This window comes from Rhodoferax sp. U2-2l (assembly GCF_020594515.1).
GTDB lineage: Bacteria > Pseudomonadota > Gammaproteobacteria > Burkholderiales > Burkholderiaceae_C > Rhodoferax.
In genome coordinates this window covers 115,343-160,700 of the sequence record NZ_JAJCTH010000010.1, presented here as the reverse complement: position 1 = coordinate 160,700, position 45,358 = coordinate 115,343, and the positions used below count along the sequence as shown (strand labels likewise).

The following is a 45,358-nucleotide window of genomic DNA, read 5'->3' as shown; positions in this document are numbered from 1 at the left end:
CAATATGCACCATTGCTACACCGGTCTTTGCCTGTGCCACGCTCCACCTTGCCACATTTGCAACGCCCGCGCCACGTGTTTCTTCGGAACGATTTGCGGCGCAGGCGGGCCGATTACTTCGCTAACCGTTCCTTGCGCACCAGGTGTTGGCCCATGTCCAAGATCGCCTCACAAGCCCGTTGCACATTCAGGACGGCTGCGTCTTGACGGGTGAAGTTGCTAGAAAAAGTGGCTGGATCAGCCTGATACTCTTCCAAGGCACGCGCAACACATCTCTCGACAGTAGCCGCTTTGTTGATCAACACGTCATCTGGCATAAATCTCTCCGGTAGCCTTGATGTCGGCCAGCAATGGCGCACGCGCCGTATCCAATGCTGTTTTTTCACTGAGTACATAGCACTCAAACAACCCTGCCTGCAGCGCATCTCCCCATACCCGCCGCCCAGAGGTGATCACTTGGTATTGCATGACAGTGGAGGCAGCACGCAGATCCAGCAGATCAACCGGGCAGCCCACTCTGTCAGACAAGGCGGCGGCAAGTTCCCACAGCACCAACGGCTTGGCATACCCGGCAATGAGCACCGCCAAGTCAAGATCGCTGTGGGGCCCGGCCGTGCCGTTGACCTGACTGCCAAAGGCATAAATGGCCAACGCGTCAGGACAGCACGACAGAATCTCCCGAACAACCGGGCCGTCGTGCGCAAGCAATGAGGACATATCTGAAGGCATCAAATCATTATCGTCCGGCCCCCAAAGCAATCAAAAACCATGCATAGCGAGCCAGGCGGCGTGCTGTCATTGCGGGCTTGACCCGGAATGACATACCAGTAGCGATCAGGCCCACATAATCGAGTGATGAAGCCCATATCCATCGCAATCACCGTGGCGCTGGCCATGACGATGTCAGCCCCCTCTCACGCCGACCTGGTCAGCACCGTGGCGCAGGTCAAGCCCGCCATTGCCATCGTTGGCACCTACAAAGCCACCAACAGCCCGCGTTTTGCGATGCGCGGCACCGGGTTTGTGGTGGGTGAGGGTGGCGTGGGCAACAAGCTGGTGACCAATGCCCATGTGTTGGTGCCACCCGCCGATGCCGACCCGCAAGCCGCCCTGGTGGTGCAGCTGCGCGTGGGTGCCAGTGGCTGGCAAACCCGCGCTGCCCAGGTGCTGGAGGTGGATCGACAACATGACCTGGCGCTGTTGCGGTTCGAGGGTCCGGCGGTGACGGCGTTCAAGGTGGGCAACTCGCAGGGCGTGCAAGAGGGCCAGTCGGTGGCATTCATGGGGTTTCCGATTGGCGGGGCGCTGGGGTTTTCGCCGGTGACGCACCGGGCCATGGTGTCGTCGATTGCACCGGCGGCGTTACCCAGCCCCACGGCGGGCCAACTCAACCCGCAGATCATCCGCAGCGTGCGCGACAGCAACCCGTTTGACATTTTTCAGCTCGACGGCACGGCCTACCCGGGCAACAGCGGTGGCCCGCTGTTCGACCCCGACACAGGGGAGGTGCTGGGGGTGGTGAGCATGGTGCTGATCAAGAGCACCCGCGAGTCTGCGTTGACGCACCCCTCAGGCATCAGCTACGCGGTTCCTTCGCGTTACGTGCTGGAGATGCTGGAGAGAAACGCCGCCAATTGACGAGACGTCGTCCCGGGCATGGCGGTCAGGCGGCGTCAGGCAGGAAGCGGGTGGCGTTGTCGAGGTCGTCGTGGGTGGTGCCGGATTGCATGGCATTGACGAATTTGCGCCACGCCAGGTCGGGCTCGGCCAGCTGAAAACCATAAAACCCCGGCATGCCGTTGGCCCGGTCACGCACCGCGATGGCTTTGGTGAAGGATTTTTCGGACTTGCCGAGTTCGATTTCGGCCTCACCCCACTCGCCCAGTGGCAGGGCCATCTTTGAATACACCTGAAAGCCGTAGAGTGACAGGTCAACCACCAGCAGCTGGTACACGCGGCCGTTGGCAGCCACCTGCACGGTGAAGACGCCCGGGCATTTGACCGAGTAACGCTGGTGGCTGCGCTGCACTTTTTGCTCAGAGTGCCGCGCTATGTCAGGCAGGACCGGCAGGAAGGCGTCCAGGTTGTAGATGGCGTGCAGCAGCTGCTTTTTGTGGTCATCGAGCTGCGCAAACACCCGGGTGCGCTGGTTGAAGAAGTAGTCCAGCAGCGCAGGCGTCATGACCGGGTCGTTGGTGGTGAAGTAACGCCGTGTGGGCAGCACGATGTTGGGCATGACCGACTCGATGAAGTAGTGGTGCATGTTGCGGCGCAGCGGCTTCTTGCCATACACCTGCTTGAACAGGGCCGGGGCGGATTTGAGGTCCAGCGTGGCCCCCACGGCCGGTGCGCCGTTGGCAAAGTCGTAGTTGTCGACCGAATTTTCGGTCAGGCGCTCAAAGAACAGCAGCGACTCGTACATCTCAATGCGGTTGGGGTTGACCGCAATCACCAGGTGCCGGGTGTCGAAGAAGGTCGTGCAGTAGTTGTACATGAACTTCATCAACGGGAACAGGATGGTGCCGCCGGTCTTGCGGAACTTGGGGTGCACCGCCAGGGCAGACACCTCGGCAATCTGTCCCGTGCGTTCACGCACGTGGTTCAGGTCAAAAATGGCTTGCAGCGGAAAGCCGAACAGGCTTTCGCGGATGAGCGACAGGGTGCCGACCACCTCGCCGTCGTATTTGGCGCACAGGGTGGTGGTGGTGGGCAACGCGTGGTAGATGGTGACGCGCATGCCCGAGGGGTCGGGTTTCATGAAGCCACTGCCCACATAGGCGTCGTGCAGCAGCTTGAAACAGGCCTCCAGCTCCTCTCGCGTTTCGGCAATTTTCAGGACCAGACGCGGGCTGGGGTGCGCATCACACTCGACAAACGAGCGATAGATGGCAAAGCGTGCCTTGCGTGGCAAAAAGGCAAACAGTTTGCGCAAACTCTGATTGAGCGACCGCCCAAAACTCATACGATGCTTGCCCCTTGAAAAAGTAGTTTGCCACCCAGCTGGCGGGTCACCCGTGACCATCGGTCATGATATTACGGCATCGCACGCAGCGGCTGTCGGGTTAATTGACACCGTGGTCACCAGGTCGAAAAAAATACCCATGAAAAAGACGGCAACTTATTGATTTCAAAACAATTTTGATGCTATTATTTTTATAGGCACAATTCCTGCTTTCTCAACACGTTGATGCACATCAAGGGATACACAAGAGACATGGAAATCCAGCAAGCCAACCCATCCAACCCAGCTGGCCTGTCCCGCCGATCAGCTGACAGGTTTGCCTCCGAGTTGCCGATTGAAATTGGCGGGGTTTTGGGCCTGACCCGCAACGTCAGCGCCACCGGGGTCTACTTCGAGACCACGCGGGATCAGGTGATTGGCTCCAGAGTGAACTTTTTGGTCGAGGTCATCGTCAAGGGCGAGCGGCTGAAAATGGTGTGCGCGGGCGACGTGGTGCGGGTCGACCAGAAGTTGGGCACCGTGGGCATTGCCGTCAAGCTGTCAAGTTCGTTTTTCACCGACACGGACCATTCTGTTGACCCGTCCGAACCTCTGGACAACTGACCCACCGTGATGAAAATTTTGCTGACCGGTGCCGCCGGTTTTATCGGAAGCGCGGTTGCGGCACGGCTGCTGGCACGCGGCGACGAGGTGGTGGGGCTGGACAACCTCAACGACTATTACGCGGTGTCGCTCAAAGAAAGCCGCCTGGCCCAGCTCACCCCCCACGCCAATTTCCGCTTCGTGAAAATGGACTTGGCCGACCGCACCGGCATGGCCGACCTGTTCCAGGCCGGGCAGTTTGACCGCGTGATCCACCTGGCGGCCCAAGCCGGGGTGCGGTACTCGCTACAAAACCCGCTAGCCTACATCGACAGCAATGTGGTGGGTTTTGCCAATGTGCTGGAGGGCTGCCGCCACAACCAGGTGGCGCATCTGGTGTACGCCTCAAGCTCCAGTGTGTATGGCGGCAACACCAAGATGCCGTTTTCCGAGCACGACGCGGTGGACCACCCGGCCAGCCTGTACGCCGCCACCAAAAAAGCCAACGAGCTGATGGCGCACACCTACAGCCATCTGTACGCCTTGCCCACCACCGGCCTGCGCTTCTTCACCGTTTATGGCCCATGGGGTCGGCCCGACATGGCGCCGATATTGTTCACCCAGGCGATTCTGGAAGGCCGCCCCATCGACGTGTTCAACCACGGCCAGATGCAGCGCGACTTCACCTACATCGACGACATTGTGGAAGGCGTGTTGCGCACGGTGGACCGCATCGCCACACCCGACGCCACTTACGACAGCGCCCGGCCCGACCCGGCCACCAGCCACGCGCCCTACCGCATTTTCAACATTGGCAACAGCAGCCCGGTGCCGTTGATGGACTTCATCGGCTGCCTGGAAAAGGCCTTGGGAAAAACCGCCCACAAGCGCCTGCTGCCCATGCAACCCGGCGACGTGAGCGCCACGTTTGCCAGCACCCAGGCGCTCAACGACTGGGTCGGTTTTGCGCCCGGCACCCCGCTGCAGGACGGAATCAACCGGTTTGTGGCCTGGTACCGGGATTACTACCGGGTGTGAGCCATGGATGGCGGGTCAAGCCCGCCATGACGAGCTGGATGCCAACAAGCCCTTCACCCCGGCCTCAATCAGGTCCAGCACACGCTCAAAGCCAGCCTGATCACCGTAATACGGGTCTGGCACGTCAAGTACCCCCAGCGCCGGGGCGAACGACAGCAACAGACGCAGTTTGCTGTGCGCCCCCGGGGGCGCCAGCCGTTTGAGCGAGACCAGATTGGCCTCATCCATGGCCAGAATCAGATCGAAGCGATCCAAGTCCTGCATCGTCACTGGCCGGGAGCGGGTTTTGAGGGGGGTGTATTGGCGTTGGAGCAACACCGCCTGCGCGCGCGCATCCAGGCGTTTGCCCGCTTGCGCATGGGTGCCGGCCGAGTCAAACGTCCACCCGGCCCCGCGGCCCTGGCGGCTGGCAAGCTGCCGGGCCACCGCGCAAGCCATGGGAGAGCGGCAGACATTGGCCATGCAGACCAGAAGGACGTGGGTCATGGCGCCAAATTTTATCGGTGCCCCGACAACCGCACCGGGAAGGGCCCGCTTCTTGACCGCTACAAGCCCAGCGCATATGAGTAAACTGCGCTGATTCGGGCTCGCACCTCAAGCCCCCTGACCACCGGAGTTACCGCATGAAACTGCATCAACTGTCGCTATTTTTGCTGGGCTGGCTGATGGGCGCGCTGGCCCTTGCGCAAGGCAGCGCACCAGCCACCGCCCCAGCCACCGCCCCAGCCAACGCGCAAGCCATGCTGCAAGCCAGCGACGCGGTGCGCAACCCCGAGAAACCCTTTGGCGTGACGGTGACGCTGATCGAATACCGCGACGGCAAACAAACCGACACCAGCACGCTGGGCAGCTACGCCAAATCGGACGCGCGCAGCGGCCAGTTCCGCACCCTGATCCGCTTTGTGGCGCCGGCGCGTGACGAAGGCAAGCTGATGCTGAAAAGCGGTAACGACTTCTGGTTTTACGACCCGGCCAGCCGCGCCAGCGTGCGCCTGTCACCGCAGCAACGGCTGATGGGCCAGGCCTCCAACGGCGACGTGGTCACGGTCAACTTGGCCAAGGACTACCAGGCCAAGGTCGGCGCAGAAGAAGAGATTGCCGACGGCAACCGCCAAAAACGACGCACCACCCGGCTGGACCTGAGCGCCAGCAGCCCGGACGCCAGCTACAACCGCATCGAGCTGTGGGTGGACAGCACCAACAACCAGCCGCTCAAGGGCAAGTTTTACTCCGAGAGCGAGCGCCTGCTCAAAACCGTGTACTACCGTCGCTACCAAAACCAGCTGGGCAAGGAGCGCCCCACCGAGATGGTGATCATTGACGGGCTGGACGCCAAATGGGTGACGGTGATGCGCTACTCGGACTTTGTGTTCCGCGACGTGCCCGAGGTGTGGCTGCAGCGCGACTACCTGCCCAACTTCAAGCCGGAATGACCATGCTGAAAAAAAATGCTCTTGCCCTTCTCGCCATGGCGGTGTGCGCGCCACTGTGGGCAGCGGATGTGTCGGAAGACGACGCCCTGAACCTGGCCGACGCCACCGTCGAAACCACCCAAGCCGAGACCAGTAACTGGCGCATCTTCACCGAGGCCGCCGTGGGTCGCAGCACTGTGCATGAGTGGGGTGTGCCAGATCGCAAGGCGAACACCCAGCGCCTGTCGGTGGACGTGTTGTTTGACAAAAAGCTCACCCCCGAGCTGCGCGCCGTGCTGTCGAACCGGCTGGATGTGAACCACCAGCCCGACGCGCTGGGCCAGCAAACCGTGAACACGCTCAAAGAACTCTACCTGGGCTGGCAGCCGCAGAGCGACCGCGTGCTGGACGTGGGCCGCATCAACGTGCGTTACGGCGCGGCCATGGGTTACAACCCGACCGACTTTTTCCGCGAGGGCGCCAACCGCGCCATCACCTCGTTTGACCCCAACGCCATCCGCGAAAACCGCTTGGGCACCGCCATGCTGCGCGGCCAGACCTTGTGGGCCGGTGGCGCGCTGACCGGGATTTACGCGCCCAAGGTGTCGGATGCACCCAACAACGGCGACTGGAGCGCCGACTTGGGCTCCACCAACAACCGCAACCGCTGGTTGCTGGCCGCCAGCCACCAGCTGGCTGACAGCCTCAACCCGCAGTTCGTTTTGTATGGCGACGAGCGCCAGCCGGTGCAAATGGGCTTGAACCTGGCGATGCTGCTCAACGACGCCACCGTAGCGCATGTGGAGTGGTCCGGCGGGCGGCAAAAGAGCCTGCTGGCGCAAGCCCTGCCGCTGTCAGCGGGTGTGTCGCAAGACGAGGTCTTTCGCAACCGCGTGGCCACCGGCCTGACCTACACCAGCGCCAACAAGTTGTCACTCACCGCCGAGTACCACTACAACGGTGCGGCGGTGGATGAAGCGGTGTGGAACGCGCTGCGCACCAGTTCAGTGGTGGACTACGCCAATTACCGCTATCTGGTGGAGGAGCAGCTGGACCTGACCACCCGCCACGCCGCCTTTTTGCGCGCCAGCTGGCAGGATGCGTTCATCAACAAGCTGGACCTGACCGCCATGCTGCGCTACAACCTGGATGACGACAGCAAACTGTCGTGGCTGGAAGCGCGCTATAGGTTTGACAAGTCCGAGGTGGCACTGCAGTGGCAACTGGCCAGCGGCAACGACAGCTCAGACTACGGCGCTATGGCCCAGCGCCGCATGATCCAGGCGCTGTTCCGCCATTATTTTTAGCCACCTGTGTTCAGGGGGTCATGGATGGCGGGTCAAGCCCGCCATGACAACCGGACGCGTCAAAGTGTCATTTCCGCAAGGCGGTCGAGGGCGCGATGATGTGGCCCTCAAACGGATGGCGTGAGCCGCCAAAGGCGCGCAGCACACGCTTGACGTAGTTGCGGGTTTCCAGATACGGCGGCACGCCTTTGTAGCGCTCCACCGTGCCCTCACCCGCGTTGTAGGCCGCTGCCACCAGCGCCACGTCCCCCTCAAAATACGCCAGCAGCCAGCGCAGATAGGTCAGGCCGCCGCGAATGTTCTGCGCGGGGTCAAACGCGTTTTTGACGTTGAAGCGCGCGCTGGTCTCCGGGATGAGCTGCATCAGCCCCTGGGCGTTTTTGGGTGACACCGCGTGTGGGTTGAAATTGGACTCGGCGGCGATGATGGCCAGCGCCAGCTGCGGCTCCACCTTGAAGCGCGGCGCCAGCTGGCCCACCAGCTTGTAAATGTTTTTGGGCGCTGTCAGGCTGTAATCCACCGGCGTCCAGGTGGCCAGCTGGGCTTCCATCGGCAGCGGGTCGGGCGGGCGCAGGCAGTCGGGCTTTTCGGGCGGCACGTCACCGAATTTGTCGGCCAGGCGTCGGGCCGTCTCGATGCCCTGCTCGGCGGCGGCACGAAACAGGTAGGCCGCCCGGCCGTCATGGCGCGGCACACCGCGGCCGTTGGCATACATCCAGCCCAGGTTGTATTGCGCGTCGCGGTCACCCTGGCGGGCCGCTTCACAGTACAGGTTGGCAGCCAGCAGCGGGTCGCGCGGCACACCCTCACCGTTTTCATAGGCCAGCGCCTGCTGGAACAGGCTGGCGGCTGGCACCGCACCTGCCGGGGCCTGGCCCTGCGCCGACAACACCGGCGCGCACAACGCACCGGCCAGCAGCGGCAGGCCAAAAGATCGAAGCAGGGAGGTGGGCAACATGGCTGCATACTAACTTTATCTGTCGCAGGCCGCCACCCCGGATCAAGTTCGCTATAACGCAGCTCGCAGCTCAGCGCAATTTTTTGCCCACCCAATGTTTCAGCCACGCCAGCAGGCCGCCGGGGGTGCGGCGGTCAAAGGCGACCAGGCCCCAGCGCTCGCGGCGGTGCGACATCCAGTCGCGCTTGTAGGCGTCGTCGCCGGTGAGGTAGTCCACCTCATGCACCTGGTCAACGTCCAGCACATGTTGCATCAGCGCGGCGGTCAGTACCGAGCCCGCTGAGAACCGCTCAAACCCTGCCACGTAGGCCAGTTTGAAGATGGACGCCTTGCCACCCAACACCAGCCACAACTGCGCGGCAATGGCCTGGCCGTCCAGTGTGAGCACCCCCAGACGCAGCCAGCCCTGCGCAGCCGCCGTGCGCGCCAGCGCCGGGATGAAGCGGGGGTTGGGCTCGGGGCCTTTCCAGCTGGTTTGGTAGACCGCCACGAAAGCGTCGATGGCGGCCTCCAGATTCGCATCAGGCAGCTGCTGGATGTCCACCTGCCAGGCGCCATGGCGCGTCAACCGGCGCCGACCGCGTTCAATGCTGTGACGCAGCGGTGACGGCAGCGTTTGAAAATACGCGGCAAACGGACGACCGGCCACCTGCAGGTACCAGTTGCCAAAACAGAAGTAACGGTCGCTCGCGTAGCCCGCCTGGTCCAACGCGGCCTGAAAGCCGGTAAAAAACGCGCTCTGCGGGTCCATCGGGTCCAACATCAGCACCGGCCAGCGCCTGGGGTGCTGCCAGATCGCCTGGGCCAACGTTTGCCAGTGCGCCGCGCCGGGCTGCGCCGCAAGACCGTCACTCGCCGACCAGACCAGCGGCACAAACAGGCTGCTGTAGTAATTGGCCAGGCCAGTGAGTTTTTGACCCGAAAGCAAGGGCAGGCATACCACCGGGCCCACATCCCAATCACCCGCCAGCCACCATTGGCAATCGGTTTGGCCCTGGCTGGCGCCATCGAGCCCGAACGCGGCCAAGTTCTCAAACCAGGCCAGCGTGCCAAACACGTCACTCGGTGCGTGCCGAGGCTGCGCGTGACCGTGCTGCTGGAGCAGGGTTTGCAAGCTGGCAAAGTTGTCCAGAATCTGGAGGGCGGGTGGGCTCACGCGGGTCTTTCCGGCTGGGAGGGCCGTTCACTGGTTATCATAACCAGCGCCCCCAGGTGCAGCGGCAGCCGCCAGTTGCACCGGCTATGCGGCAGCTTGCCCAGGCAGAAATTCATCAAGGAGTTGTGGTGACCGTTGAGACTGATGTGCTGAAGATTCTGGACAATGTGCTGGGCCTGCGCGGGCGCAGCGCAGACCTGCAGCGCAACACGCCCCTGCTGGGCGCCCTGCCGGAACTCGACTCGATGGCGGTCCTGGGCATCATCACGGCACTGGAAGAGCGCTTTGCCTTCATCATCCACGACGACGAGATCGACAGCGCGGTGTTTGCCACGCTGGGCTCACTCACTGACTTTGTGACAGCCAAACTGGCCGATTGAGCGTCAAATCGCGCCATGACGCAACCCACCGCCAACTTGCAAGCCTTCTTTCTGGACGGCACACGTGGCCAGCGCTTTTGTCTGCTGCACACACCGCCCGAAGGCGAATCCGTGCGCGGACACCTGGTGTACGTGCACCCGTTTGCCGAAGAAATGAACGCCTCCCGGCGCATGGCCGCCCTGAATGCGCGTGCCCTGGGGCAGGCCGGTTTTGCGGTGTTGCAACTGGATTTGATGGGCTGTGGTGACAGCACCGGCCACTTTGAAGAAGCCAACTGGGCCGCCTGGGTGGACGATGTGACGCTGGCCCGGCACTGGATGGCACAGCGCTGGCCGGGGCCCGGCTGGCTGTGGGGCCTGCGTGCGGGCTGCCTGCTGGCGGCACAGGTGAGTCGGCAAGCGGGCACCCCGGCCAACCTGCTGCTGTGGCAACCGGTGTTGTCGGGCAAACAGCACCTGCAACAGTTTTTGCGCTTGCAGATGGCCGGTGACATCGCGCGCGGCGAACCCAACCGCGGCACGTCGCGCCTGATGCACCTGCTGGAACAGGGCGAATCGGTCGAGGTGGCGGGCTACAGCGTGTCCGCCGCGCTGGCGCAGGGCCTGGCCCAGGCGGATCTGGACAAGCTGCCCACGGGCACGCGCCTCATCAGCCTGGAACTGGGCAGCGCAGACACCGAGCCGGTCTCCCCCGCCTTGGCGGCGCAACTGCAGCGCTGGCAAGACGCCGGTTGCAGCGCGCTGGCGCGGGTGGTGCCCGGCGCGGCGTTCTGGCAGATGCAGGAGTGCCCCGACAGCCCGGCCTGGGTGGCCGCCAGTTTGCAAGCGGTGGGCGCCCACCCCACCGGGGACGGATCGTGAATTTCACCGACCAACCGGTGGTGATGCCATGCGCGGGTGAGGCCCTGGTGGGCATCATCTCGCAGCCCGAGCAGCCAGCCACGCTGGGCATGGTGATGGTGGTGGGCGGGCCGCAGTACCGGGTGGGCAGCCACCGCCAATTTGTGTTGCTGGCACGCTGCCTGGCCAGTGCGGGTTTTCCGGTGATGCGGTTTGACCACCGCGGCCTGGGCGACAGCAGCGCCGAGCGCATGCCGTTTGACGCCATACATGGCGACATCCGCGTGGCCATCGACACCTTGCAGCGCCAGTGCCCGAGCGTGCAGCGGGTGGTGCTGTGGGGACTGTGCGACGGCGCCTCGGCCGCGCTGCTGTACAGCGGGCGCGGTGACGACCCGCGTGTGGCGGGCCTGTGTCTGCTCAACCCGTGGGTGCGCTCGGACGCCACGCTGGCGCGCACCCGCATCAAACATTACTACGCCGGACGGCTGCTGGAGGGGTCGTTCTGGCGGCGGCTGTGGCAAGGGCAATACGAGTGGCGGCCGTCTCTGGCGGGTCTGTGGCAAAGCCTGCAAGCGCTGCGGCCCGAGCCACCGTCTGCCCAGCCGGAGCCGTCTTTCCAGCACAACATGGCGCGGGCGCTGCGCCATTTCCCGGGCCAGGTGCTGCTGCTGCTGAGCGCCTGTGATTACACCGCCAAGGAGTTTCTGGAGTGCGCCCAGAGCGACCCGGCCTGGCAGGGTCTGCTGCAACGTCCGCTATTGGAGCGCGTGGATGTGGCCGATGCCGATCACACCTTCTCCAGAGCCATCTGGCGCGCGGCAGCGGAACAGGCAGTGCTGGGCTGGATGCGCCGCCTAGAGTCTTCAGGCTGAATCGCCTTTTGCAGGTGCGCTTGCCCATGCGGAACGGGGATGGGCAGTATCCACCCACGGCCTGTTTCGCGGTGCGTTGACAACGCGTTGGCAATGCCCGGCGGGGCGACTGGCATCGTTCGTATCGACCGACGGCAGGGCGACTGGGTGATGCGACCGGGCTTTGGGGCGGAAGGCGCGCGCCGATAACGTGGGCGCACTTGTTGCGCATCCTCGCGCGTGATTCCGCCCCAAAACCGCATGCGCATCACCCAGTCGCCCTGCCGTTCGTTGCCAAAGCTTGTCAACGCTCCAAAAAACATGCCGCGTGCTGATACCGCTGGCCAATGCCCCAGCCACAACGCCTTACACAAAATCTGTCCGCCAGGTTGAACCGCAACACCCAGTGCCCGGCACCTCGCCCGTCACCACCACCCTGTAAGATGCCCGGTCATGTTGCCCGCCACCTTACTCCCGGACCTGATCACCCTGTCGGCACAGCAACGCCCCGGTTCTGTGGCCCTGACGGACGGGGCAGCCCATTGGACCTATGCCGAATTGGCAGCATCCACCCGCGCCGTGGCGTCGGGCCTGCTGCAACTCGGGCTGCAGCGCGCCGACCGGGTGGGCATCTACCTGGAAAAGCGCTTGGAGGCAGTGGTGGCCAGCTTTGCCGCGCCGCTGGCCGGTGGCGTGTTTGTGCCGATCAACCCTTTGCTCAAGCCAGCGCAGTTGGCGCACATCCTGCGCGACTGCAACGTGCGCGTGCTGGTGACCTCGCCGGAGCGGCTGGCCATGCTGCAGACCGTGCTGCGGGATTGCCCGGACCTGCAACAGGTGGTGCTGTGCGCCCCCCCGCCTTGGCCGCCAGCCAGCGCACACTGCGCCATCCACAGCTGGCAGGAACTGGCCAACAGCGCGCCACGGGCAGGCCACCGGGTCATCGACGCTGACCTGGCGGCTATTTTGTACACCTCGGGCAGCACTGGCCAGCCCAAGGGCGTGATGGTGTCGCACCGCAACCTGGTGATGGGCGCCCAAAGCGTCGCCGCGTACCTGGACAACCAGCCCGACGACACCCTGCTGGCGGCGCTGCCGCTGTCGTTTGACGCCGGTTTCAGCCAGCTCACCACCGCATTTTTGGTCGGCGCACGGGTGGTGCTGCTCAATTACCTGCTGCCGCGCGATGTGCTCAAGGTGCTGGATCAGGAACAAGTCACCGGCCTGACCGCCGTGCCGCCGCTGTACCTGCAACTGGCCGCGCTGGACTGGCCACAGGGCACCGGCGCACACTTGCGTTATTTCGCCAACACCGGCGGCCACCTGCCGCGCGACACGCTGATGCAACTGCGCCAGCGCCTGCCGCAGGCCAAACCGTTCTTGATGTACGGCCTGACCGAGGCGTTTCGCTCCACCTACCTGCCGCCGCAGGATGTGGACCGCAAACCCAATTCGATCGGCCAAGCCATTCCGAACGCCGAGGTGCTGGTGCTGCGCCCCGACGGCAGCCCGTGCGCCGCAGACGAGCCCGGTGAACTGGTGCACCGCGGTGCGCTGGTGGCGCTGGGTTACTGGAACGATGCCGACAAAACCGCCGAACGCTTCAAGCCGCTGCCCGTGGCCACACCGGACCGCCCGGCAGGCCTGCAGTTGCCGGAGATGGCGGTGTTTTCAGGCGACACGGTGCGCCGGGATGCCGAGGGTTACCTGTATTTTGTCGGGCGGCGCGACGAGATGATCAAAACCTCGGGCTACCGGGTCAGCCCGACCGAGGTCGAAGACATCCTGTACGCCACGCAGCTCGTGGGTGAATGTGTGGCCTTTGGCGTGCCGCATCCGTTGCTCGGGCAAACCATACAAGTCATCGCCACACCCCCTTCTGTGCCGAGCGATCAGGTCCAAAATGACTTGATCACCGAGTGCCGCAGCCGGATGCCCGCCTACATGCTGCCCGCCGGTATCGACTGGGTCACCGGCCCGCTGCCACGCAACGCCAATGGCAAGATGGACCGCGCCACGCTGGCGCGCGACTGGTTGGCACGCCACGCCAGCACCCTGCCACCCCCACCTTCCGCACGATAAACCGTACCATGCCAGACGCACCCCCTCCCCGGCCCCAGCATGCCCCGATGACGCAATTTGCCGTGAGCCATGGCGAGTTGATGCTTGGCGGTGAATCTTTGTCCACCCTGGCGGCACGCGTCGGGCAAACGCCGTTTTACGCCTATGGCCGTTCGCAACTGCGCCAACGGCTCACCGAGCTACGCCAGACCCTGCCGCCCAAGATCCGGCTGCACTACGCCATGAAGGCCAACCCGATGCCCGCGCTGGTGGGCTTCATGGCCGGTCTGGTCGACGGCATCGACGTGGCCTCGGCAGGCGAGATGAAAGTGGCGCTGGACGCCGGCCTGTGCGCCAAAGACATCAGTTTTGCCGGCCCCGGCAAGCGTGACGCCGAGTTACGCCAGGCGGTGGCGGCAGGCGTGCTGGTGAACATCGAGTCGTTTCGCGAGGTGGACGTGTTGGCCCAGGCATCGCAGTCCCTGGGCTTGCCGGCCCGCGCGGCGGTGCGCATCAACCCCGACTTCGAGCTCAAAAGCTCGGGCATGAAGATGGGCGGCGGCCCCAAACCGTTTGGGGTGGACGTGGAACAGGTGCCGACCCTGCTGGCCAACATGGGGCGCGCGGGGCTGCAGTTTGAAGGGTTTCACCTGTACCCCGGCTCGCAAAGCCTGCAGGCGGCGGCCATTTGCGACGCACTGCAACAGTCGTTTGAACTGGCGGTCCACCTGGCGCAGTACGCGCCCGACACGGTGCGCCTGCTCAACCTGGGCGGCGGCCTGGGCGTGCCGTATTTTCCGGGTGACAAACCGCTGGACCTGCAACCCATTGCCGACCAGCTCGAACGCCTGCTGCAACTCGGCCAGGCCGATCTGCCACACGCCACCCTGGCGCTGGAGCTCGGGCGGTATCTGGTGGCCGAGGCCGGTATTTACGTGACCCGGGTGGTGGACCGCAAGCGCTCGCGCGAACAGCTGTACCTGGTGACCGACGGCGGGCTGCACCACCACCTGGCGGCCACAGGCAACTTCGGCCAGGTGCTGCGCAAAAACTACCCTGTGGCCATTGGCAACAAGATGGATGCACCCGCCAGCCAAGTCACCTCGGTGGTCGGCCCGTCCTGCACGCCGCTGGATGTGCTGGCTGAGCACTTGTTGCTGCCCGAAGCCCAGGTGGGTGATCTGGTGGTGGTGTTCCAGTCCGGCGCCTACGGTGCCAGCGCCAGCCCGCACCAGTTTCTGGCGCACCCGGCCTGTGTTGAGGTGCTGGTTTAGCGTGGAAAAGCAGGTTTGTCATGCCGGTCCAAGGGCACGCCATGACCGCCCGCTTGCATGCTTCGGGATGGCATGGTTGCCATGGCGTTTGACGTGAACGTCACAGGCGATCATCCCGGGCATGGCCCCGGGATCCATGCCGTCGGCTTCCTGGCCTGGCTGGTCGCCGCGTTGTGCCTGACAGCAGGGCTGGCCATGGCGTGGTTTCACCCGGTTTCGCCCTTGCTGAGTCTGACGCTGGTGTGCCTGGCCAGTTGCCTGGCCGCCTGGCAGCCGCGTCTGTGGCTGTGGCTGGTGCCCATCTGCCTGCCGTGGCTGAACTTTTCGCCCTGGACCGGTTGGCTGGTGTTTGAAGAATTCGACATCCTGCTGCTGGGCACGCTGGCGGGCGGCTACGCCCGTCTGGCCTGGGCAGCCCGGCCCATTGAGCCGGGCACGCCGCGGCCCCGCACGGCCACGTGGCTGGTGGCACTGGTGTTGTTGTCCGGTGTACTTGGCTTGTGGCGTGGTGTGGCCGATGCGGGCGGTCTGCGCTTTGACTGGTTTGCCAACTACAGCGATGCTCTCAACAGCTGGCGTGTCTTCAAGAGCCTGGCCCTGGCGGCGCTGTTCATCCCCTTGCTTCGCCGCGAGATGCGCCATGACCGCCAACGCGCCCCGGCGCTTCTGGCCGCAGGTGTGGTCAGTGGCCTGGCACTGGTGGTGCTGGCCACGTTGTGGGAGCGGGTCGCCTTTCCGGGCCTGGTGGATTTTTCGGCGCATTACCGCACGGTGGCGCTGTTTTGGGAAATGCATGTGGGTGGCGCCGCCATCGACGCGTATCTCGCCATGACAGCACCGTTTGTGGTGTGGGCGCTGTACGCCACGCGGCGCCCGGTGCTGTGGGCGGTCTTGGCGGTGCTGGCCATTCTGGCAGCCTATACCGGCCTCACCACCTTTGCCCGGGGGGTCTACCTGGCGGTGGTGGCGCCCTTGACCTTGCTGGCTTTTTTGCTGTGGTTGCAAAACCACGCGCGCCATGGCCGCAGCGCCTGGCAAGGCTTGCGCCATCAGAGCGCGGCGCCCGGCTGGCGGCTCAAAGCCAGTGTGCTGCTGTCGGTCACGCTGGTGTTGGAGGTGGTGGGCGTGCTGGAAGGCGGCACATTCATGCAGGAGCGACTGGCCAGTGCCGAGCAAGACCTGTCGAGCCGGGTGGAGCACTGGCAAAACGGCGTGGGCCTGCTCAAAGGCCCGGCAGACTGGTGGTTTGGCAAGGGTTTGGGGCGCTTGCCCGCCCACTACGCCGCACAGGTGCCTGGCGAAGAGTTTCCCGGCGATGCCAGGCATCGGATTGTCCAAACTGGCGCGGCCACCGAGCAATTTGTCACGCTCTACGGTCCCGCCACCCAGCCCAGGCTGGGGGGTGTTTATGAGCTGACGCAGCGTGTGGACGTCACCGAGCCTGCGGGCTACCGGGTGCGGATGGATGTCCGGGTCACGCAGACCTCGCGTTTCGAGTTGTACCTGTGCGAGCGGCACCTGTTGTATGACCGGGCGTGCCAGGCGGCGTTTGTCCGGGTCCAACCCAACGCATCGGGCACCTGGCAACACCTGACGGTACCGCTGCAGGGCCAAGCCCTGAGCCAGGGCCGTTGGTGGGCACCGCGCTTGATGATGTTCTCCATCTCGGTGATTGACGCCGGGGGCCAGGCCGATGTGGACAACATCGCCTTGACAAGTTGGCGCGGGCAAGCGTTGGCGACCAATGGCGACTTTTCTGCCGGGTTGTCGCACTGGTTCCCGGCCGCGCAGTCTTACTTTGTGCCCTGGCACCTGGACAACCTGTTTCTTGAAATGCTGGTGGAGCGCGGGGTGCTGGGCTTGTTGGCATGTTTGGTGCTGGTGGGGTACGCCCTGTGGCACTTGGTGCTGGGGCAGGCCAGATTGACGCCGCTGGCACCGTACCTGGCCGCCTCGCTGGTGGCGGTGCTGGTGGTGGGGCTGGTCAGCAGCGTGATGGATGTGCCGCGTGTGGCGTTTCTTTTCTTTCTGCTGCTTTTTGTGTCGCTGGAAGGCGCCAGGTCAACCGCCCATCAGCAAACCAAGCCACCTTGAACCGCCATGTTTGTTGTGATAATGTGTAAAAAAAACCATACTTTTAGGGATCGCTCATGAAAATCACCGTCGTTGGCACCGGCTACGTTGGCCTGGTGTCTGGCACCTGTCTGGCAGAGGTGGGCAATGATGTCCTGTGCCTGGACCTGGACCCCGCCAAGATCAAGATTCTGGAAGACGGTGGCATCCCCATCTTCGAGCCCGGCCTGCAGGACATGGTCAAACGCAACGTCGCTGCCGGGCGTCTGCACTTCACCACCGACATCGAACGCGCCGCCCACTTTGGCACCGTGCAGTTCATCGCCGTGGGCACCCCGCCTGACGAGGACGGCTCGGCCGACATGAAATATGTCATCGCCGCCGCCCGCAACATCGGCAAGTACATGACCGACTACAAAGTGGTGGTCGACAAAAGCACCGTGCCGGTGGGCACAGCCGACGCGGTGCGCGCCGCCATCACCGAAGAACTGCAAAAGCGCGGGGTCAACACCCCTTTCAGCGTCGTCTCCAACCCCGAGTTCCTGAAAGAAGGCGCGGCCATCGACGACTTCATGAAGCCTGACCGCATCATCGTCGGCTGCGAGGACGAACAAGCCGCGCACAACATGCGCGCCCTGTACGCCCCGTTCCAGCGCAACCACGACCGCCTCATCGTGATGGACATCCGCAGCGCCGAACTCACCAAATACGCTGCCAACGCCATGCTGGCCACCCGCATCAGCTTCATGAACGAGCTGGCCAACCTGGCCGAAAAGCTGGGCGCCGATATTGAGAGTGTGCGCCGCGGCATTGGCTCGGACCCGCGCATTGGGTATGACTTCCTGTACGCAGGTGCTGGTTATGGTGGCTCGTGTTTCCCGAAAGACGTCAAGGCACTGATCAAGACGGCCAGCGTGGAGGCCGGCATCGACCTCAAGGTGCTCCACGCGGTGGAAGCCGCCAACGACCAGCAAAAACACGTGCTGGGCCACAAGATCAAGGCACGTTTTGGCGCTGACCTGACCGGCAAGCACTTTGCCTTGTGGGGCTTGGCCTTCAAGGCCAACACCGACGACATGCGCGAAGCCACCAGCCGCGAGGTGATCAAGGATTTGCTGGCGGCCGGTGCCAGCGTCACCGCCTATGACCCGGTGGCCATGCCGGAGGCCCGGCACTGCTTCCCCAACGAGCCCGGCTTGAGCTACGCCGACAACCAGAGCGCGGCCTTGGCCGGCGCCGATGCGCTGGTGATCGTCACCGAGTGGAAGGAATTTCGCAGCCCTGACTTTGACAACCTCAAGGCCCAACTCAAGGCGCCGATCATTTTTGATGGCCGCAACCTGTACGACCCCAAGATGGTGCGCGATATCGGTTTTGAGTATTGGGCGATTGGGCGCTAGGCCCGTCCTCGCCCACCGGTCAGCGCCAAGCAGGAACCCATGATCAAACTATTCAACCATTACTTTCACAAGCGGACACTGTTCCAGATCGGGCTCGATCTGATGCTGTTGCTGATGATTGCGCTGATCACCACCACCTCGCATGAAACACGGCCATCCGCGTTTGCTGCAGGGACCACCATCACGTTTCTGCTGCTGGCTGGCAGCATGATGGTGCTGAGCGCCGGCCTGGGCTTCTACCAACGGGTGCACAACCGCAGCTTGGGCCAGTCCAGCGCGCGCGCGGTGTTGGCGCTGCTGTGCATGTCACCGGTGATTTTGCTGATTGCCAGCCACTATGCGGATGCCAAGTCGTTTGCGTTGACCCTGTTGGCGGCCATTTCGCTGATGTTGCTGTTGCGGGTGTATGTGATGCATTTCACGCCACGCAACCTGATGCGCCAGCGGGTGCTGGTGTTTGGCACCGGCGCGCGAGCGCGCATGGTCGGCACCGAACTGCTCAAATCCGACCCCAGCGTGGACCTGATCGGCTACTACGCCGGCCCCAATGAACAGGATGCCCTGGTGTCTGCCTGGGGCCTGCTGTCGATGACCAACTCGCTGACCGACATCGTCAAGGACCAGCAGGTGGACGAAATTGTGGTGGCCCTGACCGAGCGGCGTGGCGGCAGCATGCCGCTGCGTGAGCTGCTGGACTGCAAGCTGCAGGGCGTCCAGGTGGTGGACATTGCGACCCACTTCGAGCGCACGCTGGGTCAGATCCGGCTGGAGTCGCTGTCAGCGGGCTGGCTGATCTTTGGTGACGGTTTTGGGACCGGGTGGGTGCGGGCGCTGGTCAAACGGCTGTTTGACATTGTGTCCGCCACCATCCTGCTGGTGCTGGCCTTGCCGGTGATGCTGGTTACGGCGCTGCTGATCATGCTGGAAGATGGTTTCCCGATCCTGTATTTTCAGGAACGTGTCGGGCAGAACGGGCGCCTGTTCAATGTGGTGAAGTTCCGCAGCATGCGCACCGATGCCGAGAAAGACGGCAAACCACGCTGGGCATCGGCCAAAGACGACCGCGTCACGCGGGTGGGCCGCTTCATCCGCAAGCTGCGCATTGACGAACTGCCGCAGTTGTTCAGTGTGCTGGCGGGCTCGATGAGCATGGTGGGGCCGCGCCCCGAGCGGCCGTTTTTTGTCGACAAGCTGACGCAGGAAATCCCGTACTACGCCATTCGCCACAGCGTCAAGCCAGGTGTGACCGGCTGGGCACAGGTGCGCTACCAATATGGCTCCTCGGTGGAAGATGCGGCTGAAAAGCTGCAGTACGACCTGTACTACGTCAAAAACCACTCGCTGCTGCTGGACATCGTGGTGATGTTCGAGACCGTGGGTGTGGTGGTGATGCGCAAGGGCGCGCAATAGCGTCGCTTGCCATCATGAACAGCGGCCACCTCGATTTGACCGCCTGGAGCGGTGGACTGGCAGGGGTGTGCTACGCGGTGTTTGCGCTGCGCCTGCTGCAAGCCGGGTACCTGAAGCACCCGCGCGAGGCCACCAAATGGACGCTGCTGGCGGCGGTGGCCCTGAGCGCGGTGTGGGGTGGCGCCATGCTGCTGCTGGTGCTGCGGCCATCTGCCCTGGCGCTGCTGGTGACCACGCTGGCGGACCAGCTGCGCTACGCCGCCTGGTTTGCTTTTCTGCTGATCCTGCTGCGCAGCAACCGGCCTGTCAAGGGTGTGCGCGGCACCCACACGCTGGTGCTGTGGGCGGTGTTGCTGGCGGCCTCGGGCCCGCTGTCGCTGGGGCTGGCCGTGCTGGAGGTGGGCGCGCTGGGCGACCCGGCGCGCTGGATTCTGTTCAGTGCCATGGCCATGCCGGTGTTTGCGCTGGTGCTGCTGGAGCAGGTGTTCCGCAACGCCACAGAAGATTCGCGCTGGAACATCAAGCCCTTGTCGCTCGGCCTGGCCGGCGCGTTTCTGTTTGACCTGTACCTGTTTTCGCAGGCCGTGCTGTTCAACCGGCCTGATGAAGACGCGCTGAGCATTCGCGGCGGCGTGCATGCGCTGATGATGCCGCTGCTGCTGCTCTCCAGCAACCGGCGCAGCGACTGGATTGCCAAGATCCAGCTCTCGCCCAAGGCGGCCTTCCACTCGGCCACGCTGTTGATCGCCGGCATTTACCTGATCTTCATCTCCGGGGTGGGCTACTACGTGCGCTACTTTGGCGGCGAGTGGGGCCGCGCGCTGCAGTTGGGGCTGGTGGTGTTGGCCCTGATCGTGCTGGTGATCCTGGCGCTCTCGGGCACCATGCGCGCCAAGCTGCGGATTTTTCTGGGCAAACATTTCTTTCGTTACCGCTATGACTACCGGGAAGAGTGGCTCAAATTCACCCGCGCTTTATCGGCGCAAAACTCTCCTCAAGCCTTGGGCCAGCAGGTGGTGCGCGGTCTGGCCGAGATGGTGGAAAGCCCCGGCGGTGGCCTGTGGTTGCGCGTCAAGGGCGAGCCGGTCTTCAGCCAGACCGCCCGCTGGAACATCGGGCAGGCGGACGACAAGGAAGCCATCGACTCGCCCATGTGCCAGTACCTGGCCGACGGCGGCAAGCTGATCAACCTGGAAGACTACCGCTCGTTCTCCCGGCGCTACGGCACGCTCAAAATTCCGGTCTGGCTGCAGGAACTGCCCCAGGCCTGGCTGGTGGTGCCGCTGATGGTGGGCGACGAGCTGATCGGTTTTGTGGTGCTGGCCAGCGCCCGTACGCTGTTTGACGTGAACTGGGAGGTCAACGACCTGCTCAAAACCGCTAGCCAGCAAGCCGCCAGCTACCTGGCGCAAATGCAAGCCACCGAGGCCTTGCTGGAAGTGCGCAAGTTCGATGCCTTCAACAAGATGTCGGCGTTTGTGGTGCATGACCTGAAAAACATCGTCACCCAGCTCTCGCTGATGATGAAAAACGCCAAACGGCTCAGTGGCAACCCCGAGTTTCAGCAGGACATGCTGATGACGGTGGAGAACTCGCTGGAGCGCATGCGCCAGCTGATGTTGCAGCTGCGCGAAGGCGCCAAGCCGCCCGGCACCGCGTTTGGCGTCAACCTGAGCGCCATCGTGACAAGGGTGCAGGCGGTGGCGGCGGCACGCGGGCGCGTGCTGGAGGTGCAGGCGCTTGAATCGGTCGACGCCCGTGGGCATGAAGAGCGGCTGGAACGCATCATTGGCCACGTGGTGCAAAATGCCTTTGACGCTACCGACCCCAGTGGACATGTCCGGCTGACACTGGCGCGCGCGGGCGGCCAGGCCCGTATTGTGGTGCAGGACACCGGACAGGGCATGACGCAGGACTTCATCCGCGAGCGGCTGTTCAAACCTTTCCAGACCACCAAACAGGCCGGCATGGGGATTGGCGCGTATGAAAGTTACCAATATGTGCAGGAATTAGGTGGCAAGATCGACGTCCAGAGTGAAGTGAACCGTGGAACCACCGTGACACTGCTGTTGCCGCTGTTTGAAACCCAGAAGACCTCCGACCTACATTCCGTGGAAAGCCCATGACCTCCGACAAATCCCGCCCTTTGATGATCGTGGAAGACGATCTGGCGCTGCAAAAGCAGATCAAGTGGTCGCTGGACCGCTTTGAGACGGTGACCGCCAGCGACCGCGAAAGCGCGCTGCTGCAACTGCGCAAGAGCCTGCCTGCGGTGGTAACGATGGACCTGGGGCTGCCCCCCGACGCCGATTCGGTGTCGGAAGGCTTCAAGCTGCTGGAACAGATCATGGCCTTTGACCCTGACATCAAGGTCATTGTGCTCACCGGCCAGAACGACCAAGCCAACGCCCTGCGCGCGGTGGCCATGGGCGCCTACGACTTTTTTGCCAAACCGTTCGAGCCGGAGCTGCTGAACCTGACGGTGGAGCGCGCCTTCCGGCTGTTTGAGCTGCAGGCTGAAAACAAGCGCCTGCGCGAGCTGCACCAGCCTGACGCGCTGGCTGGCTTGACCACACGCGACCCGCAGATGATGCGCATCTGCCGCACCATCGAAAAAGTGGCCAGCAGCAACGCCACCGTCATGTTGTTGGGCGAAAGCGGCACCGGCAAAGAGGTGCTGGCACGCGGGCTGCACCAGGCCTCACCGCGGCGGGGTGAGAAATTTGTCGCCATCAACTGCGCCGCGATCCCTGAGAACCTGCTGGAGAGCGAACTTTTCGGCTACGAAAAAGGCGCCTTCACCGGTGCTGCCAAAACCACGCTGGGCAAGATCGAGACCGCCAATGGTGGCACTTTGATGCTTGATGAAATTGGTGATCTGCCTTTTCAGCTCCAGGCCAAGCTGCTGCGCTTTTTGCAGGAACGTACGATCGAGCGCGTGGGCGGTCGGCAAGAGATTGCGGTGGATGTGCGCATCATCTGCGCCACCCACCAAAACCTGATGGCACTGAGCAAAGAGAACCGGTTCCGCGAGGACTTGTATTACCGTCTGGCCGAGATTGTGGTCAACATCCCGCCGTTGCGCGACCGCGTGGGCGACTCGGCCTTGCTGGCGCACGCCTTTGTCCGCCGGTTTGCACAAGAGCAAAACCGCGGCTCGCTGACACTGAGCGACGACGCGGTCAAGGCGATTGAGCAGCACCCCTGGCCCGGCAACATCCGCGAGCTGGAAAACTGCATCAAACGCGCGGTGATCATGGCCGATGGCAACCAGATCACCCGCGACGATGTGGGCCTGAAGGCCGCCAGCGACGCGCTGGACACCTCGCTGGACTTGCGTGTGATCCGCGACAACGCCGAAAAAACCGCCATTCTGGCGGCGCTGGGCCGGGTCAATGGCAATGTGCTCAAAGCCGCCGAGCTGCTTGGCGTGAGCCGCCCCACGCTGTACGATTTGATGCACCGGCTCGGTTTGAAATAAGTTTGTCGTTCCAATTAGTTTTATCCAAGGGTTGATCATGTCATTCAAAAAAAATCCGACGCGTGTGGCGCTGTCTGCGCTGCTGGTGTCCTTGCTGCTGGTGGCCTGTGGCGACAAGCCCGAGGACATGATCAGCTCGGCCAAAGACTATCTGGCCAAGAACGACAGCAAGGCCGCCGTCATCCAGATCAAGAACGCGTTGCAAAAAAATCCGGATCTGCCCGAGGCGCGTTATTTGCTCGGCAAAGCGCTGATGGAGAGCGGCGACGCGGCCGGCGCCGAAACCGAGTTGCGCAAGGCGCTGGCGCTCAACCATCCGCAAGACCAGGTCGTCCCGCCGCTGGCCAGTGCTTTGCTGGCGCAAGGTCAGGCCAAAAAAATCACCGACGAATTTGGCAAAACCACCCTGACCGACAAAACCGCCCAAGGCGTCTTTCTCACCGCCCTGGCGACCGCCTACGCCATGCAAGGCCAGAACGACGCAGCGCAGTCCACCCTGGACGCCGCCTTGGCTGCCACCCCAGATTACGCCCCAGCCCGGTTGATCCAGGCCCGCCAGAAAGGTGCCCAACGCGATTTTGACGGTGCGCTGGCGATCACCGAAGACGTCATCACCAAGACGCCCAAGAGCCTTGAGGCCTGGAAATTCAAGGGCGACCTGCTGCTCTATGCCAAGAACCAGCCCACCGAAGCCTTGGCGGCCTATCGCAAATCGGTGGAGATCGGCCCTGAATTTCTGGCCGGCCAAGCCGCGGTGATCATCTTGCTGCTGCAGCAAAACAACCTCACCGACGCAGCAACCCAAATGGCGCAGCTGGTCAAAGTGGCCCCCAACCACCCGCAAACCAAATTCCTGCAAGCCAATCTGGCTTATCAGCAGAAAGACCTGAAGAGTGCGCGCGAGCTGGTACAGCAAGTCTTGCGCACCGTACCCAACAACGTGCAAGCCCTGCAACTGGCCGGTGCCATTGAACTGCAGCTCAATGCGCCGGTTCAGGCCGAGACCTATCTGAGCAAGGCCTTGCAAGCCGCGCCCGGCTTGCCGCTGGCGCGGCGCCTGCTGGTCATGTCCTACCTGCGCACCGGCCAGCCCGCCAAGGCGCTGGCCACGCTGACGCCCGGCCTGACCGGCAGCACCGTCGATCCCGCCCTGTACGCGGTAGCCGGTGAGGTGTATCTACAAAACAATGACGTCAAAAAGGCCGAGGAATATTTCACCAAGGCCACCCAGCAAGACCCCCAAAACGCCAGAAACCGCACCTCGCTGGCGTTGACCCACCTGATCAGCGGGCAGGTGGACAGCGCGTTTGGTGAATTGCAGGACATTGCGGCCTCAGATACCGGCACCACCGCCGACATGGCCCTGATCAGCGCCCACCTGCGCCGCCAGGACCTGGACAAGGCGCTCAAGGCCATCGACGGCCTGGAGAAAAAACAACCCGACCAACCGCTGGCCGCCAACCTGCGCGGGCGCGTGCTGCTGGCCAAGCGCGACCAGGCCGGTGCGCGCCAAAGTTTCGAGCGCGCCTTGCAGATTGACCCGCTGTTTTTCCCGGCGGTGGCCAGCCTGGCTGGGCTGGACCTGGCTGACAAGAAGCCGCAAGACGCCAAAGCCCGCTTTGACGCCGTGCTGGCCAAAGACCCCAAAAACGCCCAGGCGCTGCTGGCCCAAGCCGAGCTGGCCGCCAGAACCGGCGCCAGCAAGGAAGAGGTGAGCAAACTGCTGGCCAACGCGATCAGCGCCAACCCCACTGACGCCGCGCCGCGCCTGCTGCTGATTGACTTCCACCTGCGCAACAAGGACGTGAAACAAGCCACATCCACCGCCCAGGACGCGGTCGCCACCCTGCCCGACAGCCCCGAACTGCTGGACGCGCTGGGCCGCACCCAGCTAGCCGCGGGTGAATTCAACCAGGCCATCACCAGCTTCAACAAGCTGGCCGGTATGCAACCCCTGTCACCGCAACCCTACCTGCGCCTGGCCGACGTGCACATGGCCAACAAGGACAAAGCCGCCGCTGCCGCCAGCCTGCGCAAAGCCCTGGACATCAAACCCGACCTGCAGCAAGCCCAGCGCGGCACCATCCTGCTCGACATGGATGGCAAAAACATCCCCGGCGCTTTGGCTACCGCCAAAACCATGCAAAAGCAGGACCCCAAGGGCGCCGTGGGTTATGTGCTGGAAGGCGACATCAACGCCTCGCAAAAAAACTGGGACGCCGCAGCCAGTGCCTACCAGACCGGACTGAAACAAATCAGTTCGGCAGAACTGGCCGTCAAATTGCATTCAGTGCTGGCGGCGGCCGGCAAAACGGCCGAGGCTGAAAAATTTTCCGCCAAATGGCAGGCCACGCAGCCCAAAGACGCCATCTTTCTGCTTTACCTGGGCGACGGCGCGATTGCCCGCAAAGACTACGCCGGTGCCGAAAAGCTTTACAGCCGCGTGACCCAACTGCAACCCAACAACGCCGTGGCCTTCAACAACCTGGCTTGGGTCACCGCCCGGCTGAACAAGGACGGATCCATCGCCCTGGCCGAAAAAGCCAACGCCCTGGCACCCAACCAGCCCGCCTTCATGGATACGTTGGCAGTGTTGCTGTCCGACAAAGGCGACTACGCCAAGGCACTGGAACTCCAAACCAAGGTGGTCTCCTTGCAACCGAACAACCCCGTGTTCAAGCTGAACCTGGCCAAGATTCACATTAAGGGCGGCAAGAAGGACCTGGCCCGGGTGCAACTGGACGAGTTGGCCAAGTTGGGGGACAAGTTTGGGGAGCAGAAAGAGGTGGCGGAGTTGTTGAAGGGGTTGTAAGAGTGTCGATTTATTTTACAAATCATCCATCTTTCATCCGCTTGGCTTCACTGGTGTATTTTTAAGTTTTGTAAATCAAAGACTTAGAGTGAATCAATTTGTTGGCTCGAAATTTGCTTACTTTGTGTTGGTATGAACCCGCTAAATCGTATAAACGCTAAGACGGGGGCCAAATTTACGCACAGGCTGATCGTCAGCTATGATTTGGCGAGAGAACGGCATGTCGGTGCTCAGACGCCAAATTGATTGGAGAAAATGATGTCAACCGAAAAACCACAACCGAATGCAACACCCAACATGTTGCGCCGCAAGCTGTTCAAAGGTGCTTACGGCGGGGTTGGTGTTCTCATGGCGGTTCAGGCCAAGACAGCACTGGGTGGGAATTTGGTGGATTGTCGCAGCCCATCAGCCATGATCAGCGGCAATATGAGCCAGCGCCCTGACACCGGGATCTCCTGCTCGGGGGGACGGTCACCCGGGTTTTGGAAGGTGCCTCAGAAATTCGAGTATTGGGCAGGAACAGGCGCAACACCTCCGACTTTCAAGTCTGATGTCTATGAATGCGCCTCTGGCATGAAAGGTCTGACTTTGGATAACGTAGCAACCCCGGGCACGCTACTTACTAATATTGGCTTCGCTGGCGCCACTGGAAGCGTTTGGGCGGCCCTGGCGTTTCCAAAGAGTGGAGAAGGTGGGCAATTGCTCCGACATCTAGCTTCAGCTTGGCTCAACGCAGGGTACTTTCAATCCAATGCAGCCCAGTACCCTCTGACTAAGACGGAAATCATCGCTATGTGGAACGCCACCAAGAGCGGTGGCACTTACTGCCCGGCCAGCATGTCCTGCAGCGAAAGTCAGCGCTGGACCCCAGCAAAGGTTATCGAGTACATCGAGAGCCTCTATGACTTCAACTCAGATGTTGCTGATCCGCAGCTATGCACTAAGGGCGGGAAATAAGCGTTCTCTTGCAGTCCGTTGGGCAGCAGGTTAAGGCCGACGGAGGTGTATCAGATGGTTGGCTCACCAAGCTGCTCGGCAAACAATCGGTATGCACTGGCTGACGGCAGGGTGTTGAAGTTTGCACCTGACTGGTCTTGTTCGGACGCCAGAGTGGTTTTTGACACGCAATCGGGTGATTACTGGGTGGTTTCCTTGTTGGGCTCAAGCCTGCTCAAACTGTTTCAGACCCACGGTCAAATGACGGTTCAAACCGTTTGTGAGCTCATTCCCGGCGGCCAAGGGCGGCGGGCCACACTCACATTGACGCTTCAAAGCCTCACGGATCATTCTCTCTTGCAAGCGGTAAACTGAGTAGCCCCGGCAGAAGATTTTCACAACGGCGCTGCAGATTGATCGACACCGTCTTACACATTTCCCCGTTCAATGTCCGGGTCCGTTCAACATTAACGGGCGTGGCAGAGCATCTGGATTTTTTCTACCAGAGCCATGCGCGCTGTGGTTCAGACGCCTTTGTAGACTTTGACCTTCAGATCTTGCACGGCAAGGGGCTGCGCCGGTGGTGGCATCCACAAGTACGTTTGTTGCTTGACGACACCGAGTCTTTTTTTCCGTTGCCTGCTGACCAGGCGGCTCCCATGTTGGAGTGGGGTCTGAACTGGTGCATTGCCAGTCGACCACTTGGTTATCTGGTCATGCATGCTGGGCTTCTGGCACGAGGTGAGCGCGCTTTGATGATGCCAGGTGTTCCGGGTGCGGGTAAAAGCACACTGTCTGCGTCGCTTTGTTTGCTGGAAGACTGGCGGCTGCTGTCGGATGAACTGGCCATTCTGGACCCCGCGTCTGGTTTGATGCAGCCACATGCACGACCCATCTGCCTGAAAAACGCCTCCATTGACATTGCCAGCGGCTTTCCACAAACCCGACTGGGCCGCGTCTACCACGACACCCGAAAGGGCACGATTTCGCACGCGGCGTGCCCTCCTGCGTCAATTGCGGCATCTGGCGATCCGGCCCGGGTCGAATGGGTGGTCTTTCCCCGCTTTGAATTCGGCAGCACGCCCAGTTGCGAAGAAATCAGCCGCGTGGAAGCGTTTTCATTGATTTCAGAACAGTCCTTCAATCGGGAGCGGATGGGCGAGGTCGGCTTTGATGCTCTGTGCCAGATGCTGAACAATGTCCGTTGTTATCAGATCGTCTATGGATCAACCGCCGATGGGCTTCAATTGATTCGCGACATCACCCACCTATGAACCAGTGCACAGAGGGCACGGCGCTGATCGCCACATTGGCTGAACCGCAGCGCGCCAACGCTTTGAGCGCTGCACAGTGGTCTGGTCTGGTCGCCTCGGCTCGCCAAGCCAATCTGCTGGGCGCGCTGGCCGTCCGGATTCAGGACGCAGGTGTTGAAGTACCTCCCCAGGTGCTGCGGCATTTAAAAGGCGCTCAACAGCTGAGTGAACGTCAACACCGATCGGTTCTTTGGGAAGTTCACCAATTGCAGCAGGCCTTGTGCGAGCTGGACATTCCGGTGGTGCTGCTCAAAGGCGCGGCTTATGTCATGTCGAACGACGGCGTGGGCGTTGGCCGCCTGTTTGGCGACATCGACATCCTGGTGCCACGATCCGCCCTGGGTGACGTGGAGAGTCAATTGATGCTTCACGGTTGGGTAAGCGCCAAGACCAGCGCCTACGATCAGCGGTACTACCGCCAGTGGATGCATGAAATCCCGCCGATGAGCCACATCCGGCGTGGCACCGTGATCGATGTGCACCACACCATTCTTCCCCTGACTTCGCGCCACAAACCAGACCCTCAACAAATCATTGCGCGGGCCTTACCGGTGTCAGAACCGGGCTTGCCCATGATCCGGGTACCTTGTCAGGTGGACCTGGTCATTCACAGCATCGTTCATTTGATGCATGAAGGTGAGCTGCACAACGGGCTGCGCGATCTCAATGACATTGACAGCATGCTGCGAAAGTTCGGTCCCATGCCGGGTTTTTGGGCCAGGCTGGCAGGCATTGCCGTGGGCAACGACTTGGCAGGGCCGGTGGGGTTGGGGCTGGCATTGGTGCAAAAAGTCTTTGGCACGCCCATACCCGCGTTCGTGCATGACGCATTGACACAAGCGCAAGGCGGTAGACGACCCGCGTCATGGTTGCTGGCCACGTTTGATTTGGCGCTTGACCAGCAACGGCGCAACGGTACCGACCCCACTGTGGCGATTGCCCAGTGGCTAATTTACGTGCGATCACACCGCTTGCGCATGCCACTTCATCTGGTGGTACCGCATCTGATGCGCAAAGCCTGGATGGGTTGGTTCCCGGAAAAAAAGAGCTGAACACTTGTTCGGCATGGATTGCGGATCGCGTCCGCAATGACAACCAACAGGTACGCCGATAATCCCGCCCCTATGGCACTCATCACACTTCTAGACGCCCAGCTGGCATTCGGGCACGTGGCCCTGCTCGACCACGCTGATTTTTCTCTTGAAACGCAGGAGCGCGTTGGCCTGATTGGTCGCAATGGCGCGGGCAAGTCCAGCATGCTCAAGATCCTGGGTGGTCTGGACAAACCCGATGATGGCACCACGCAGGTACAGAACAACATCCGCATTGCCTATGTAGCGCAGGAGCCGCAGCTCGACGCAGACGCTACTATTTTTGAAGCTGTCAGCGAAGGTTTGGCAAGGGTCAGAGCCCTGATTGATGAATATTCCGAGGGCCATGGCGATCTGGACGCGATGCAAAGCGAGATCGAGTCGCTGGACGGCTGGAATTGGGAACAACGCGTGGGTGAAACCCTGCACCGCCTGCATCTGGCGCCCGATGCGATTGTGCGCACGCTCTCAGGCGGCAACAAAAAACGTGTGGCGCTGGCGCAGGCACTGGTGGCCGCACCCGACGTGCTGCTGCTGGACGAACCGACCAACCACCTGGATCTGGACAGCATCGAGTGGCTGGAAGGCCTGCTGTGTGAGTTCAAGGGCAGCATCATTTGTATCACCCATGACCGCTCCTTCCTGGACAACGTGGCGACCCGCATCGTCGAGCTGGACCGGGGCAAATTGCTCTCCTACCCCGGCAATTTCGCTGCCTACCTGGTTCAAAAAGAGGAGCAACTGGCGCAAGAGGCGGTGATCAACGCGCGTGCCGACAAGCTGCTGGCGCAGGAAGAAATCTGGATTCGCAAAGGGGTGGAAGCCCGCCGCACCCGCGCCCAGGCCCGCATCGTGCGCCTGGGGGAATTGCGTGCCAAACACCAGGCGCGCCGCGAAGCGGTGGGCAGCGTCAACATGGATGTGGTCACCGGGGGTGCCAGCGGCAAGTTGGTGGCGGAACTCACCCATGTTTCCAAGAGTTTTGGCGAGCGAAAGATCGTGGATGATTTTTCAGCGACCATCCTGCGTGGTGACAAGATCGGCCTGCTCGGCCCCAATGGTGCGGGCAAAACCACCTTGCTCAAACTGATTCTGGGTGAACTCCAAGCCGACCCGGCACCCGCCAACTCCCCCACGCCCGAGCCCGGCCACAGCCCCTGGGGCACGGTGCGCCAGGGGGCCAACATCTCGGTGGCCTACTTTGACCAGATGCGCAACGCGCTGAACCTGGACGCCACACTCGAAGACTTCATCAGCCCGGGCAGCGAATGGATCGAGATTGGCAACCAGAAAAAACACGTCAAGAGTTACCTGGGCGACTTTCTGTTCTCCCCGGCGCGGGCTAATTCGCCCGTGCGCTCTTTGAGTGGTGGTGAACGCAACCGCCTGCTGCTGGCGCGCCTGTTTGCCCGGCCCGCCAATGTGCTGGTGCTGGACGAGCCGACCAACGACCTGGACATCGACACCCTCGAATTACTCGAAGACCTGCTGCAAAACTACGACGGCACGGTGTTTCTGGTCAGCCATGACCGCACCTTCCTCGACAACGTGGTCACCAGCACCATCGCTTATGAAGGCGATGCCAAGTGGCGCGAGTATGAAGGCGGCGTGACCGACTGGCTGGTGCAGAGCAAACGCGCTGCCGAGATCGCCAAGAGCAAGGGCCAAAAAGCCCCTAAGCCCTTTCATTATGAGCGCGAACAGCTCTCAAAAACGCAGCAAACCAAGGCAGCTGAGGCACCTGCCCCAGCGCCTGCAACCGCAATCCCAACACCCAAGACGCGCAAACTCAGCTTCAAGGAACAGCGCGAACTCGACGGCCTGCCTGATCTGATTGCCAGCCTGGAAGCGGAACAAGCCGAGGCCGCCGCCCTGTTGGCCGACGGCAGCCTGTACGCGGTGGACAACGCCCGCGCCCTGAAACTCGCCGCCCGCAGTGCCCAGATTGATGATGAGTTGTTGGCCGCGCTGGAGCGCTGGGAAATTCTGGGCAACCCCGCCGCTTGACTGGCGAAGCCGGAGAAGCCGCCACCAAATATGCCATCGGGCTGTCAGGGCGGGCGGCGATCCGCCAACCATGCCGCCTTAAGTCATGGGTCCCCTCGGGTCGTGGCCCGGGGCAGGCTCATCAAGCCCGGGATGACAGCATCACCCGTGCAGCTTAGAGCTGTGCCAGCGGAATGCTGCCGGTGGCCTCGTCGGCTTGGAGCAGGGTGATGAGTTCGGCCAGATCACGGTCCAGCCGCGCCAGCGTCTGCGGAGGCAGTTTCTCCAGCGCCTCGGGCAACACGCCCTCAAACGGACCGGGCACCTGCACCAGCAGGTTCAGCGCTTCGGGCAGCGCCACCAGCTGCACCTGGCGCTTGTCGGTGCTGCCCTTATCGGCGCGGATCAGGCCTTTTTGCAGCAGCCCCTTGACCAGGTTGCTGGCAGTGGACTGGTGCACGTCCATGCCGCGTGCCAAATCGCCCAGACCAATGCCGGGCTGGTCGCGGATCAGGCTCAGCGCCCACACCTGCGCGCCACCCAGACCGACCTGTTTTTCCACCTGCTTGAAATGCGTGCGCACGGCGTTGAACACCACACGAAAGCGGCGCAAGACCACCGCCGTTTGTGCGGTTGGCTGGCTGACAGGGCTTGGGGTAGTCATAAGACCTCAAAGACAAAAATGGCACCATCATAGTGCGGCGCCGGGTGCTGGCGAGTGGTGCAGCGGTCAGGCCAACTGGGTGTCACCCGACAGCAATTCGCGGCGCGCCAGCCGGCTCATCAGGTCCTCAAAGGTGTAAAACCCGGGTTCACACTCGGCCAGTTGGGTCAGCGCAAAAGCGGCGCCGGTGCCAAAGGCGCGCCGCTCGATCGAGTTGTGGATGAGCCGCACCGTCTGGTACGGAAAGCCGAAGATCACCTCATGGTGGCCGACAATGCCGCCCAGACGCAGCGAGGTGATGCGCTCATCATGCACCTCCAGGCTTTGGGCGATCTTGCGCGCCGTACCGGAGATCTCGGGCTTGTCCCGAAAGTGCTGCTCCAGGATTTCAACATCGGCAAACGGGGCGATCTTGCGCAGCAGCTTGGCCGCCATGATCAGGAAGTTGATGCCCACCGTGATGTTGGGTGAACACATCACCCGGGTGCGTTGGCCCAGCGTGCGCGCGTAGGCCAGATCAGCCGGGCTGTAGGCTGAAATGGCGCTCACCAGCATGATCTGGCGCTGCGCCATCGCCTCGCCATAGGCGTGCAGGCTGTCGGCCTGGGAAAAATCCACCAGCGCATCCACCGGGTGGGCATCCAGCCAGGGCGCCCAGTCCTCGGCCGCCAGGCTGACCAGCGGGATGGCCGTGTCAGGCACGGTGGCGGCCTGCGAGGCAGATTTGCGGGCCACCCAGCACAACTCGAAACGCGGATCAGACTGCAGCACCTGCGCCACCGCCTGCCCGGCTTTGCCGTAACCCACCAAACCGACTTTGATCATGTTGCTCTCCTCCTGATGTTTCGGGACGCGCTCAATTCGCGTTACAGTGCGCCCAATATAGCAAATTGCATTTGGTTCAATGTACTTCTCACATCTTCAGCCCAAGCGCGTGGCGGGCGCTGCGACCGGCGCCAGCCCGCATGAAAATTGACGACGGCAGCGCCACCCTGCTTGACGCGATTCGCGACGACCTGAACGACTGGCAGGTGTGGGCGGGCCGCGCGGTGGTGATCGGTTTTGCCGCCTTGGCCGGCCTGACCGTGGTGGCCTTCACCTGGATGACCGAGCACGCGTTCGGGTGGTTTGAGCGCTTGCACGGGGCTTATGGCTGGGCCCCGCTGATCTGGACGCCACTGTGCGCCGCGTCCATCGTTTGGGTGATGCGCCGGTATGCCATCGGTGCCGCCAGCTCGGGCATTCCGCAGGTGATGGCCGCGCTGGACGCAGGCGTGGCCCCGGCGCAGCGCAGCCTGTATGTGTCGCTCAAACTCACCGTGGCCAAGATGGCGCTGGCCACCTGGGGCCTGCTGGGCGGTCTGTCGCTGGGGCGCGAAGGGCCGTCGGTGCAGATTGCCGCCGGCGTGATGCACCACGCCCGGCATTACCTGCCCAAACGCTCGCAGGTGTCGGAGCACGGCCTGCTGATGGCAGGCGGCGCCGCCGGCATTGCCGCGGCGTTCAACACGCCGCTGGGCGGCATCATGTTTGCCATTGAAGAGCTGTCGCGCAAGCCCGAGCAGCGCAACAGCGGCCTGCTGCTGGCAGCTATTGTGCTCAGCGGGCTGATGGCGGTGTCGGTCTACGGCAACAGCACCTACTTTGGCCGCATCCACGTGGACCAACTCAGCCTGTCGTTGCTGGGGCCGGGGCTGCTGCTGGCGGTGGTGTGTGGCCTGGTGGGCGGGCTGTTTGCCCGGGTGTTGCTGATTTCGGTGCGGGGTGACTCGGCCGACCGCTTCAGCCGCTGGCGCCAACGCTCACCGGTGGCGTTTGCCGCCGCCTGCGGGCTGGTGCTGGCGGTGATCGGGCTGGTCAGCCATGGCAGCACCTTTGGCACCGGCTATGCGGCCAGCCGCGCCATGCTCGACGGCCAGCACGAGCCCGAGCCGCTGTACACGCTGCTGAAATTTTTGGCCACCTGGATCACCGCCTGGGCCGGTGTGCCCGGCGGCATTTTTGCCCCGGCGCTGTCAATTGGCGGCTCCTTGGGCAACGACATCGCCCAACTCACCCACTACGCCAACGCGCCCACCTTGATCGCGCTGGGCATGGCCGGGTTTCTGGCGGCGGTGACGCAGGCGCCGCTGACCGCGTTCATCATCGTCATGGAAATGGTGGACGGGCATGCGCTGGTGCTGAGTCTGATGGCCACCGCCATGGTGGCCAGCGGGGTGTCGCGGCTGCTGTGTGTGCCGCTGTACCAGGCCATGGCGCAGCTGCAGTTGCAGCGCCTGCCGCCTGCCACACCCCCGGCAGGCTAAAAAAAAGGAGCCCCGAAAGGCTCCAAACTCGCTTGCAATCCCGATTGCTAGAAGGAGAACTGCGGGGCAAGTGTATTTGAACAAATGCATTTGACATCTAGGGGTAAACCCTTGACTTCGCGATCAGCGGCCATCCTGGACGTGAGGAGTCAACCCCGGGCCACGACCCGGGCGATTCAGGCATCTGGCGTTCAGGGTTGGTGGCTCGTGGCCCGCCATGACGGCCTTCTTTCATGGGTTGGGGCGGGCGCTTCCTTCATGGCGTTGACCCGTCACGCACGGACTCGGTGCGATTTCGGTTAGATTCAGCGCGATGTTTTCAAGCTCAACCCATCTCCAGGCGCAAGCGCCCGATTTCTCCAGCACCCAGTTCCGCACCGCCCTGGGCATGTTTGCCACCGGCGTGACCATCGTCACGGCCTGCACGCCTTCGGGCGATCTGGTCGGGCTGACCGCCAATTCGTTCAACTCGGTGTCACTCACCCCGCCGCTGGTGTTGTGGAGCCTGTCGCAGGCGGCCAGCACCATGGACGCATTCCGCCAGGGCTCGCACTACGCCATCAACATTCTGGCGGCCGACCAGCAGGCGCTGGCGCTGCGGTTTGCCACGCGCGGGGTGGACCGGTTTGCGGATCTGGATTTCACCGAGGGGCGCAGCGGCGCGCCGCTGATCACCGGCAGCGTGGCCACCTTTGAGTGTTTCAACCGCAGCCGTTATGTGGAAGGTGACCATGTGATTTTTGTCGGCGAGGTGGAATCCTGCAGCCACCGCGCCGGTGCCTCACCGCTGCTGTACCACGGGGGCAAGTTTTATACCGAGCACCCTTTGTGACAGCTGGTCATGACAGGCCTTGGCGGTCATCGCGGTGATTTTCATGGGGGCCTGAGGTGCAGTCCTTGAAACTCGCCGAACTGATGGCCGCATTGAGCCATGCGCTGGACATCACCGAGGGCCAGCCCGAAGGCCATTGCGTGCGCTGCTGCTGGATCGGCATGCACATCGGCCAAAAAATCGGCCTGAGCAACGACGACTTGTGGACGCTGTACTACACGCTGCTGCTCAAAGACCTGGGCTGCTCCAGCAACGCCGCGCGCATCTGCGAGCTGTATGTCACCGACGACCTTCAGTTCAAGCGTGACTTCAAGTGGGTGGACGGCAGCCTGCCACAGGTGCTGCGGTTTGTGCTGCGCCATACCGGCCCGGCGGTGGGCCTGCGTGACCGGCTCAAGGCGCTGGGCGGCATCCTGAGTCACGGCGACGCGATTGCCCAGGAACTCATCCACACCCGCTGCACACGCGGCGCCGACATTGCGCGCCAGCTGCGTTTTCCCGAAGCCGTGGCGCAAGGCATCCACGCGCTGGACGAACACTGGAACGGCCAGGGCCGCCCCGACCACCTGGCGGGCAGCGCCATTCCGGTGCAGGCGCGCATTGCCCTGCTGGCGCAGGTGATTGATGTGCACCAGGCCTCGCAGGGGCACCAAACCGCGCTGGCCGAGATCAAAGCCCGCGCTGGCAGCTGGTTTGACCCCAATCTGGTGGCCGCGTTTGAGGCCGTGGCGCAGGAAGAAGCCTTCTGGCAGGTGCTCAGCGGCGTGCCCGCCACGCTGGAGCGCGCTGTCTACGCGCTGGAGCCTGGCGGCCATGAGGTGACCCTGGACGAAGACTACCTGGACGACATTGCCGAAGCCTTTGGCCAGGTGGTGGACGCCAAAAGCCCGTTCACCGCCGGGCACAGCGCCCGCGTGGGCCTGTACACCGCGCTGCTGGGCGAGTCGCTGGGCGTGCCCGAGGCGCGTCGGCGCTGGCTCAAACGCGGCGCGCTCTTACACGACGTGGGCAAGCTGGGGGTCAGCAACAGCATTCTGGACAAGCCCGGCAAATTGGATGAGGCCGAATGGCACGCAGTGCAGCGCCACGCCAGCTACACCGAAGCCATTTTGGGCCGGGTGCGCATTTTTGACGAGCTGGCGCGGGTGTCGGCCGCGCACCATGAGCGCCTGGACGGCAAGGGTTACCCGCGCGGCCTGCTGGCCAAAGACATCTGCCTGGAAACCCGCATCATCACCACGGCGGATATTTTTGACGCCATCACCGCCGAGCGGCCCTACCGCGGCGCGGTGCCGGTCGACCAAACCCTGGCCATCATGCAAGACAGCGTGGGTACGGCGATTGACGCCACCTGCTTGGCGCACCTGCAGCGGGTGATCGCGCAGAATCCCGAGCTTTTCCCGGGCTGAACGGCGCAAAATTTGACGTTTGATTGGGCCTGAAAACATCTGTCGAAAAACTTGTCTGCGGCGTAAACTCAAGGCTCACAACTTCCTATCGCGAGCCAACTATGCGCCTCCAACCCTCTGAAAACATCCGTGCCGTGGCCCTGGTGGGTCACGGGTCTGTCGGTAAAACAACGTTGGTGGAGAGCCTGCTGGCCGCCACCGGCGCCATTGCCAGCCGTGGCACGGTGGAAAAAGGCAACACCGTGTGTGACTTTGACCCGATTGAAAAACAACTGGGCCACTCGCTGCAATCGGCCGTGGTGAGCCTGACCTGTGCCGACACCCGCATTCACCTGCTCGACACCCCCGGTTACCCCGACTTTGCTGGCCAGGCGATTGCCGCGCTGGCGGGCGCCGACACCGCGCTGATCATGGTCAGCGCCCAAACCGGCATCGAGCTAACCACCGAGCGCATGTTCAACCTGGCCGGTGAGCGTGGCTTGTGCCGCATGATCCTCATCAACAAGATCGACGCCGACAACCTGGACCTGGCTGCGCTGGTGGACGACATCCGCGAACGTTTTGGCAAACAATGCCTGCTGCTGGACCTGCCTGCGCACCACGCCCAGGATGTGGTGGAGCTGCTGGGCCATGACGACGGCGAGAGCGACTTTGCCAGTGTGGCCGCCGCGCACCGCGCGCTGATTGATCAGCTCATTGAAGAAGACGACGACCTGATGGCGCGGTATCTGGAAGACGGCACCGACCCCAGCCCGGACGAATTGCACGCCCCGTTCGAGAAAGCGCTGCGCGCCGGGCACCTGATTCCGATCCTGTTTGTCTCGGCCAAAACCGGCGCCGGTGTGCCGCAGTTGCTGGACGCGCTGGTCAAACTGGCGCCCAACCCGTCAGAGGGCAACCCGCCACCGTTTTTCAAGACCGAGGCCGGCGTGGAAGAGGCCTACGCCGCCCAGCCCGACGACGCGTTGCCGGTGCTGGCGCATGTGTTCAAGGTGGTGATGGACCCCTTCATCGGCAAGCTGGGCATCTTCCGGGTGCACCAGGGCACGGTGCGCAAAGACGCGCAGCTGTTCGCCGGCTCGGGCAAACGTCCGTTCAAGGTCAACCACCTGTACCGCCTGCAGGGCAAGGACTATGTGGAAGTGGACACCCTGGTGCCGGGCGACATTGGCGCGGTGGCCAAGGTGGAAGAGATCGAGTTTGACTGCGTCATCCACGACTCCCACGCGTTGGACAACGTGCACCTGAAACCGCTGGCCTTCCCACAACCCATGCAGGGCCTGGCGGTGCAGACCCAGCGCAAGGGTGACGAGCAGCGCCTGTTCGAGATCTTGCACAAGCTGGAGCTGGAAGACCCCTGCTTCACCGTGGAGCGCCACCCGGGCACCAATGAGACGGTGATCCGCGGCCTGGGCGACATGCACCTGCGCGCCAAGATGCTGCGCATGCAGCAGCAGTTCAAGCTGGAGCTTGACACCAGCGAGCCGCAAATCGCCTACCGTGAAACCATCCTCGGCAAGGCCGAAGGCCACTGCCGCCACAAGAAACAAAGCGGCGGCGCGGGCCAGTTTGGCGAGGTGTTTTTGCGGGTCGAGCCGTTGGAGCGCGGCGCCGGTTTTGAGTTTGAAGACGTGGTCAAGGGCGGCGCCATTCCCGGCGTGTTCATGCAGGCGGTGGAAAAAGGCGTGTTGCAGGCGCTGGCGGAAGGCGCGGTGGCGGGCTTCCCGCTGCACGATTTGCGCGTGACCGTGTTTGACGGCAAAACCCACGCGGTGGACGGCAAAGAAGTGGCGTTTGTGGCAGCGGCTCGCAAGGCCACGCTGGAAGCGGTGCGCGCGGCCAAACCCATCGTGCTGGAGCCGGTGGTCAGCATCGAAGTGGTGGCACCCGAATCAGCCATTGGGGATTTGACCGGCGACCTGGCCAGCAAACGCGGCCACATCACCGGCACCCAGCCGCGCCCGATGGGCACCGTGGCGATTTCCGGCCAGATGCCGCTGGCCGAGCTGGGCGACTACCAGAGCCGCCTCAAATCCCTCACCGGCGGCCAGGGTTCGTACAGCCTGACCTTCTCGCATTACGCGCAGGTCAACGACGACACCCAGGCCAAATTGGCCAGTGCCTTCAAGCCCGGCAACCTGAACGACGATTGATGACTTTTGTCACACCACCCGTCGACGCACAGCGGTAGCATCGCGCCGACTTTTCAACTTCTCTTTGCCACCGTGACCCACCACACCCTGCTCATCTACTCCACCGTTGACGGCCACACGCGGCACATTTGCGAGCGCATGAAATTCGTCATGACCGCACTCGGCCAGAACGTGACCCTGGCGCCGCTGGACCAGGCGCACAGCCTGAACCTGGACAAGTTCGAGCGCATCGTCATTGGCGCCAGCATCCGCTACGGCAAACACCGCCCGCAGGTGGCCGAGTTCATCCAGAAACATCAGGCGCTGCTGGCGCGCAAGGCCAACGCGCTGTTTTCCGTCAACGTGGTGGCGCGCAAGCCCGAGAAAAACCAGCCGCACACCAACCCCTACATGGTCAAACTGCTCAAACAGTTGGCCTGGAAGCCGCAGCTGGCCGGTGTGTTTGCCGGGCGGCTGAATTACCCGGCGCTGGGTTTTGTGGACAAGCAGATGATCCGTTTCATCATGCTCATCACCAAAGGCCCGACCGACATCACCCAGGCGTTTGAATTCACCGACTGGGCCGCGGTGGAAGCTTTTGCGCACCAAGTGTGTGCGCTGCCGCTCCCCAGCCCTACCAAGCCATGACACCGCCGTTGGCGACGCGACCCCGCACTGTCGCCGCTGCGGCCATGTTCAAACCGTGTGTCCTTGCGCTGGTGCTTGCACCGCTGCTGCTGGGCGGATGCGCGTCGATGTCCGAGTCCGAATGCCGGGTGGCCGACTGGGGCCGCGTGGGACACAACGATGGTGCCCGTGGCGAGCCCGAGCGCCAACTGGCGGCTTACACCGAAGACTGCGGCCAATCCGGGGTGGTTCCCGACGCAGCGGCCTACCGTCAGGGGTGGGATGTGGGCATCCAGCGGTTTTGCACCCCGGCCAGCGGCTGGCAGCAAGGGCTGCAGGGTCGCAGCAGCAAGGGCGCGGTGTGCGCTGGCCAGCCGGGTCATGAGGGGTTTGCGCGCGCCCTCAACGCGGGGCTGCAGGTGTACCAGACCCGTCAGCGCATGCAAAACAACACCCAGGACATCAACCGCCTGCACAAGAAGCTGGAGTCAGCCACCAGCGACGACGAGAAGCGCCGCATTCGCCAGCAGTTGCAGGACATTGACCGCGAGCAGTATCGGCTGCGCGGCCTCATGGGCCAGCAGCAACTGCTGGCGCCATGATTTTTTCAACCGTCCTTCACGACCAAAAAAAAAGCTACCAGCCCTTTATTCACGAGGGCTGGTAGCCTATTTCATCCCTGAAACAGAAAAAGTTACTGTTTGACGGCTTCCACCTGCACCACCAGGCGCACGTCTTTCGGGAAACCCCAGTCGATGCCATAGTTCATGCCGTAGGCGGTGCGGTCCAGCGTGGCTTCAAAGTCGCCGCCACACACTTCGCGCTTGAGCATCGGGTTCTGATAACAGTTGAAGTTGGTGGCCTTCAGGGTCAGCGGGTTGGTTTTGCCCAGCAGGGTCAGCGTGCCGGCCACTTCAGCCACTTTGTCGCCGTTGAACACAAATTTGTCGGCGGTAAAGGTCATGGTGGGGAATTTTTCGGCGTTGAACAGGTCCGCGCTTTGCAGGTGCTTGTTGAACGCGGCGGTGCCGGTGTTGACGGAGGTGGTGTCCACCGTCAGCGTCACCTTGCCGGTCTTGGCGGCACGGTCAAATTCCACCGCGCCTTCCTTCTTGTCAAAGCGGCCCCGGTTGGTGGTGGTGCCAAAGTGGCTGATCTCAAACGTCACGAAGGTGTGCGTCGGGTCGATGGCGTAGCTGGCAGCCTGGGCAGACACGGTGCTGGCGAGCAAGACGGCGGCAGCGGCGGCGGGGATAAGGGACAAACGCATGAAAAACTCCTGAAGGGTTGAAAAATCGACAAAAGAAACAGAGCGGGCGCTTACAGCTTGCCAACACCGCCGAGCGCAAACTTGAACTTGACCTGCACGTCGTCGGCCACCATCGAGGTGTCGGCCCAGTCGCCGTCGCCAATCTTGAAGGCCAGCCGCTTGATCGGCAGCACGCCGGTGGCCACGGTCACCGCGCCGCTTTGGGTCATGCTCAAAGGCACCCGCACGGGTTGCGCCTGGCCCTTGATGCTGAGTTGTCCGGCCAGTTCATATTGACCGCCGCCCAGCGCCTTGAACGCGCTGGAGGTGAAGGTGGCCTGCGGAAACTTCGGCACATTGAACCAGGGCGCGGTGGGCAAGGCGCTGTCGGCCTCGGCACTGCCCATGGTGGCACTGCCCATGTCCACCGTGAAGGTGACTTTGCTGGTGGCCAGCTTGGCGGCGTCGAAACTGATGTTGGCGTCAAACTTCTTGAAGTGGCCGCTGACCGGCACACCCATCTGTTTGGCGGCAAAGCTCAGCTCGCTTTGGGCAGGCAGCAGCTTTTGCTCGGCCAGGGCGCTTGAGGACAGGCCGCTCAGCGCAGCGGTGGTCAAGACAACGGTCAACAAGGTGGTTTTCATGGGCGGGTTCTTCAAAAAAAATATTTGGGGGAAAAATCGTCGCAAAAGTTCAAGACAAGTCGCAGGCCAAGGGGTGCGCGTGCTTCAGCGTTGGGGCAGCATGCGCAGCATCAGGCCGTCACGGTCGATCCAGTGGTGTTTCAGCGCGGCGGCTATGTGGAGCACGGCCAGACCGATCAGCGTCCAGGCCGCCCAGCCATGCCAGGGCTTGATCAACTCGGCCAGCGCCTTGTCGGGGCCGACAAAGTCTGGCAACGGGATCGCCCCGAACAGCACGATCGGGTACCCTGCGGCCGAGCTGTAGGCCCAACCCAGCAACGGCACCACAAAAAACAGCGCGTACATCAGGTGATGGGTGGCGTGATAAGCCTGCATCTGCCAGCCCGGCATGGCCAGCGTGACGCTTTGCGGCAAGGCAGGCGGGCGGTGTGTGAGGCGCCACAGCAGGCGCAACACGGTGAGCGCCAAAAACACGATACCGGCCCACTTGTGCCAGTTGTACAGCTTCAGACGCGTTGGCGAAAACGGCAAATCTGTCATGTACAGACCGACCCCGAACAGGCCCAGGATGGCCATGGCCAGCAGCCAGTGCATCGCGGTGGCGAGCCCGGTGTAACGGGGCGGGCGGCTCAGATCAGGGGACAAGGGCAGGTTCACAAGAAGACTCCAAAAAGCGTGGGTCCCGGCAGGCTGGCCGGATATGGCAGGTAGTTTAGAAACCGATGAATGCAAACAGATTCAACTGGATTGTTGGTTATGTTCAATTAATTTGACTTGAACGGCAGCCTGCGCCCCGTTTCACTGGCTGATGGCGACATTGCGGTGAATAATGTGCCTCTTTATCCGACCAGGATCCTGTGCCGATGTCCGTAGATGCAATGGAGTGCCCGTATGTTTGACGACCGTGCGCTGCCTGACGCCGCCGAGCTGGCCACAAGCCGGGATCGGCTGGCGCTTTTTGAGGCCGTGTTTGAAGAGATTCCCGATGTCATCGTGCTGAAAGACGCCCAGGGCGACTTCCTGCTGTGCAACCAGACGCTGGCCCGGCTGTACAACACCACGCCCGAGGCCATGGTGGGCAAACACGACGGTGATTTTGGGGTGCCCAAGGCACTGGCCGACGGCTACCGGGCCAATGTGCTGGGCATCATGGCCCGCGGCGAGACCGAGGTGGTGTTTGAAGACAGCCGCAACGCACTCACCGGTGAGATCCGGCACTTCAAGTCGATCAAGCGGCCGTTCAAGGACGCCCGCGGTCGCAACCAGATTCTGGTGATTGCGCACGACATCACCGATGTGGTGCGGGCCCAGCAGCAGGTGGCCCAAAGCGAGCAGCGCCTGCAAGAGGTGATGGCCGCCACACAAGAAGGCATCTGGGACTGGCATGTGGCCAGTGGCCGCGTGGTGCATAACCAGCGCTGGTACCGCATTCTGGGTTTTGAAGACGGCGAGATCACCGGCCACGTGGACGCGTTCTCCAAGCGCATTCACCCCGACGACAGGGCGATGGTGTGGCAGCGGCTGCGCCAGTTGCTGGATGGCCAGGGCGAGTTTTACAGCTCCGAGCACCGCATGGTGTGCAAGGACGGCTCGGAAATCTGGGTGCTGGACCGTGGCCGGGTGGCCGAGCGCAACGCCCAGGGCGAGCCGGTGCGGGTAGTGGGTGCCTACGTGGACATCAGCGAGCGCAAACGCCATGAGGTGGAGCTGAAAATCGCGCTCGACCTGGCGCAAGCCGCCACCCGCACCAAGAGCGATTTTCTGGCCACCATGAGCCATGAGCTGCGCACACCGCTCAACGGCATTCTGGGCATGGCGCAGCTGCTGCTGATGCCCGACCTCTCGCCAGCCGACCTGCGCAGCCACGCCAACACCATCCTGAGCTCGGGCCAGACGCTACTGAGCCAGCTCAACGACGTGCTGGACCTGTCCAAGGTCGAGGCGGGCAAGGTCGATCTGGTCAGCAGCCCGTTCAACCCGCGGCAACTGCTGGGCGCCACCGCCGCCGTGTTCGAGCAGCTGGCCCGAAGCAAAGGCCTGGACCTGCAGATCAGCAGCGCCAGCCTGCCGCACGACACCTACGTGGGCGACACCTACCGCCTGCAGCAAATGCTGGGCAACTATGTCAGCAACGCCATCAAATTCACCCATCGCGGCCATGTGAGGGTCGACGTGGCCCACCTCACCGACCCCCAAGGCGTGGTCTGGCTGGAGTTTGCGGTACACGACAGCGGCATCGGCATTGCACCTGACAAACAGACCCTGTTGTTCAAGCCGTTTACCCAGGCAGACAGCTCCACCACGCGCCAGTTTGGCGGCACCGGTCTGGGCTTGTCGATTGTGGCGAAACTGGCCGAGCTGATGGGCGGCCACACCGGGCTGCAGAGCCAGCCGGGGCAAGGCGCGCGGTTCTGGTTTCGCGTGCCAGCGCATCTGCCACCAGCAGACGTCACCGCCGACTCGCCCCAGCCGAAGGTTGCCGCACGCGCTGCCGGTCAAAACGGGGCGCTGCAGGGGCGCGTGCTGGTGGCTGAAGACCACCCGGTCAACCGCGTGGTGATCCAGGCCCTGCTGCAACGCCTGGCGATGCAGGCCGAGTTTGTCGACAACGGCCACGCCGCGTTTGAAGCGGTCAGGCAAGGCCCGCGCTTTGATGTGATCCTGATGGACATCCAGATGCCGGTGATGGACGGCCAGCAGGCCACCCGCTGCATCCGCCAGTGGGAAAGCGACACGGGCGCAGCCCCCACCACCATCATTGCCCTGACCGCCGGCGCCTTTGCCGAGGACCGCCAGCGCTGCCTGGAGGCCGGCATGGACGACTTCCTGACCAAGCCGATTGACCTGCCCAACCTGAACCGTGCGCTGACGCGCTGGTTAAAAGGCGCCGGTTGACCCGCCAGCTGGCGCGCCTGCGGGTGCTGGGCGCGGGCATTTTCAGCCTGGTGCTGGTGCTGGGGGTGGCGCGCTTCTCTTACACCCCACTGCTGCCGCTGATGCAGCAGCAAGCCGGGTTGGGCGTGGCGGCTGCAGGCTGGCTGGCCGCCATCAACTACGCGGGTTACCTGAGCGGCGCGCTTCTGGCCTCACAAATCAGCGATCTGGTGCTCAAAGACAAGCTGTACCGCATCGGCATGGTGCTGGCGGTGCTGAGCACGGTGGTGATGGGGCTGAGCACCAACGTGGTGGTGTGGGCGCTGTCACGGTATGTGGCCGGGCTGAGCAGCGCCGCGGGCATGCTGCTGGGCACCGGCCTGATTCTGAACTGGCTCATCCGCCACCAGCACCGCAGCGAGCTGGGCATCCACTTCTCGGGCATCGGGCTGGGCATTGCGGGCTGCTCGGCAGCGGTGATGCTGATGCACCCGGCGCTGGACTGGCGTGAGCAATGGTGGGCTTTTGCCGCCCTGGGCTGCCTGCTGCTGGTGCCCGCGCTGGCCTGGCTGCCGCGCCCCGACACCAGCGGGCTGACCACCAGCGGCCACAAGATGGTGGACAACCCGCCAAGCCAGCTGTACCTGCGCGTCTTCATGGCAGCCTACTTTTGCGCCGGCTTTGGCTATGTGGTGAGCGCCACCTTCATTGTGGCCATCGTCAACCAGCTGCCGGGGCTGGCGGGCCAGGGCAACCTGGTGTTTCTGACGATTGGCCTGGGTGCCGCCCCGGCCTGCATCAACTGGGACCTGATCGCCCGGCGCACCGGCGACCTGAATGCCCTGATCCTGGCGGCGGTGCTGCAAATTGTCGGCATCCTGCTGCCGGTACTGGTGGGCGGGCTGATCCCGACGCTGTGTGGCGCGCTGCTGTTTGGCGGCACCTTCATCGGCATGGTCAGCCTGGTGCTGAGCATGGCCGGGCGCTATTACCCCACAAAACCGGCCAAGATGATGGGCAAGATGACGCTGAGCTACGGCGTGGCGCAGATCATCGGCCCGGCCATCACCGGCCTGGTGGCCGCCAGATTGGGCAGCTACAACGCCGGACTGTACTTTGCCGCCGGCGTGATGGCGCTGGGGACGGGGTTGCTGCTGGGGTTGAAGGTGGTGGAGCGGCGGGATGCTCAGGCAAGGCGGCTGGGCACCTGAAGCACTGGCTGGATGCGAGCTCAACCGCAGGTTCGTATCCAGCGTCTGAGGCACACCCTGCAAGATGCGCTTGACATCAGGGCA

At 62.9% G+C, this 45,358-nt stretch carries 39 protein-coding genes; 28 read left to right on the top strand and 11 right to left on the bottom strand.

Annotation, left to right across the window (positions count from 1 at the left end; translation table 11 throughout):
• Nucleotides 1–113: 113 nt before the first annotated feature.
• Both LHU53_RS10960 and LHU53_RS10955 read right to left on the bottom strand, forming a co-directional pair.
• Nucleotides 114–317 carry a DUF86 domain-containing protein gene (locus LHU53_RS10960; protein ID WP_227332692.1) on the bottom strand — a complete coding sequence of 68 codons (204 nt, stop codon included), beginning with the start codon at nt 315–317 and terminating at the stop codon, nt 114–116.
• The gene (locus LHU53_RS10955) at nt 307–717 is read right to left on the bottom strand and encodes a nucleotidyltransferase domain-containing protein (protein WP_227332691.1); all 411 of its coding nucleotides are present in this window, start codon (nt 715–717) and stop codon (nt 307–309) included. The genes LHU53_RS10960 and LHU53_RS10955 overlap by 11 nt, the downstream gene beginning before the upstream one ends.
• A gap of 138 nt (nt 718–855) precedes the next feature.
• On the opposite strand from LHU53_RS10955, the gene LHU53_RS10950 reads away from it, so the two are divergent.
• Entirely contained in the window at nt 856–1,638 is a 783-nt protein-coding gene (locus tag LHU53_RS10950) for a serine protease (protein ID WP_227332690.1), read from the top strand.
• 25 nt (nt 1,639–1,663) lie between these two features.
• On the opposite strand, the gene LHU53_RS10945 is transcribed toward LHU53_RS10950, so the two are convergent.
• Nucleotides 1,664–2,962 (bottom strand): GNAT family N-acetyltransferase, encoded by a 1,299-nt coding sequence (locus tag LHU53_RS10945; protein WP_227332689.1) that lies wholly within the window; start codon nt 2,960–2,962, stop codon nt 1,664–1,666.
• Between the two features lie 252 nt (nt 2,963–3,214).
• On the opposite strand from LHU53_RS10945, the gene LHU53_RS10940 reads away from it, so the two are divergent.
• A complete protein-coding gene (locus tag LHU53_RS10940; protein ID WP_227332688.1) occupies nt 3,215–3,565 on the top strand; it encodes a PilZ domain-containing protein in 351 nt (116 codons plus the stop codon).
• Nucleotides 3,566–3,574: 9 nt separating this feature from the next.
• Entirely contained in the window at nt 3,575–4,582 is a 1,008-nt protein-coding gene (locus LHU53_RS10935) for an NAD-dependent epimerase (RefSeq protein WP_227332687.1), read from the top strand.
• A 15-nt stretch (nt 4,583–4,597) separates the two neighbouring features.
• On the opposite strand, the gene LHU53_RS10930 is transcribed toward LHU53_RS10935, so the two are convergent.
• The gene (locus LHU53_RS10930; protein WP_227332686.1) at nt 4,598–5,068 is read right to left on the bottom strand and encodes a low molecular weight protein-tyrosine-phosphatase; all 471 of its coding nucleotides are present in this window, start codon (nt 5,066–5,068) and stop codon (nt 4,598–4,600) included.
• A 179-nt stretch (nt 5,069–5,247) separates the two neighbouring features.
• Here LHU53_RS10930 and LHU53_RS10925 point away from each other — a divergent pair, with 179 nt between their 5' ends.
• Together LHU53_RS10925 and LHU53_RS10920 are read left to right on the top strand one after the other, a co-directional pair.
• A complete protein-coding gene (locus tag LHU53_RS10925; protein WP_370632274.1) occupies nt 5,248–6,015 on the top strand; it encodes an outer membrane lipoprotein-sorting protein in 768 nt (255 codons plus the stop codon).
• Nucleotides 6,016–6,017: 2 nt separating this feature from the next.
• On the top strand, nt 6,018–7,301 hold the full coding sequence (locus tag LHU53_RS10920; RefSeq protein ID WP_227332685.1) for a hypothetical protein: 1,284 nt from the start codon (nt 6,018–6,020) through the stop codon (nt 7,299–7,301).
• A gap of 67 nt (nt 7,302–7,368) precedes the next feature.
• Here LHU53_RS10920 and LHU53_RS10915 read toward each other — a convergent pair whose 3' ends face one another.
• Both LHU53_RS10915 and LHU53_RS10910 read right to left on the bottom strand, forming a co-directional pair.
• Nucleotides 7,369–8,259, bottom strand: coding sequence for a transglycosylase SLT domain-containing protein (locus LHU53_RS10915; protein WP_227332684.1), 891 nt, complete (start codon nt 8,257–8,259; stop codon nt 7,369–7,371).
• Between the two features lie 70 nt (nt 8,260–8,329).
• The gene (locus LHU53_RS10910) at nt 8,330–9,415 is read right to left on the bottom strand and encodes a GNAT family N-acetyltransferase (protein ID WP_227332683.1); all 1,086 of its coding nucleotides are present in this window, start codon (nt 9,413–9,415) and stop codon (nt 8,330–8,332) included.
• A 128-nt stretch (nt 9,416–9,543) separates the two neighbouring features.
• On the opposite strand from LHU53_RS10910, the gene LHU53_RS10905 reads away from it, so the two are divergent.
• The 15 genes from LHU53_RS10905 to LHU53_RS10835 all read left to right on the top strand — a co-directional run bounded on the left by LHU53_RS10905 (nt 9,544) and on the right by LHU53_RS10835 (nt 31,347).
• Nucleotides 9,544–9,795 carry an acyl carrier protein gene (locus tag LHU53_RS10905; protein ID WP_227332682.1) on the top strand — a complete coding sequence of 84 codons (252 nt, stop codon included), beginning with the start codon at nt 9,544–9,546 and terminating at the stop codon, nt 9,793–9,795.
• A 15-nt stretch (nt 9,796–9,810) separates the two neighbouring features.
• The gene (locus tag LHU53_RS10900) at nt 9,811–10,656 is read left to right on the top strand and encodes a hydrolase 2, exosortase A system-associated (RefSeq protein WP_227332681.1); all 846 of its coding nucleotides are present in this window, start codon (nt 9,811–9,813) and stop codon (nt 10,654–10,656) included.
• A complete protein-coding gene (locus tag LHU53_RS10895) occupies nt 10,653–11,510 on the top strand; it encodes a hydrolase 1, exosortase A system-associated (RefSeq protein WP_227332680.1) in 858 nt (285 codons plus the stop codon). The genes LHU53_RS10900 and LHU53_RS10895 overlap by 4 nt, the downstream gene beginning before the upstream one ends.
• 432 nt (nt 11,511–11,942) lie before the next feature.
• Nucleotides 11,943–13,571, top strand: coding sequence for an acyl-CoA ligase (AMP-forming), exosortase A system-associated (locus LHU53_RS10890; RefSeq protein WP_227332679.1), 1,629 nt, complete (start codon nt 11,943–11,945; stop codon nt 13,569–13,571).
• A gap of 47 nt (nt 13,572–13,618) precedes the next feature.
• Entirely contained in the window at nt 13,619–14,824 is a 1,206-nt protein-coding gene (locus LHU53_RS10885) for a pyridoxal-dependent decarboxylase, exosortase A system-associated (RefSeq protein ID WP_227332678.1), read from the top strand.
• A gap of 81 nt (nt 14,825–14,905) precedes the next feature.
• The gene (locus tag LHU53_RS10880; RefSeq protein WP_227332677.1) at nt 14,906–16,918 is read left to right on the top strand and encodes a hypothetical protein; all 2,013 of its coding nucleotides are present in this window, start codon (nt 14,906–14,908) and stop codon (nt 16,916–16,918) included.
• A 56-nt stretch (nt 16,919–16,974) separates the two neighbouring features.
• On the top strand, nt 16,975–18,297 hold the full coding sequence (locus LHU53_RS10875) for a UDP-glucose/GDP-mannose dehydrogenase family protein (RefSeq protein WP_227332676.1): 1,323 nt from the start codon (nt 16,975–16,977) through the stop codon (nt 18,295–18,297).
• A gap of 39 nt (nt 18,298–18,336) precedes the next feature.
• Nucleotides 18,337–19,707 (top strand): TIGR03013 family XrtA/PEP-CTERM system glycosyltransferase, encoded by a 1,371-nt coding sequence (locus tag LHU53_RS10870; RefSeq protein ID WP_227332675.1) that lies wholly within the window; start codon nt 18,337–18,339, stop codon nt 19,705–19,707.
• Nucleotides 19,708–19,721: 14 nt separating this feature from the next.
• Nucleotides 19,722–21,833, top strand: coding sequence for an XrtA/PEP-CTERM system histidine kinase PrsK (gene prsK / locus LHU53_RS10865; protein ID WP_227332674.1), 2,112 nt, complete (start codon nt 19,722–19,724; stop codon nt 21,831–21,833).
• Nucleotides 21,830–23,188, top strand: a complete 1,359-nt coding sequence (gene prsR / locus LHU53_RS10860; RefSeq protein WP_227332673.1) for a PEP-CTERM-box response regulator transcription factor — start codon at nt 21,830–21,832, stop codon at nt 23,186–23,188. The genes prsK and prsR overlap by 4 nt, the downstream gene beginning before the upstream one ends.
• Nucleotides 23,189–23,225: 37 nt before the next feature.
• Nucleotides 23,226–26,000, top strand: a complete 2,775-nt coding sequence (prsT, locus tag LHU53_RS10855; RefSeq protein WP_227332672.1) for an XrtA/PEP-CTERM system TPR-repeat protein PrsT — start codon at nt 23,226–23,228, stop codon at nt 25,998–26,000.
• 258 nt (nt 26,001–26,258) lie between these two features.
• Complete coding sequence (locus tag LHU53_RS10850; RefSeq protein ID WP_227332671.1) at nt 26,259–26,957, top strand: hypothetical protein; 699 nt, start codon at nt 26,259–26,261, stop codon at nt 26,955–26,957.
• Nucleotides 26,958–27,349: 392 nt separating this feature from the next.
• Nucleotides 27,350–28,210, top strand: a complete 861-nt coding sequence (locus LHU53_RS10845) for an HprK-related kinase A (RefSeq protein WP_227332670.1) — start codon at nt 27,350–27,352, stop codon at nt 28,208–28,210.
• Entirely contained in the window at nt 28,207–29,301 is a 1,095-nt protein-coding gene (locus tag LHU53_RS10840; RefSeq protein ID WP_227332669.1) for a nucleotidyltransferase family protein, read from the top strand. Before LHU53_RS10845 ends, LHU53_RS10840 begins: the two co-directional genes overlap by 4 nt.
• A 72-nt stretch (nt 29,302–29,373) precedes the next feature.
• On the top strand, nt 29,374–31,347 hold the full coding sequence (locus LHU53_RS10835) for an ATP-binding cassette domain-containing protein (RefSeq protein WP_227332668.1): 1,974 nt from the start codon (nt 29,374–29,376) through the stop codon (nt 31,345–31,347).
• A gap of 154 nt (nt 31,348–31,501) precedes the next feature.
• Here LHU53_RS10835 and LHU53_RS10830 read toward each other — a convergent pair whose 3' ends face one another.
• Nucleotides 31,502–31,990 carry a MarR family winged helix-turn-helix transcriptional regulator gene (locus LHU53_RS10830; protein WP_227332667.1) on the bottom strand — a complete coding sequence of 163 codons (489 nt, stop codon included), beginning with the start codon at nt 31,988–31,990 and terminating at the stop codon, nt 31,502–31,504.
• 66 nt (nt 31,991–32,056) lie between these two features.
• Complete coding sequence (locus LHU53_RS10825; RefSeq protein ID WP_227332666.1) at nt 32,057–32,815, bottom strand: 4-hydroxy-tetrahydrodipicolinate reductase; 759 nt, start codon at nt 32,813–32,815, stop codon at nt 32,057–32,059.
• A 140-nt stretch (nt 32,816–32,955) separates the two neighbouring features.
• Here LHU53_RS10825 and LHU53_RS10820 point away from each other — a divergent pair, with 140 nt between their 5' ends.
• The 6 genes from LHU53_RS10820 to LHU53_RS10795 all read left to right on the top strand — a co-directional run bounded on the left by LHU53_RS10820 (nt 32,956) and on the right by LHU53_RS10795 (nt 39,898).
• Complete coding sequence (locus LHU53_RS10820) at nt 32,956–34,296, top strand: chloride channel protein (RefSeq protein WP_227332665.1); 1,341 nt, start codon at nt 32,956–32,958, stop codon at nt 34,294–34,296.
• A 313-nt stretch (nt 34,297–34,609) separates the two neighbouring features.
• A complete protein-coding gene (locus LHU53_RS10815) occupies nt 34,610–35,128 on the top strand; it encodes a flavin reductase family protein (RefSeq protein WP_227332664.1) in 519 nt (172 codons plus the stop codon).
• 56 nt (nt 35,129–35,184) lie between these two features.
• Nucleotides 35,185–36,537, top strand: a complete 1,353-nt coding sequence (locus LHU53_RS10810; protein ID WP_370632272.1) for an HD-GYP domain-containing protein — start codon at nt 35,185–35,187, stop codon at nt 36,535–36,537.
• Between the two features lie 101 nt (nt 36,538–36,638).
• Nucleotides 36,639–38,690: an elongation factor G gene (gene fusA, locus LHU53_RS10805; protein ID WP_227332663.1), complete on the top strand. Its 2,052-nt coding sequence runs from the start codon at nt 36,639–36,641 to the stop codon at nt 38,688–38,690.
• 72 nt (nt 38,691–38,762) lie between these two features.
• A complete protein-coding gene (gene hemG / locus LHU53_RS10800; RefSeq protein WP_227332662.1) occupies nt 38,763–39,317 on the top strand; it encodes a menaquinone-dependent protoporphyrinogen IX dehydrogenase in 555 nt (184 codons plus the stop codon).
• Nucleotides 39,318–39,361: 44 nt separating this feature from the next.
• Complete coding sequence (locus LHU53_RS10795; RefSeq protein ID WP_227332661.1) at nt 39,362–39,898, top strand: DUF2799 domain-containing protein; 537 nt, start codon at nt 39,362–39,364, stop codon at nt 39,896–39,898.
• 92 nt (nt 39,899–39,990) lie between these two features.
• Here the strand turns inward: LHU53_RS10795 and LHU53_RS10790 are convergent, their stop codons facing one another.
• From LHU53_RS10790 to LHU53_RS10780, 3 genes are all read right to left on the bottom strand, one after another.
• The gene (locus LHU53_RS10790) at nt 39,991–40,566 is read right to left on the bottom strand and encodes a YceI family protein (RefSeq protein ID WP_227332660.1); all 576 of its coding nucleotides are present in this window, start codon (nt 40,564–40,566) and stop codon (nt 39,991–39,993) included.
• 50 nt (nt 40,567–40,616) lie between these two features.
• The gene (locus LHU53_RS10785; RefSeq protein ID WP_227332659.1) at nt 40,617–41,189 is read right to left on the bottom strand and encodes a YceI family protein; all 573 of its coding nucleotides are present in this window, start codon (nt 41,187–41,189) and stop codon (nt 40,617–40,619) included.
• A gap of 84 nt (nt 41,190–41,273) precedes the next feature.
• A complete protein-coding gene (locus LHU53_RS10780; RefSeq protein ID WP_370632271.1) occupies nt 41,274–41,846 on the bottom strand; it encodes a cytochrome b in 573 nt (190 codons plus the stop codon).
• A 234-nt stretch (nt 41,847–42,080) separates the two neighbouring features.
• Between LHU53_RS10780 and LHU53_RS10775 the strand changes: the two genes are divergently transcribed.
• Nucleotides 42,081–44,084, top strand: a complete 2,004-nt coding sequence (locus LHU53_RS10775; protein WP_227332658.1) for an ATP-binding protein — start codon at nt 42,081–42,083, stop codon at nt 44,082–44,084.
• Entirely contained in the window at nt 44,081–45,274 is a 1,194-nt protein-coding gene (locus LHU53_RS10770) for a YbfB/YjiJ family MFS transporter (protein ID WP_227332657.1), read from the top strand. Before LHU53_RS10775 ends, LHU53_RS10770 begins: the two co-directional genes overlap by 4 nt.
• The last annotated feature ends 84 nt before the right edge of the window (nt 45,275–45,358 follow it).

Excerpts from the sequence above, each read along its gene's own strand:
- LHU53_RS10835 (WP_227332668.1), top strand. The coding sequence starts at position 29,374 with ATGGCACTCATCACACTTCTAGACGCCCAGCTGGCATTCGGGCACGTG.
- LHU53_RS10825 (WP_227332666.1), bottom strand. The coding sequence starts at position 32,815 with ATGATCAAAGTCGGTTTGGTGGGTTACGGCAAAGCCGGGCAGGCGGTG.
- LHU53_RS10795 (WP_227332661.1), top strand. The coding sequence starts at position 39,362 with ATGTTCAAACCGTGTGTCCTTGCGCTGGTGCTTGCACCGCTGCTGCTG.
- LHU53_RS10935 (WP_227332687.1), top strand. The coding sequence starts at position 3,575 with ATGAAAATTTTGCTGACCGGTGCCGCCGGTTTTATCGGAAGCGCGGTT.
- LHU53_RS10900 (WP_227332681.1), top strand. The coding sequence starts at position 9,811 with ATGACGCAACCCACCGCCAACTTGCAAGCCTTCTTTCTGGACGGCACA.
- LHU53_RS10920 (WP_227332685.1), top strand. The coding sequence starts at position 6,018 with ATGCTGAAAAAAAATGCTCTTGCCCTTCTCGCCATGGCGGTGTGCGCG.
- LHU53_RS10950 (WP_227332690.1), top strand. The coding sequence starts at position 856 with ATGAAGCCCATATCCATCGCAATCACCGTGGCGCTGGCCATGACGATG.
- LHU53_RS10890 (WP_227332679.1), top strand. The coding sequence starts at position 11,943 with ATGTTGCCCGCCACCTTACTCCCGGACCTGATCACCCTGTCGGCACAG.
- LHU53_RS10955 (WP_227332691.1), bottom strand. The coding sequence starts at position 717 with ATGTCCTCATTGCTTGCGCACGACGGCCCGGTTGTTCGGGAGATTCTG.
- prsK (WP_227332674.1), top strand. The coding sequence starts at position 19,722 with ATGAACAGCGGCCACCTCGATTTGACCGCCTGGAGCGGTGGACTGGCA.
- LHU53_RS10940 (WP_227332688.1), top strand. The coding sequence starts at position 3,215 with ATGGAAATCCAGCAAGCCAACCCATCCAACCCAGCTGGCCTGTCCCGC.
- LHU53_RS10870 (WP_227332675.1), top strand. The coding sequence starts at position 18,337 with ATGATCAAACTATTCAACCATTACTTTCACAAGCGGACACTGTTCCAG.
- fusA (WP_227332663.1), top strand. The coding sequence starts at position 36,639 with ATGCGCCTCCAACCCTCTGAAAACATCCGTGCCGTGGCCCTGGTGGGT.
- LHU53_RS10945 (WP_227332689.1), bottom strand. The coding sequence starts at position 2,962 with ATGAGTTTTGGGCGGTCGCTCAATCAGAGTTTGCGCAAACTGTTTGCC.
- LHU53_RS10785 (WP_227332659.1), bottom strand. The coding sequence starts at position 41,189 with ATGAAAACCACCTTGTTGACCGTTGTCTTGACCACCGCTGCGCTGAGC.
- LHU53_RS10930 (WP_227332686.1), bottom strand. The coding sequence starts at position 5,068 with ATGACCCACGTCCTTCTGGTCTGCATGGCCAATGTCTGCCGCTCTCCC.
- LHU53_RS10815 (WP_227332664.1), top strand. The coding sequence starts at position 34,610 with ATGTTTTCAAGCTCAACCCATCTCCAGGCGCAAGCGCCCGATTTCTCC.
- LHU53_RS10875 (WP_227332676.1), top strand. The coding sequence starts at position 16,975 with ATGAAAATCACCGTCGTTGGCACCGGCTACGTTGGCCTGGTGTCTGGC.
- LHU53_RS10775 (WP_227332658.1), top strand. The coding sequence starts at position 42,081 with ATGTTTGACGACCGTGCGCTGCCTGACGCCGCCGAGCTGGCCACAAGC.
- LHU53_RS10850 (WP_227332671.1), top strand. The coding sequence starts at position 26,259 with ATGTCAACCGAAAAACCACAACCGAATGCAACACCCAACATGTTGCGC.
- LHU53_RS10790 (WP_227332660.1), bottom strand. The coding sequence starts at position 40,566 with ATGCGTTTGTCCCTTATCCCCGCCGCCGCTGCCGCCGTCTTGCTCGCC.
- prsR (WP_227332673.1), top strand. The coding sequence starts at position 21,830 with ATGACCTCCGACAAATCCCGCCCTTTGATGATCGTGGAAGACGATCTG.
- LHU53_RS10960 (WP_227332692.1), bottom strand. The coding sequence starts at position 317 with ATGCCAGATGACGTGTTGATCAACAAAGCGGCTACTGTCGAGAGATGT.
- LHU53_RS10820 (WP_227332665.1), top strand. The coding sequence starts at position 32,956 with ATGAAAATTGACGACGGCAGCGCCACCCTGCTTGACGCGATTCGCGAC.
- LHU53_RS10925 (WP_370632274.1), top strand. The coding sequence starts at position 5,248 with ATGGGCGCGCTGGCCCTTGCGCAAGGCAGCGCACCAGCCACCGCCCCA.
- LHU53_RS10880 (WP_227332677.1), top strand. The coding sequence starts at position 14,906 with ATGGCGTTTGACGTGAACGTCACAGGCGATCATCCCGGGCATGGCCCC.
- LHU53_RS10915 (WP_227332684.1), bottom strand. The coding sequence starts at position 8,259 with ATGTTGCCCACCTCCCTGCTTCGATCTTTTGGCCTGCCGCTGCTGGCC.
- LHU53_RS10840 (WP_227332669.1), top strand. The coding sequence starts at position 28,207 with ATGAACCAGTGCACAGAGGGCACGGCGCTGATCGCCACATTGGCTGAA.
- LHU53_RS10885 (WP_227332678.1), top strand. The coding sequence starts at position 13,619 with ATGACGCAATTTGCCGTGAGCCATGGCGAGTTGATGCTTGGCGGTGAA.
- LHU53_RS10830 (WP_227332667.1), bottom strand. The coding sequence starts at position 31,990 with ATGACTACCCCAAGCCCTGTCAGCCAGCCAACCGCACAAACGGCGGTG.
- prsT (WP_227332672.1), top strand. The coding sequence starts at position 23,226 with ATGTCATTCAAAAAAAATCCGACGCGTGTGGCGCTGTCTGCGCTGCTG.